The following is a 57,671-nucleotide window of genomic DNA, read 5'->3' as shown; positions in this document are numbered from 1 at the left end:
CGCCGTTCTTCACATGCACTTCCGTATATGTCAATACCTTTTCCTGATTCGAACGTATCAGGCGGAACCCGCCCCAACCTATCGACAAGATGACAGCCACGATTGCCACATATCTCAGATAAGGAATAAAGGAGAAACGTTTCTCCGGTTTCCGGATGCGCGATAATAACAAACGGGCCTCTTCCCTGTATTGCTGATGCTGCAACGACGAAACCTCATCTTCCTCCATCTCTTCCCATACATTGTCCATTGCCTCGGATATTTCCGTATTGTATTTTCCGGCATGGAAATGCTTCAACAGGTCGTCGGCATCTTTACGGGTATAGAGGCCGTCGACGAATCGTTTCAATAGGTTGTTTATATACTTCAAATCTGCCATATTATCGGTGCATGTATTTATAGTACCACGAAATGGGGTACAACTGGGATATGATTAACTTTTATTATGAATTCAGGCAAAAGAGCAGTACTAGTAAATCGGCATACGTCCCGGAGTATTTCACTAAATATGAACGTATTACTTTCAAAGACGCAGAGATATGCTGCTGGACGGTATAAACTGAAATATTTAATTCTTCCGCTATTTCCTTATGAGACTTCATCTCTTTCCGGCTCATATCGAAGATACGGCGTTGCTGCGAAGTCAAATCGAGCAGGGCCTTTTCGAGCAGTTGGTTCAGGTCGTCATCCAATATTTTATCTTCCGTATCATTGGTCACATCTACCGAACCGGACAAGATGGTATTTTTAAGCTGTTGTTCTTTCTCTATCCCGGCCAGCAGATTGAGAATCCGGTTTTTCACAATTGTATAAACATAAGGTGCAAAAGGAGAATCCGGATTCAGGAAACGCCTGTTTTGCCAGACGGAGGTGAAAGCATCCTGGAAAACATCTTCTGCAAATTCTTTCGATTTAAGAAACTTCATCGCAAAGAACATCAGCCTGTTCTTATACAAAGCGTATAATTCACAGAATGCAGACTCGTCATCCTGAATCAAACCTGCAATAAGTATTTTTTCCTGTTCTGAATTATTATACATTTAAACTAATAAGTGGAAACACAATCCATACTCTTTGTATCCTAAAACTTGTCAAATATAAAGATATTCTATATACCTCACAAACATGTCTGTAAAATAAGACCGGCATTCCTGCGAACTTCTTTAATTCTATCTACGATTTTATTAAGTCAACAGGAAAGCGTACATTTGTGTGATTTTTACGAAAGGATTAGATTGCAGATGAAAGTATGTATTGCTGAAAAACCGAGTGTGGCACGAGAGATTGCCGAAGTACTGGGGGCTACAAAAAGAATGAACGGGTATATTGAAGGAAACGGATATCAGGTTACCTGGACATTCGGACATCTGTGTACACTCAAGGAACCTCACGAATACACCGACGACTGGAAACGATGGAGCCTGGGAGCACTTCCTATGATTCCTCCCCGTTTCGGTATCAAGTTGATTAGTAACCCGACCTACGAACAACAGTTCAAAGTGATTGAAAGCCTGATGCAGAATGCAGAGATGGTCATCAACTGCGGTGATGCCGGCCAGGAAGGAGAACTGATTCAACGTTGGGTGATGCAGAAAGCCGGCTGTAAATGCCCGGTTTACCGTTTATGGATATCATCCCTTACCGAAGAAGCCATTCGCGAAGGTTTCCAGCATCTGAAAGAACAGACTGAATTTGCCAAACTATATGAGGCCGGATTATCCCGTGCCATAGGCGACTGGTTGCTGGGAATGAATGCAACCCGATTATATACAATCCGTTACGGACAGAACCGGCAGGTACTTTCTATCGGCCGTGTCCAGACACCGACACTGGCACTGATTGTAAACCGCCAGGCAGAGATAGATAATTTCAAGCCCGAACCTTACTGGGAGTTGAAAACCGTCTACCGGAATACGACCTTCTCCGCAACCAAGGGTAAATTCACCAAAAAGGAAGAAGGGGAAGCCTTCCTCGAAATCGTACAGCAGGAAGACTTTACCGTCACCGATATTTCCGAAAAGAAAGGGAAGGAATACGCTCCCCGCCTTTTCGACCTGACCTCGTTGCAGGTGGAATGCAACAAAAAGTTTGCATTTACCGCCGACGATACATTAAAACTGATTCAGTCATTATATGAAAAGAAAGTGACCACCTACCCCCGTGTAGATACCACTTTCCTGAGTGATGATATTTACCCGAAAGTTCCGAATACACTGAAAGGGCTGGTCGATTATACCGAGCTGACGGCTTCCCTGTTAAATGCCAAGATTCCCAAAAGCAAAAAAGTATTCGACAACTCAAAGGTAACCGACCACCACGCCATCATCCCGACTGGCGTACCCGCCCGTAACCTGACGGAGAATGAACGGAAGGTATATGACCTGGTTGCCCGTCGTTTCATCGCCGCCTTTTACCCGGACTGTGAAATCTCCACCACAACCGTACTCGGTAAAGTGGGTAAAGTTGATTTCAAAGTAACCGGAAAACAGATATTAAAACCGGGATGGCGCGTCGTATTCGGTGCGGAGCAAAAGGACCCGGATGCCGAACCAACCGAGGAAGAAGGCGTATTGCCGGACTTCACCAAAGGAGAAACCGGACCGCATAAACCTTTATTAAAGGAGACCTGGACGACTCCGCCCAAGCCTTATACAGAGGCTACATTGCTCCGTGCAATGGAAACGGCCGGTAAGCTGGTCGATAATGACGATTTGCGTGATGCCTTGAAGGAAAACGGTATCGGCCGCCCTTCCACCCGTGCAGCTATCATTGAAACGCTTTTCAAACGTAACTATATCCGTAAAGAACGAAAGAACCTGTTCCCTACCGCCACCGGAAAGGAATTGATAGGTACAATACACGAAGAGTTACTGAAAAGTGCCGAACTGACCGGTTTATGGGAAAAGAAACTGCGTCAGATAGAACGTGGAACTTATGAGGCAAAAACATTCCTGGACGAACTCAAACAGATGGTCCACCAGGTAGTCATCAACGTCCTTTCCGACCAGTCCACCCGCACCATCACCATCGAGGAGGCCGCCAAAGAAGCACCGAAAGAGGAGAAAAAAGAAAAGAAACCCCGCAAGCCGCGTGCAAAAAAGGAAGAGGCTCCCAAAGAGAAAGCAGTCCCCCAACAACCGGCAAAACCGGTTTGCCCCATCTGCAAGAAAGGAAACATCCTGCGAGGCAAAACAGCCTACGGTTGTTCCGAATATAAGAATGGTTGTACATTCCGGCTGGATTATGCGACTTACGGGGAAGGGTTATCGGATGAGGAACTTATTTCTGTAATCAATCAAATTCAGAAAGAATAAATTTAAGAGTTTGAGGGTCCATACGGTTATCCCAAATAGTCAATATTTGTATTTGATTATTTTTTACCCGATAGTACATCGTATTATAATATGTTATCAGACATTGACGCACCTCTTGGCTATCTTCGAACAAAGGAAATAAATCAGGAGTTATACTTATTAACTTCAGACAACGAGTTATCTCTGAAAGAAAGTTCTTTTTGATAACTTTCCCCCATGTTATATCAAGATATTCAACAATATCATCCAAACGCTCCCGAGCGAGAGGGGTAAAATAAATATCCATGATTATTTATGGCGAGCCAATACTTCTTCCATAGGAATAAGAAAACCGTTATCAGCTTGTTCAATGCTGACACGTATATCTTCATAAATACGTTTCGGTACATTGATACGGGAATAATATTGAGCCACAGGCTCATTTAATACTGACTTTGAATGCTCTTCAGATTGTAACTCTTCTTTTTTCATATCTTCAGGTTTATAATGATTTACAAAGATAAAGTTTATCTTCAAACATTTACTATATTTGTCCGCAAATTATCGACTTATGAAAGAAGAATGGTTCCCCTTAGTCAACGAAATGGGAGAAACAATAGGTAAAGCGACCCGAAAAGAATGTCATAGCGGAAGCAAACAACTGCATCCGGTCATCCATCTACATATCTTTAACGATGCCGGAGAACTATATCTGCAAAAACGTTCCATGACCAAAGATATCCAACCCGGTAAATGGGATACGGCTGTCGGAGGACATATCGATTACGGGGAAACGGTCGAAGAAGCTCTCCGCCGGGAAGTCCGTGAGGAGTTAGGCATTACAGCATTCACTCCCCAATTCATCACCCGTTACGTCTTTGAATCAACTATCGAAAAAGAGCTAGTCAATACATTCCGCACAATTTACAACGGAGAAATCAAACCGGACACCGAGGAACTGGACGGCGGACGTTTCTGGTCGCTCAAAGAAATCAAGTCGAAGTTAGGAGAAAACATGTTTACTCCTAACTTTGAACAGGAGTTTAAAAGGTTATTTCTATGACATATTAAATCTCTATAATGTATTTCAGGCCATTTACAAAATAACCTTGAACGAATCTCCGCCGACAACCACGATATACTGACCGCTTGGCAACTGCACACGTGTGTCTCCGCTTACAGTTCCCAGATTTTTATAGACACCACCATTGAATGTCATTATGTAGGCTTTCATTGGTTGCGGTGCAAAAATACAAACAGTACCATCGGAGGTTGTTACCTTTATTTTACTGACATCAATTTTTTCATTGGCAACATCTGTGTTCTTTTTAATTCCATCAATCTTGATTACTATCGGTTCACAGATATTTTCAATAGTATATCTGCCATCCCGATCCGGACTAATAATATCCCCCCGGTCTGTTGTGACAAGAGGTACAGACTGGTTGTATTCTTTATCGAGTACAAGAGAAAAAGTGAAATCTTTCTCATTTTCCACCTTATGATCCCCCGGTTCAGGATCGGTTGTTACGCCTTCTACTTCCGGCAATGTTACAATATGATAGACAACTTCCGGGTCTGGTGCCGTTCCGATTACTTCAACCGTCTGATTCGCTTGAATATTATGGATCATATAATGTCCGTTACTGTCCGGTTCTATTATTGTACCATTCACTCGTACCGTTATACTATATTCCTCATAACCGGATCGAGGAATAACGGTAAATTCAAAATCTCCTCCCTCTGATATCGATAGCGGATCATAACCGGAAACCGATTGAATATCGAATCCAATAACGGATGGTAAAATAACCGTATAGACAGGAACTATCGGTTCTCCGAAAGATAAGATCAAATGAATATCTTCCCGGATATTCGATAATGTATATATGCCTTTAGCATTTGGTTTGAGTTCTGTATTGCCATTTTTAACAATAACTGTATTTGTGGTTGTATTCGTAATTTTAAATTTAAAATCATCTCCTTCAGTAACAGCATCAGCATTATATCCCTTTTCCGAAGTGAGAGTAACACCAGATAAACTATTCCAAGTCACTTGGTATGTATTGACCTTGGCTCCAGCCGTCAGATTAATCACATCCGCAACATTCGGGCCGCCTTCTACTATTTTATAATCCTCATTACCTGCTTTTGAAACCAGATATAAACAATCTCCTTCCTCTATAGGCTCTGTAATTTTACACGAAAATGATACATTATAATAATATCTATAAGGATTAAAAGAAAAGTTCCGCGGGGTTGCAACCACTTCTTTCAGATTCTTTTCTTTATCAAAATGTGCAATAGATAAAGAGGATGTAAAACTTGGTGAGAGACATCTTATCCCAGAGACTGTAAGTGTAAACGTTCCTCCCTGAGCTGGTGTTGTATTTACTTTCAAACCGCCTGTATATCCACTTGCATTTGAAATTCGAATCTCATTCAGACTTTGTCCTCCCTCATCAGGTTTAATGTTTATAATCATGCCTTGTTCATAAGTATAATCATGATTATCCGGTTTTAATGCCGTTAATGAGAACCAGTCATCTAAATAACCTCCCCACCCCCAATTTATATGATACATACTGCCATCAAAACCATCTATAACAAATGCATGCCCATCTGTACCAGAACCATTATAAATAACCGGTCGCTGATTAGTAATCAACTCATCCGTCAACATTTTTTGCCATTCAGAAGCATCATAATCATCTTTGTCCATGCAAGAAATAGCTTTATCATACCTAAAATATTGGGTTAAAGCATCAACGATTCGTGCGGTCTGGGCAGAACTGGCACTTACACCATACTGCATATCGCAACTTACACCACAATGATAAAGAAGAGTCGCCATGGCATCCACATTATCCACTGTATAGTCTGCACGATAATCGTCCAGCATCTTATCCCATAAATAGGCAATTCCAAAGTTAGCCTTATAAGAACCTTGAGAAGTAGTAGCACTACCTGTTCCTTGATCCGGATACTTATGATACTTCATGACTATCCCCATAGAGGTTGCCACACATCCTGTTAATGCATTCTTACCCTGAATTTGAGGACATTTATTATTAAACGGCATATCTTGATTCCATTTGGCAGTAGTCAGTAATGTCTGACTACGTAAAACCGGAAGTTTAGTTCCCTGAACTAGCATTTGCCATTGTTCTTTGATTTCAGTATCCTGCTCTATGCCATTTGCACAAGCATACTGAATTTCATCTTCATATCCCTCAAGCCAACATTTCATGTTATCCGGCACAGTCTCATAAGAAAAATTACCGGAAGTAGAATAACCGAGTATAGGATAAGCACGGTCATCGCCTGATACTATTATATATCCACCCTTGCTTCCACTGTTGAATACATAATAATAAGCATCAACTTCTCCTGAACGCAGATTAGGACGTGCCGTATAAGCCAATTGTAAAGTTTGCCCGCTTCGTAACTGATTACCTGGTATTTGCTGTGAGAAATTCATGGCCACCTGCATCGCTTGATCGACAGATACATTTTCTGCATATACCCAGGTTATGGATATAAAAGATATAATTAATAGAAACCATTTTTTCATAACTCAATAATTAAATTTATTTGCTTCACATAATCAATTTGATTTGACAATGAAACCATTCACTCATAAATCACTCACTTAAACATAAAGAAAACAATATGATTAATATGCAATGATTAAGAATGAACGGTTTTATTTACTTGTTTGTTGATGCGTAATTACCTACGCTTATTTGCTAAAAAACACTTTCCGGCTACCACTGGAGTAATCGATGATGTAGCTACCACTAAGTTCCGGACGATAAAGCACTGTTTCACCTTTATAAACAGCACGTTTCAATAATCTTCCTGAAAAATCATAGATAGTGTAATATGCACCATGTTGCAAGCCTTTTACAACAATCTGTCCTTCTACAACAGAAATCTGTACATTATCTTTAACAATACCTCCGTTAGCAGTCGGGGTGTTTTCATTCAGTACGACAAACGTACCCAATTTATCTGTGCTAAACATCAATGTATTTTCATTAGGATCGTATGTTGGCTCAATTCGGGTCACATTACCTTCACATTCATTCAGAATATAATAATTAGATGTGCCGGAAGCTCTCAATTGTTCACTAACAATCAAACGGTTAGGCAGATAGACACGTAAAGTGACCTTACTAGGCAATGCATAAAGGACTTCCGTTGTCAGGACTACTCCACTTGTATTTTTAGTGACAAGAGTTATTAACTCTGCTAACGAACCGATAACATCATCTCCATTTCCTTTGGCTTTATCAACGGCATCACTTAATGGATCCGATAATTTATTTTCAGGAACGGGGTTAGCTTCCGGCTTCATATCCATTGGAGGATTTCCTCCGCCTAAACGATCAATAAGAGTCTCTAAATCGCTGATAGCTCCATCAGGAATCAAATCATCATCCGGCTTAAAACCTGCGCCCGCAGTGTCGACAGGTTCCACATGTACCTGTTCCGGAATAAATGAAGCAGTAACCAGAACATTAGCCGGTGGCATTTTAAATATATAAACGTTTTCTTTATTTGTCGAAGTCAGTTTATTCACGTCATTATAACGTAACATTTCTGTATAAAGTTTCTTACCGGACGCAGGTTTCACCGTTACCGTCACTAACTCATTTTCTTTAGCCGTCGCTCTATCAACAGATAGTATTCCGTCCTTATACGTTTCAACTTTAACATTAAACAGCTTATTGACAGCATCCAGATTGGTCAATACTATATCATTTCCGCTTAAAGAGAAACTGTAGGTGTTAGCATATCGATATGTGAACTGCTTTACATCGGCTTCAGTTAATTTATAATTGCCAGTTCCACTTGCTACAATCGTTCCTGAAGGCATGTTAGTTTTCATATAACCGATCGTAACCTTATTCTTCAAGGCAGACGAAACCAAAATTTTACCTTCACCACTCAATATGATTACCTCCTCAATCTTGGCATTTCCACCTAACGTAAAAGGTTTAGTCACATACAAACCATACCGGTTACCACTATTATTGCCAATAGAACCGCCGGATAAGTTCATTACTCCATAAGTCATTTCAATTGCGGCCATAATATATCGTCCGCTATTATTATTTCCGGTAACTGAACCTCCTGTCATTGAAAAGTTTCCTGATCCGCTCACCCAGATAACATCTCCGCCTTCACTTGTATTTCCTGATATAGAACCAGCTTTAAAAGCCAAAGAACCATGGGCTATAGAAACAACGGCATCACTACCTCCCCTAGCCAGTGCATTTGTCAAGGTTGTTCCTTCCAATAACTCACAACTTCCACCGTTCATTTCGATCAAGGTACAATAACCTGTTGCATTTTTCTTATTACCGTCTAAAGTAATATTAGTCAATCCAAGATAGCCTGAACCAACATCAAACATACGCAAATCGGCACTGGCTGCATTCTTTAAGATACCACCTGTCAGTTTCACATATTTATTCCTGATCAGAATAGAACGATAAATCAATATTTCTTTAGAGATAGTGATTGTTGCCGGCGCACTTGCTGTTCCTTTGGATGCATCGATGGCTGCCTGAAGCTTCTCTTGAGTATCGATATCGGATGATGAGCCTTCTTTTGATAAAACAACCGTATTATCAACTAATTTCACAATCCAATTCTTTGCTAAAGCAGAAGTTAAAACAAATCTTTTCAAATCTGATTCGGTAAGGGTATAACCGGAACCTTTAGCCAAAACAAATCCTTCTTTCACAACCGTTGAGACCACATTAATATTTATATCTGCAACAAGAGATGATTGAATAGCCAAATAGTTAGTACCTGATTCCGATAAATAATAAACCTGATCATTTAATCCCCTATTATTCTTTACATAGACAGTACCTTTACTGGATAATCCTAAAGCACAAGTATTCTGAGAGAAACTTGCACCATCAATATTTATTGACCCACCACATAAAATAGCAATACCTGAATTGCCTATAATCTCGCATGTTTTCAGCGTAGCTTGTCCCAAAGAGGTTACTATTGAATATACAGCGTTATCTACAGTCGACTTATTATCGATAATATTTCCACCGGTATAAGTCCATTTGCTAGTCGGAGCCAAATAAATAACAGGACATTTATTACCTACATTGTTACGAATAGTTCCTCCGTCCATAACAAAACTGCCTGCAATCTCTAATGAAAGCCAATTTTCACCACTTTGTGCACTCTGTAAAATAGCCTGACTATGCATGATAAACGAAGAAGAAGCATCTACCCGGGCAAAAGAACAATAACTGCCAAACTTACCATCCAAAGTAATTTTTTCCAAAATCAGTGCCCCACCATCCATCACATCAAACATACGGCAGTAATTTGCTGTAGTAACTCCGGCTGTCAAAGTTTCTCCGGTTAACTTTATATGCTTCTTTTTAATCAGAATAGTTTTTGTAATAGCAAACGACTTATTGATTGTTATTAATGTAGGATTATCAATAGAGCCAACCGAAGCTGCATCAATAGCAGCCTGAAGTCCGTCTACATCCGTAATTTCACCACTACTACCAGATTTCTTAATAATTATAGTATTATTCGATAAAACCAAAGTATAACCGTCTGGTAGCTTGATTTTCTTTAAATCATCTTCGGTAATCTGATAGCCGGAATATCCTCTGGCTAATACAAAATTATCAGGGATAGTCCAATTTACATTAAATTGTATGGTAAGAGTAAAAAGTAATCTTTGTTTTATGTAAATTACACTCTCACTCTGAATTTGAATTGCATCTCTAATAAACTGATCCGGAGTGTTTTTATCTATAATAAAGTCACCTGTGGCTAAACGAAGGTATCCTCCTGTATTTTGATAAATCATTCCTCCATTAAATACAAACTTCACTTTGCTGGAATAGCCGAACAATCCTACAATATAATAATCGCTTCCTACATTATTAAATATCTCACCACCATTCATTGTGAAACTTCCGTCATAAATACTAACGACACTGGCCATAGATAAACCACCATAGAAATAGTTCTTAGTGATTTGTCCACCATTCATAATGAATTCCCCCTTGAATATCCAAACGGCAGAAACATCACCAGTTAGACCAGCTCCGGTCAATATAGCCCCTTCATTCATAATTACTGTTCCGCCTTGTAAATTAACGAGGCAAGACATATGATATGGCATAGCAGGACCTGTGTTCCCTCCGTCAATAGTAATCTTCTGGAAAATTAATTGGCCGGAATTGATTTTAAACAAAGTCGCTGGATCAGTTGTAATTCCATTTGAAATAGTTCCACCTGTCAAAATAACATATTTATTGGTTATTTCGATGGTTTTGGTCAATGTTATATCACCTTTAATTTCTATTACTGTGGGATTATTTACTGTGCCTGGCGCTTTATTAATCGCATCCTGCAGCTCTTCCGGTGTAGTTATTTCCCCCGTTCCAGAAGAAGGTTTAGATAATATCACCTGGTTGTTTTCCAATTTAAAAACCAAGTCCGGATGCTGGGTACTTTTATGAATCATCTTTGCAAGATCATTTTCTGTCAAGCGATAATTACCTGATCCGACAGCTACAATGTCGCCTTCGTCCATTACAGTTTCAATTGTAATTTCATATTTTAGAGAAGATGTTAATTTCAAAGGAGAACCCCGCTCCACAAATAGAGTTGCATCTGTTCCATTAAGAGTAACATTTGATGAATTCAGAGAAACAGTACCAGGGCTGCCTACATAAACGGAACCGGAAGCTTCATTCTTTACTATTTGTCCGCTGTTCAAATTCGCTACACCAAAATTAGCTATAACATGATTTCCACCACCCAAATTTCCTGTTATTGTTCCTCCATTTAAATTAAAGAGTCCATAATTCAGGAGACATAATGCATGCTCTATTCCTTTATTATTCTTGAAAACCCCATCTTTCTCTAGAGACAATATCCCCTCTTTCTCGATTTGGATCAATGGCATATTTTGAGCATCAATATTTGCTCCATCAATCGTGTTTTCAATCGCAATATTTCCACCGGCTTTTACAGTAAGAAGAATACCGGTATAGCCTTCGGCCCGAATTAAGGGGCCACCATGCATTCTATATGAACCGGCATTCACCGATACGTTTTTATCAACTAGTATTCCATTTGCAGTAATAGGTAGATCTGTTACTGCATCACTTCTTAATCGAGGTGATGATAATACTTCCTGCAATTGTTCCATAGATTTAATCTCTATGGGTTTTGTTACTTGGGCCATCATCGGTAAAAGACCGATTAAACTTAACCACATCATAACAGCAAATCTACGAGTGTACCTTTTTTTCATATTCTATGTAATTTTAGTAAATTATCTGCCCCTTACAATCTAATGCATTTTATGCATTGTTTACAGACAAATGTATTTAATAAAAAGACACTCAAATTTCGGAAATATGCTAACAACGATTATCTAACAGATCACTGTGATAAGCGACACCAATTCATTCATAAATACACTAATTTTAATAAATTCACAATATATCCAACACATCTCTTAGTCTTCTGTAATACCTCTGCGACACCGTTAAATCAATATCTGTAAACGGTGGATACAATCCGCACTTCAGTGTTACATTTTCTATCGTACATAAATAGTTAAGATTTACGATGCAATCCTGACTGATCTGTACGAATGAAGGATTAATACCTAACAAGTCTTTTGCAGTAGTACTCATGCGGAGTTTATAAAGTTTGCGGTCAGGCACAAGCATCATTTGCCAACAACGTTGCTCTTTCTGGTATAGGAAAAGAAGAATATCTTCACATTTTACCAGAACTAATCCAGAAACAGTCTGGACAGCTAATTTATTATTATATAATAACATTCTACGCAAAGACTGCTCAATATTCACTTTATCACTTTGGGCAATATGGGAACGATACCGGGTTATCAAATCATCCAGCTCTTTCAATTTATATGGTTTCAACAAATAATCAAAAGCAGAAGCACGGATGGCATCCAAAAGGTATTTATCATAAGCTGTATAAAAAACGACATGCATATCTGAATGAATATCTGATTGAATACGGCTTAAAAGTTCCAGGCCAGACATACCGGGCATCTCAACATCAAGAAAAAGTAAATCCGGTTGAAGACGGACTATTTCACGAGCAGCATTATCAGGAGAAGTGCAGGTAACCACAATATGTATATCGGAAAAACGTGATAAGTCGTTTGCCAGACTTTTTATGCAAGTCGGTTCATCATCAACAATAATAGTCATAATCTCATTTGTATTCATAAAGCAAAGTTGTAATTAAGTGGAACAATTAATGAAACGCAGGTTCCATGATCTTCTCGTAAGGAAGATTGTTGGTTTTGAATTGAAAATTTCATCTTTCGTATATTATGAGTATTCAAAAGTTCTGTTGTGCGGTATAATATTTTAAGACCCTGCCCTGTACTTCTTTCATCTCCAACATGTGCTCCAAAATTATAGCCAATGCCGTTATCTTTAATCTTAATATGAAGTTCCTCATCTTTGACCTCAATTCCTATAAAGATAATGGGGGTCTGACAATCGGCATTAAAAGCATACTTGACTGCATTCTCCACAGGTATCTGGATGAACATTGAAGGTATCAATGTATCCAAAGATACATCGGCTGAAATACACCATTCTACACGGATACTATTCGAATCACCCAACATTTTCAATTTCAGATACTTTCTTACAAAGCTAATTTCTTTTTCCAACGAAACCGCCAGTTGTTCTGACGAAAGCAAATCGCCTCTCAATACATCAATCAGCAAATTTACAGGTTCGGAAAGCTCCTCATAACGGCGAAAAATAGGCATCACTGAATTCAGTACATTAAATATATAATGTGGGGCAATACGATTTCTGACAACTGCCATACGCAGTTGGATTATTGTTTCCTTCTGCTGTTTGTATCGCAGCTCCTTTTTACGGCGGAAATAAAATACCACACAAACCATCAACAAAACAACCACAATAAATCCAAGTCCGACTATCCAGGCAATCCACTTCCACTGATACGCTTTGGCTTCTGCTCGGGTGATACTGATATTCTTCTTCAAAAGAATAGTATCTTGCCGATAACGGAAATCTGTTTCGCGAATACTATTTTCGGTCTTCATATTTCGTATAGAATCTCCACACAGATCGGCCTTTTTTCTGTAATTATAAGCTTTTGCATAATCTTTCTTTTTCCGGTATAACTCTTCTAGGCGTTTATGATGATAGTATTGATACAAAAGATCGGTGTGGAGTGTATCATAGGGTTGTTCCAGTAAACGGGCTGCTTCCTGCAAATTATTCTCCTGTAGCGCCAGAGAAGCAAACAAACCATCTATATAAAACTTTGTACCAGGTTGTTGCAAAACCGTTTGCCCGAAGGATGCTACCGATCGTTCCAGATAAAGACGGGCAGAATCAGGCTGCTCCTTCAATAAATATATTTCACCGATATTCCCTTCTACTATACTCCGGTAAATAGGTTGAGAAAAGTCTGCAACAATCGTATTAGCCCTTTGAAACCAAATTAACGCATCATCGTATTCTTTGGTTACATAATAATAGTTACCTCTGGAGTTTGCAAAATAATACTGTTCATATTCATTCCCTTTATCCCAATACTGTTCTGCTTTTTTAAAATAAGAATCAGATAAAGGATAGTTTTCCAACTCCAAATATAATTTGGCTAGTCCTGAATAAATCGAATAGTTCATCTTATCGCCCATCCCAATAGAGTCGGAGAGGAACAATGCCTTGCGATAATAAAAACCTGCCCATCCATAATCACCCTTATGCTGATAACTATCAGCCATATTAATATAGGTATGTATTGCAGGCAAACGGTTTTGAACGTTTGCCTGCAATAATGCTTCAGAAGCATTATGCAAACAGACAATAGCAGAATCCCATTGATTCATTTCCTGAAAGAAAACTCCCCGACTATTATACGTATCTCCTGACAACTTCCGCAAGCGATTATTCATTTCGGGTTGCTTTTCAATATATCTCAGTATTTCATCGGTTAATAAGAAAGCAGAGTCTATCCGGTTGCCGAAGTAATAACACCGGGAAATAGTTTGCTGCAAATAATAATAGTTTAAGCTGTCCGATACATTTCTCTGGTTATCTCGCAATATCGAAACCACTTTTAATGGATTCACGGCTATTGAGTCTATATAAATAGAAAGTAAAGAATCTGTCCTAATCGTCTCAGCATCTTCTTTATGCTGATAATATGAACAACTAAATAAAACAGTAATCAGGATTATCAATATCCCATATGGCGTCGATCGTTGTATTTCCATACTTCTAGTTCCTTTTTTAACAAAGGACTTAAAATATTATGACATTTACAATCATCCGATTCTATTTTAACGTATAAAATTAATTTATTCCTATTAAATGGCATATTTAATAGGATAAGTAACAAATTCGCTAATTACATTCTATTCAGATCGTTTTTTAACACAAAAGAGGATGCTTCACTTTTAGTGAGCACCCTCTTTTTATTTATATGATTTGCAATCTTTACTTACACATCTCATTAATCACCGCAATCAACTCGCCGCCGATTTCTTCAGCTTCTTTCATGGTGTGAGCTTCGGAATAGATACGGATGATCGGTTCGGTATTACTTTTACGGAGGTGAACCCATTTGTCAGGGAAGTCGATCTTTACACCATCGATATCAGTGATATCATACTGAGCAAATTTTTCTTTCACCTTAGCCAGGATTGCATCCACATCGATCTCCGGAGTCAGCTGTACTTTCTGCTTGGAGATAAAATACGGAGGATAGCTGGCACGTAATTCGCTTGTTTTCATTTTCTTCTTTGCCAGATGAGTCAGGAACAAGGCAATACCAACCAAAGCATCACGACCGTAATGGCTGGCCGGATAGATCACACCACCGTTACCTTCACCACCAATCACAGCATTTGTCGCTTTCATCTTTGTAACAACGTTTACTTCACCTACCGCAGCTGCATTATATTCGCAACCATGGGCACGGGTTACATCACGTAACGCACGGCTTGAACTCAGGTTACTTACCGTATTACCCGGCGTATGACTCAATATATAATCGGCTACTGCCACCAATGTGTACTCTTCACCAAACATTTCACCATCTTCACAGATAATAGCCAAACGGTCTACGTCCGGATCGACAACAAAACCGACATCCGCTTTAGCATGTTTCATCAGGTCTGAAATCTCTGTCAGGTTTTCAGGAATAGGTTCCGGATTATGAGAGAAATTTCCGTGAGGTGCACAATGCAGTTTAAAGATTTCCTTCACACCCAAAGCATAAAGTAAATCCGGCAAAACAATACCACCCACTGAGTTTACAGCATCAATAGCCACCCGGAAGTTAGCCGCTTTAATCGCTTCTACATCCACCAGGTCAAGATTGAGTACACTCTCGATATGTTTCTGATTATATGTATTATTGACGATCACTTTTCCCAAATGATCCACATCGGCAAATTCAAAACTTTCAGAAGCTGCAATATCCAAAACTTCAGCACCTTCGGCAGCATTCAGGAACTCTCCTTTTTCGTTCAATAACTTCAAGGCATTCCACTGTTTCGGATTATGGCTTGCAGTCAGGATAATGCCACCGCAAGCGCCTTCCATAGCAACGGCTAATTCAGTAGTCGGAGTTGTAGCCAGGTCGATATCGACCACATCAAATCCCATACCGGTAAGCGTACCCAAAACCACCTGTTTTACCATCGGGCCGGAGATACGGGCATCACGTCCTACTACGATTTTGTTTGTTGTAACTGTCGTGTTTTTTCTGATGAAGGTAGCATAAGCTGCTACAAACTTCACAATGGCTAACGGATTCAATCCGTCTTCCGATGCTCCGCCTATTGTACCGCGAATACCGGAAATAGATTTAATTAGAGTCATAAGTATGTTAGATTATTTTTCGAATGTATATTTTACTTTACTAAAATAAACAGGAACATAACTGCTTTGGAAATAATTGCCCATTCTCTTAAATGGAACAATCATTCTGACAGTAGCGCCTTCTCCTACATGGTATAAAGCTGTAGCCAACCCTTCACCTACAAATAAATCCGGATCATAACTTCTACTCTCCCCGGAGTAAACATTATAGCCAAATACAAATTCTGTAGGGAAGCCATAATATCCAGGTCCATAAGTCAGATTATTAACCATGTTATATGCAGTATCAGAATCTAAGATTCCTTTAGCTTCGAAACGACAAAAAACTTTAGTTGTGCCCAATACTGCCCGATTTCCATTACCTGAGTCAATCACATTCAGATACACATCATTATCCAACTTCACAAATTCATTTTCCTTAAAAACGCCATCCGACGGGTAGTTTTTAAGAATCTTAAATCCTTCATGATCAATCAACCGATCAATCGCTTTCCTCTCATCCTTCAACCTCTCAGTGTACGACTTCGTTTTATCGCATGACACCACCATCAGGGCTGCACACAAAATCATCAGGATATAAAAACCTTTCTTCATCTGTTATTCTTTAATGTATAAATGAGCGACAAATGTAAATAATATCTGCCATATCTCAGGCAAGTTTCTCTATTTCTTCTATTTTATTAGGATTAAATTCTTTTAATCCCTTCTCAAACGTAGCTACAGCATCCTCTAAAGAGCCGAAAAACTCTCCCCCTGACGCATTTTTATGACCACCGCCATTAAAATACTGACAAGCAAACTGATTGCAAGGGAAATCACCTACCGACCGGAGAGATACTTTAATGTAATCCCTATCTTCACGGATAAAGACACTAAAAGTAACTCCTTCGATGCTCAACGGCATATTGACAAAACCTTCCGTATCACCTGTTTTGTAATGGAACCGGTCCAGTTCCTCCTTTGAAAGAGTTATCAAAGCCGCATGATGTTCCGGATAAATCTTCATCTTTTCATACAAAACATATCCCTGCATCCGTAACCGAGATTCGGAATACACCTGGAATACTTTACGATATATCAGATCTTTGTCTATACCTTTCTTTATCAACTCACTGACAATCGTGTAAATCTCCGGTTTATTGGAGTTATAGGTAAAAGAACCTGTATCCGTCATCATTCCGGTATAAATACATACCGCCGCCTCTTTACTCATTAGGTCGAACATCCCCATACGACAGATAAAACGGAAAATCATCTCACTCGTTGATGACATTTCCGGATACGACATTGTTACGCGGCAAAAGTCAGCCGGATTCAAGTGATGGTCGATCATCACCTTACGCCCTTCCGATGCAATAACCGCTGGCGCCAGTTTCTCTATGCGTTTGGGTTCATTAAAATCCAGACAGAAGATCACATCTGCATCATGGATCAGCTGTTCCGCAAAATCAGGATACTTTTCATGTATCACAATATCTTTCGCCCCCGGCATCCATCTGTAAAATGACGGAAATTCATTCGGGACAATAACCGTTACATTGTCTTTACCGTAAGTAGTAAGGAAATGGTACAACCCCAAAGAAGAACCGAGAGCGTCACCATCAGGAGTAACGTGGGTTACAATAACAAAACTTTCGCCTTTCTCTACGTATTTCTTGGCTTTCTGAATTTTCTCTTCGTGAATGATTTTTGTAATCATATATTATCATTGTTTACAGTGACAAAGGTACTACTTTTTTACGTTCTACGCAGTAAAAAAACGTTCAATAAGCAAATCAAACAATATAAATAACAATAGAAGCAAGCCGGCAAAAAGGACTCCCGGACGTTTGGTCTTCGTAAATAACAAGAAGGAAAAAATGGAACCATACCCCAATATGGTCAATAGTAAATCGATACGCCCATAAAAGACAGCCTCCTCTACACGGCTAAAGGCATCGACAATCCAAAACAATGTATGCGTTAGCTTCTCTACAAATAATTGTAATAATCCGTAACCCGGAATGCCTACAGGAAGCAATAACCAGATCAGTCCGGCCGGAATAAGGAAGGTAGCCAGGAACGTCAAAGGTAAATTGGTACACAGGAAAACCAACGAGAACTGCCGGAAATAATACAAACACAGTAAGGTTGTCCCGGCCTGGGCAGCCAATGTCACCGTAATCCATCCCCAGGGTATCGCAATAACCGGATTCCTCACTACAATAAGATTTTGCAGACGAGGTTGCAGATATAAAATAGACAATACAGCCAGATAACTCAGTTGAAAACCAATATCAAACAGATATAACGGATTGAACACCAACATACAGAAAGCCGCGGCAGCCAACGTATTATAACCGTCAGTCATCCGCCTGAGTACCCTCCCCGTGAGATAAAGCGTCAGCATCAAACCGGCACGTACAGCCGATGCAGCCAGCCCGGTAATAACCACGAAACTCCAAAGCAGACAAAGCGTCAACAGGTATCTCAGCCAACTGTAAAAACTATTCTTTGGTAAAAAAGAAAACAGCAAAGAAAGGAATCCGCAAACAACAGCCACATGAAAACCGCTTACAGCCAGCAAATGGGCTACACCCGTAACAGAAAACCGTTTCCTCACCTCGCGATCCATCTCTTTACGATAGCCGAGGGTAATAGTGGTCAACACCGACTTTTCCTCTTTCGACAAATTCAGTCGCTCAAAAGGCTCCAGCAAACGTTCCTGTCCTTTCCCACCCAGTTCCATTAAAAGCGATGTTTCACTGCTATCTCCCCTCTCCTGCCAATAAGCTGTCCACTGTATGGAAAAACTAAGCAATAAGGACAGAAACACCGCGCCCCAAACCCAGCGCAATTCATAATTACCGCTTTCGGACTCAACCTTCGGGATCAGATAAGAAAACGCAACAACCAATAATGAAATGATAATCAACAACAGCGAGACAACGCTGCAATCGAAGAAGGCCTGCAACAAGATTCCGGTTATCCATATGAAAAGCGGCCTGATAAACGGCCGCTTTTGTATTTCTTTTATTATCATACAAAGGTCGGTTTTGGTTGGTTATCTATCTTTTCTACATTTCTTTCAATTCTTTTATCGTTCGTATCGGATCAGGAGAACTGAAAACAAAGCTACCGGCAACCAGCACATCGGCACCGGCTTCCAGCAAACGCTTCCCGGTTTCCAGATTCACACCACCGTCCACTTCTATTAAAGTATCCAGCCCTTTTGCCCGGATCATTTCTTTTAAACGAGCCGTTTTATTGACCGAATGTTCAATAAAACGTTGTCCGCCGAAACCGGGATTGACCGACATCAGCAATACCATATCAAGATCCTGGATAATATCTTCCAGCAGACTGATCGGCGTATGCGGATTTAAGGTAACGGCCGCTTTCATGCCGGCTTCCTTTATCGCACCGATGGTACGATGCAAATGGGTACAAGCCTCATAATGAACATTCATCATATAAGCGCCAGCCTCAGCAACCTCTTTGACAAACTTCTGGGGTTCAACAATCATCAGATGCACATCCATCGGCTTTTTCAGGATAGGCTTTACCGCATCCAGCACGGGAAAGCCGAATGAGATATTCGGAACAAAAACACCATCCATAATATCCATATGCAACCAGTCCGCCTCACTGTTATTTATCATTTCGACCTCTTTTTGCAGGTTCAGAAAATCGGCAGCCAGCAAAGAAGGAGCAATCTTATGTTTCATAATTTCAAGTCTTTTGTGCAAAGGTACAAAAAAAAGAAAGAGAACACTGCGCAAGTGTCCTCTTTCCTTCAATTTCTTAGTTCATCACATAACCACCGAATTCCGGTTGCAGCGCAGGTTCCACATGGTAACTCCGTGCAAACTGAGACAGGAAATCAAGCGTTTGTCTGCTTGGTGTACTCTTCTTCTCGTTCCGGTTCTTTTTAGTTTTATCCTTCAATCCATCCATACATTGAGTAGAAAATCTCTTCATAGGCATCCCCTTTTTAATCGTTTGATAATAAAACGGGAGAACTTTCTACTTATTATATGAACCGAAGAATATTTTTATCTGATTATGCCATAGACAACTCAATACGGTTCTCATCTGCCATACGGCGCATGTTCAGGATAGCATAACGCATACGTCCCAAAGCCGTATTAATGCTGACACCGGTGATATCGGCAATTTCTTTAAAGCTCAGATCCTGGTAATAACGCATTTCCAGTACTTCACGCTGGCTGTCGGGTAAATGTTTCACCAACTTCTTCACATCCGACAGGACCTGGTGGCGCACGATGTTATCTTCAATCGTTCCGTCACAAAGTTTAATATTATTGAACAGATCCACTTCTACCTCATCGTTGGACACTGTATTCTCACTGCGTTCCTGACGGAAGTTATCAATGATCAGATTATGTGCAATACGTGTAATCCAGGCTTTAAACTTACCGTTTTCGGTATAACGGCCCTGTTTAATAGTCATGATCACCTTAACAAAAGTCTCCTGAAAGATATCTTCTGTTAACTCTTTATTGCGGACTATAAAGTAAATGTAGGAATGGATACTGCTCTTATGACGGTTCAACAACACATCAAACGCAGTATTATCACCTTGCGCATAAAGGACGACCAGTTCTTCGTCGGTCATCGATTTTAAAGTCTTCATTACTTCTATGTTTTATAGTTTCTTTGAGTAATGTTTATGCTATAGGCAATGAGGTTTTAAATGTTAGACAATTTTGTTTTCGAAAACAAAAGAACAAAAAGTATTTTAAACAGACAAATATTTCTGTTATTTTTATACAAAAATGTCCCCTGCCTGTACGTTTTATGTACAAACAGGGGACATTTGGTAACAAACTATATTTTTAGAACTTATACCCCAAAGTTAAAGCAACCTGCGTTGTTTTTGTCTTTAATGAGGCTGGATCGGATTTAACAACTACCCCCTTATCCAGCAACTCTTCAAGCTTACTAACCCCTGCCTGGTAAGTACTAGAAAAAGCATAGGCATCTTCTTTATACACCCGATAAACGCAAGCCAGGTCCATGTAGAAATTAGGAGTAAAACGATAGCCTAAACCGATAGAATAGGAATTGGTTCCTTTATCTACTGTATAATTAGGGATGGTACCAGCAACACCTACTGCCTGAGTATAAAACTCTCCCTTTTCATTTAACGGAGGAATTCCATCTTTTAAATGATCTTTCATCGGAGAAGTCTTCCATAAAGCTCCAGCACGAACAGAGAACTGAGGAGTCACCTTATATTCTGCACCTACTTTTAAAGTTCCTGACATTCCAAAATCTTTTTTGATATCATTGGTTGCAGACAAATCAAATCCATCCAAATCACTTAAATTCATCCTCTTGTAATTTGTCAACTCATAGTCTGCACTTATCAGAAAGTTTTTACCTACACCTGCGACACTGAATATCCAACGGTCAGGAGTACGAAAATGATAATCTCCCGCTTGATAATCCGGAGTATTTTGCACATTCATCTCCACATCATTTATAACAGCTTGCGCCGAACCATGAAAATAATCCGTCAATTTATACCAGGTAGGAGAATTATAAGCAACCCCCACCCTCAGGAAATCTACCGGACGTACTATTGCTCCGATATTAAAAGCATAGCCGGTACCGTCAGTCGACAATCCATTATCCAACCATAATAAATCTTTCTGAGTAAAATCTTCCTGATATTTTGTAGTAAGATTATAATCCATATCAGTTATGGCCACAGTAGCTCCCAAAAAGAAACGATCAGAGATATTAGTTGCAAATGAAATATTATATTGGCCGATCGACCCTTTCTCATTCACAATCAAATCCACATTTTGTGGACTGTAAGGAGCCCATTCGCCTGATTCTTGTACTCCACCAAAAGCAGACCGATACACTCCGTCCCCAGCCGGATCAATAATATTTGCATTATATCCCAATACAGGCAACCAAGGCATCCCACTATTAGGATTATATGGATCATAACCCGTATTTTTCGAATAAGTCAAATCTTTTTCCGAATACCCGAATGCGAGATCCGCTATATAATCAGCCACCGAAAAAGGCTGCGATCCATTCATCCTGTAAGAACGGTTGAAACTCTTCACCCGATTATAAGAAATCCCGATATTCCATCCAACTATTCCTTCATCATTACCCGTCGGGAAATAACCGACATAAGCTATATTATCAAAGTTGAATCTTGTCTTGTTCTTATCAACCTTCGAGCCGTTCCAGTCCGTGCTCGCTTTAATAGAGGAAAGACTTACCGTAGTCACCACTTCCGAACTACGATATATCCCCAACCCTGCCGGATTAGTAGACATAGACGATATATCACCACCTAATGCACCAAAAGCTCCGCTCATACCTAAATAACGGGCAGTTCCGTTCAAATCAGTCTGAGACATTTTGTACGCATCCATTTCACCCTGTGCATATGCAATACCACCGGCTAGAAAAAATGCCGATATAAATAAGCACGTTATTCTTTTCATCGTTTCTGTTATTTTTCTAATACATTAATACATAAGGGCACAAGTACGAATACCGGCCCTTATACTAAATATTATCTCATTTCATTTATCTACGTCCACCGGATGAACGTCCGCCGCCACCGCCACTTGAACGGCTACTGCTTCCGCCACCACTACTGTAGGAACCGGAACTGCGACTACTACTGCTGCTTCTTGACGGTGCAGAATAGGTACTCTGACTTCTGGTTGTAGCAGGACTACTACTATTATAACGCGGAGAACTGCTTCTGGTTGTTGGCGAAGACTGTATTCCCGAAGAACGAGACGACGAACTTCCTATACCACTTGAACTACTACGAGTGGAAGGACGTGTACGAACTGTTGCTTCCGACTGTACCCGGTTCGAAGTTGTTCCCCGGCTTGAACGGATGCTGCTTGCTGCTCCTCTAGTTGAAGATGAAGATGTGGAAGGACGCGAATAACGATCCGAACTCGTTCTGTTGGAACTTGTACGACTACTTTCACTTCTCAAAGATGTTGCACGGTTGGAACTTCTATAAGACGACGACCTGCTTGAACCGGAACTGTAGCGATTGGAAGATGCTCTTCCTGCTGTATAGCGGCTTGACGTCGAACGTCCTGATGATCTGTAATTGTACGGACTGGAATAATAATGGTGGTGATGGTGTCCCCAATAACCTCCATAATATCCGCCATAATAACCACCCCAGTAACCCGGGCCGTAATAGCTCCATGACGGACCGTACCAAGGACTGCTCCAACCGGCGTAGAAGCCACCCCAGCCCCAACCGAATCCCCAACGGGGACCATACCAGGAAGAGTACCAGGGATTGTAACTATAATACCAGGGATCATACCAACCGGAATACCACGGAGAGTATCCCCAACTATTACCCATGTTTATATTTACATTCACATTGGTATTACCGTCCGAGTAATCGGTATCATAACCATAACTGTAATATCCGTCACTCAGATACAGATCGACTTGGTCTGCACCGGCAATCGTGATCTTACTCGGTGAATGATAACGTACGATACGTTCGGTATATTCATTATCCGAACGGCGTTCCGCTTTCTTCGTAACTTTCTGATTATTATCAGGTAACTCTTCGATATAAGTACCGTCCGCTTCGTCCAGATCCTCATCATAAGGTTCCTCAACGTCAACAGATGTATATCGACGATTATATTCATCCACATCTCTATCTTTATCAAACGCCGGATGTGAATCCGAAGCCGATGCCAATACAATTGCAGATGAAGACTCCGTTGCTTTTTCTTTTTTGGGCTGTATAACCTTCTCTTCTGTTTTTTCTTTCTTTTTTTCTTTACTTGAAGAGAAATACACATCATCAAAGAACTCCTCCTGGGCTGCGGCACTGAAGCCGACCAGAAGCATCACCACTAAAGATGTTAATTTCATGGGTTTCATATTCGTTTCTCCTCTACATTAATATATTTATTCTACTGTTTAGACTACATATCCGTTGCCGGGTTTAAGATCATATCCTTAAATAAGAATAAAAACTACGCATTCTATTTACAAATATAACGCGTTCCCAATAAGTTACAAGCGTTTATATATACTTTAACTATAAAAAACAACTTATTCTGAAACAATGCTACAAAATAGGAATCACAGACAACAAGAAACAACCATTCTGTATAAAAGCACATGGTTTATATACTTAAGTAGATGCAACAAAAGACACAAACGCTGCAAAACCGATTCCGAATCAATGATAAAAACACATCCTTGGTAAAATCTGTTTCATAGTAATGGAACAGTTGTTTCATTATGTAGAAACATTTGTTTCTTTATGATGAAACAGTATCGTAAATACATTCGGGGAACTATTAAAATGAATTCGCCTCTTTTGTTATATGTTCAAAGATAAATCGTATATTTGTCCTTTGGTTTAAAACCTTGTAAACTGTATATTAACAAGATTAATTCTATTTGTAAATGGGAAGAGTATTAGTTATTGGTGCAGGGGGCGTAAGCACCGTTGCTGTTAAAAAGATCGCGATGAATGCTGATGTTTTTACCGATATCATGGTGGCCAGCCGCACGAAAAGCAAGTGCGACAAGATTGCTGCCGATATTAAAAATGTAAAGGTGAAGACAGCACAGGTCAATGCGGATAACGTGGACGAGCTCGTTGCATTGTTTAATGACTTTAAGCCCGAGTTGGTCGTCAACCTGGCTCTACCTTATCAGGACCTCTCCATCATGGATGCCTGCCTGGCTTACGGTGTCAGCTATCTCGACACTGCCAACTACGAACCGCTGGACGAGGCAAAATATGAATATAGCTGGCAATGGGCCTATAAAGACCGTTTCGAAAAAGCGGGTCTGACGGCTATCCTGGGATGCGGATTCGATCCGGGTGTAACGGGAGTATATACAGCTTATGCAGCGAAACATCATTTCGATGAAATCCAGTATCTGGATATCGTCGACTGCAACGCCGGCGACCATCACAAGGCATTCGCTACGAACTTTAACCCGGAAATCAATATCCGTGAAATTACTCAGCGTGGTAAATACTATGAAGACGGAGAATGGAAGGATACTGACCCGTTATCGGTACATAAGCCGTTGAACTACCCGAATGTAGGTCCTCGTGAATCATACCTGATGTACCATGAAGAGCTGGAAAGTCTGACAAAGAACTTCCCGACGATCAAGCGTGCCCGTTTCTGGATGACTTTCGGACAGGAATACCTGACTCATTTACGGGTGATACAGAATATCGGTATGTCACGCATCGATCCGGTCATGTACAACGGACAGGAAATCGTCCCGATCCAGTTCCTGAAAGCCGTATTGCCTAATCCGGGCGATCTGGGCGAGAATTACACGGGAGAAACATCGATCGGTTGCCGTATCCGCGGTATCAAAGATGGCAAAGAACAAACTTACTATGTATATAATAACTGTAGCCACGAAGCAGCTTACAAAGAAACAGGCGCTCAGGGTGTAAGTTATACCACCGGCGTTCCGGCGATGATCGGTGCCAAATTATTTATGCAGGGAGTTTGGAAGAAGCCGGGTGTATGGAATGTGGAAGAATTCAATCCCGATCCGTTCATGAAAGAGTTGAACGAACAAGGACTGCCCTGGCATGAAATGTTTAATGTAGATTTGGAATTATAATATGGCATTACAAGTAGGAGACAAAGCACCCGACGTATTGGGGCTTGATCAGAACGGAAATGAAATAAGACTCAGCGATTTTAAAGGTAAGAAGTTAGCACTTTACTTCTACCCGAAAGACAACACCAGCGGTTGCACGGCAGAAGCCTGTAGCCTGCGTGACGGCTACAAGGAATTACAGGCAGCCGGTTACGAAGTGGTCGGGGTTAGTAAAGACAGCGCAAAATCCCATCAGGGATTCATCGCCAAACAGGAACTGCCTTTCAACCTGATCGCTGACACGGACACAGCCCTGCAACAAGCTTTTGGCGTATGGGCAGAAAAGAAACTGTACGGACGTTCATACATGGGGACTCTCCGTACCACCTTTATTATCAACGAAGATGGTATCATCGAGAAGATAATCGGTCCGAAAGAGGTGAAAACAAAAGACCATGCTAATCAAATCCTTAATTCATAAAAAGGGATGGCAAAAGAAGACAATTTATTCGAAGAGGGAAAAACCCCGGAAGGAAAGCCGGCTGTTAATGCCGACAAGTTAAAAGCGTTGCGCGCCGCAATGGATAAGATTGAGAAGAACTACGGAAAGGGTTCTATCATGAAACTGGGCGACGAAAGCATTGAAAGTATCGAAGTTATTCCGACAGGTTCCATCGCCCTGAACGCAGCTTTAGGCGTAGGCGGTTACCCGAAAGGACGTGTAATCGAGATATACGGTCCGGAATCATCCGGTAAGACAACGCTGGCAATCCATGCTATTGCCGAAGCACAGAAAGCCGGTGGTATTGCTGCATTTATCGATGCAGAACATGCCTTCGACCGTTTCTATGCGGAAAAACTGGGTGTCGATGTAGAAAACTTATGGATCTCTCAACCGGATAACGGTGAACAGGCTTTGGAAATCGCCGAACAGCTGATCCGTTCTTCTGCAGTAGATATCATCGTTATCGACTCTGTGGCAGCATTGACTCCGAAGGCTGAAATCGAAGGCGATATGGGTGACAGCAAGATGGGTTTGCAAGCTCGTCTGATGTCTCAGGCATTGCGTAAGCTGACCGGAGCGATCAACAAGACCAATACGACTTGTATCTTTATCAACCAGTTGCGTGACAAGATCGGTGTCATGTTCGGTAACCCGGAAACAACAACCGGTGGTAACGCATTGAAGTTCTATGCATCAGTTCGTTTGGATATCCGCAAGATCGGAACATTGAAAGATGGTGATGAAATGAAAGGTAACCAGGTACGTGTGAAAGTTGTAAAGAACAAGGTTGCACCTCCTTTCCGCAAAGCTGAGTTCGACATCATGTTCGGCGAAGGTATTTCCAAGGCTGGCGAGATCGTAGACTTGGGTGCGGAGCTGAATATTATCAAGAAAAGCGGTTCCTGGTATAGTTACAACGACACAAAACTGGGACAGGGACGCGATGCTGCCAAACAATGCATCAGCGATAACCCCGAACTGGCAGAAGAGCTATCCGGATTGATATTCGAAGCATTGAAAGGATAATTTCCCAAGCTTTTATAGAATAAAGAGAAACTGTTACAAAAGTAAAACTTTTGCAACAGTTTCTTCATTTCATATATATTTCCTTTTAAACAAACATGACAAACAAAGACAAATATCGCTTACTTTGCAAGACTGAAAGCAGCTTGCCGCTATACTCCCAAGATTGGTGGCTCGACACTGTTTGTGGCAAAGAACAATGGGATGTCTTGTTGGTCGAAGAGAATAATAATATACAGGCGGCTTTTCCTATTTACATCCCTCATCGGGGTATCATATCGATGCCACCTTATACACAGACAATGGGTCCTTGGTTTGCCGGGAAAGCCGAAGATACCAAATATACGCGAATACTAGGTCAGCGCCAGGCTATTTGTAAAAAATTCATAGATGAACTAAAAAATTTCCCTCATTTCCTGCAAAACTTCAATTACCAGATAACGGATTGGTTACCCTTTTATTGGGAAGACTATAAACAGACGACACGCTATACATATATATTATATAATATTAGTGACAAAAACACCTTATGGAATAATATGAGTCCTAATATACGCCGGAACATAGCAAAAGCAAAAGAAAAATATCACATTACTGTCAAAAAAGGGATTTCAATCGATGACTTTCTTAGGATACAATCTCTAACTTTCAAACGTCAACATCTCCCCTCCCCTAAACATTGCGAGTTGTTGAAGAAATTAATCGCAACCTGTCGCGAACGTAACCAAGGGGACCTATGGGGAAGCTACGATGAAAAAGGAAATTTGCATGCCGCTGCATTCGTGGTCTGGCAGGAAAGTTCAGCCTATTATCTGGCCGGTGGAGGCGATCCGGATTTAAGAGAATCCGGAGCTCACAGTCTGGTACTATGGGAAAGTATCCGCTTTGTAGCACAATATACTTCTGTTTTTGACTTTGAAGGCTCGATGATACCAGGAGTAGAACGTTTTTTTCGTGAATTCGGAGCAATTCAAACGCCTTACTTCACAATAACCAAAGGAAATATCAGTTTATTATATAAGGTCTGGTTAAAAATAAACAGTATACTAAGGCCATAAAATAAATTAATATGATGATAAACAGTTGTAATAACATATTGATCCTCGCACCTCACACCGACGATGGTGAACTGGGACTGGGAGGAACGATCCGTTATCTGGTGGAACTAGGAAAGAAGGTGACTTATGTAGCTTTCTCTACTGCCGAACAATCCGTACCGGAAGGTTTTCCGAAAGATGTATTGAAAACAGAAGTGAAACAGGCCACAGCCCAATTGGGTATCTTGCCAGAAAATCTGATCATTTATAATTACGAAGTACGCAAATTGGGATATGTACGTCAGGAAATCCTGGAAGAACTGATCAAATTACGGAAATCTTCCCATTTCGATCTTGTATTCATTCCAAGCCTTCACGATATCCACCAGGATCATACAACGATTGCACAGGAAGGTTTACGAGCCTTCAAAAACACAACATTACTGGGATATGAACTGATATGGAACAACCTGACGTTCAATACCCAATGTTTCGTTAAACTCGAAAAAAGACACATCGAAGCAAAAATAGACGCATTAAAAGCATACAAATCGCAAGGTAACCGTGATTATTTATCTGCAGATTTTATTTTCTCACTGGCAAAAGCACGAGGAGTACAAGCCGGTTGCCTTTATGCAGAAGCATTCGAAGTGATCCGGTTATTCCTGTAAAATCAAATTGCGATGAGAGCCGTTATTTCCTATATAATAAAATTCCTGATCGGAGGAGACCGGGCCACCAGTTTCAGTAGCCTGGTAGGCTATACTGCGGACCCAAGAAAATTTACACAATATAGAGTGGTAATTCTCCCCTCCCCTTTTTTCAAGGATACTATTTACGGAAAGGCGGAATCAATGCCGGAATTGCCATTGGAAGAAATAGAAGGCGTACCACTTTTATTCGGCACACCTCAAATCGGTTGGTATGAAGACACACTAATTGTCCATGCAGACATCATCGCCAGTGCATATTTTCTCCTGACCCGTTATGAAGAAATACGTAGACGCAATGAACGGGACCAATACGGACGTTTCCCGGGAAAATCCTCCTTACCTTACCGTGCCGGATTTATCCATCGCCCGATAGTTGATGAATATGGAAAACTGTTGCGTGAATGGCTTCGCCAGGCCCATGTAAATATTCCCGAACCTGAGCAAAAAATAAAAAAAATATGGCTTACCCATGATGTGGATGCACCTTTCTATTGCCGCACATTACGTAATTTTATGAGAGAATGGCTGAAAGGTGACGGATTCATCAAGGCATGGAAGTATCTGAGCGGCCCACTCGATTCCGATCCTTATTATACTTTCCCATGGTTACTGGAACAAGGTAACGCACTGAAAAGAGCTATTGGCAAGGAACGTTGCGAATCTATATTCTTCATCAAATCAGCCGGTTCTTCAAAAGAAGACAAGCCCTATTATAGCCTTCAATCGAACGACATACGACATTTATTTGCGTCATGTGCCTCAGAAGACGTAACGATCGGACTCCACAGCAGTTTCGATGCCGGGAAAAATCCGTCACTTACAGCTTCCGAACTAAAATTACTGGAAAAGGCGACAAAACAAACAATCCGTTACAACCGGCACCATTATCTGGCGTCATGCGAACCGGGAGACATGGATTGGCTTGAACGAATCGGCATAACAGATGATTTCACAATGGGCTATGCCGACGTAGCTGGTTTCCGGCTGGGAACAAGCCATCCCGTACATTGGATTAATCCTGAGAATAAGCGGATTTCCTCATTACTGCTTCATCCGTTAACTGTGATGGAATGCAGTTTAAGCGAACCCGCTTATATGAATTTAAATTACGAAGAAGCACAGACTTACTGTCTGCAACTGGCAGAACAAACAGCATGGGTGAACGGGGAATTAATCCTTTTATGGCATAACGATACAATCCCCACCAAAGTAAAACCCGGACTATCTGTCGATTGGCAGCGAAAATTGTTCACATCCTTTATTGATGAATTAAAAAAAGCATGAAGATACTGATTATATGTGATATTTTCCCTCCGGCTTTCGGACCACGCATGGGATATTTATGTAAATACATGAAACGTGCAGGCTGGGAACCAGTTGTCCTTACTGAATATATAGACGATCAAACATTTGCTTTTCTGACAGGAAATGCAAATGCACATTATGTAAAATTTTTCCATGCAACCGGAAAAATCGTCGGAAAACTGGAATGGGTCTTCATTTTATTGTTGGATTTCCTATTTCACTACAAAGACAAAAAAATGCTCAAAGAAGCATCACATTTACTCGAAAACGGTGAATATGCCGGAATCTTATGCAGTACTTACCGAACTTTTCCGCTACCGGCCGCTGTACAAGCTGCTAAAAAATTCAATCTACCGGTTATTGCCGATTTACGTGATATTATTGAACAATATGCAAACAACGAATTTATTGCACATTCTTTCCATACTGTCTCCTGGCTGGACAAACTAATCACCGCAACTTTCCGGCGGAGATTATTGAAAGATCGTAATCTGGCATTATCAAAAGTAGATTATATCACTACGGTATCGCCATGGCATACCCAAATACTAAGCAAATATACATCTAAGGTAGAGTTAATCTATAATGGATATGATCCGGAAATTTTTTATCCCGAACAATTTACAACACCTCGTTTTTTGATTACCTATACAGGGCGCTTGCTTAGTCTGGCGACCCGCGATCCACAGTTGTTATTTGAGGCTATTGCACAATTGGACAGGGAAAAAGAAATCTCACCAGAAACTTTTCGAATACAATGGTTTATAGATAAAGAATCGCAGGATATAATTGAAAAAGAAGTAGAAAAATATAAAATAGAATCTTATATGGATTTCCATAAATATATTCCGGCTTCTGAAATACCCGGTATATTAAACCGGAGTTCTATCTTGTTACAACTTGCCAATAAATCAACCCAATCCGGACCTAAAGGCTATATGACGACCAAGCTGTTTGAGGCTTTTGCCGTCGAGAAACCAGTACTTTGTGTCAGAAGTGATGAAGGTTGCCTGGAGGAAACTATAAACCGGACTCATACAGGATTATCGGCCCGCAATACAGAAGAGGTCTATCTGTTCCTCGGACATCATTATAGAGAATGGAAAGAAAAAGGATATACCAGGATAAATGTGAACAAAGAAGAAATAAACTGCTTTTCCCGACAAGCGCAGGCAAAGCAATTTATGGAATTGTTCACAAAACTTTACAAAAACAAACAGACTCATGGATAAATATATCAACATAGTAGCTTTCAACATACCATGGCCAGCCAATTACGGTGGCGTGATCGATGTCTATTACAAAATGCTGGCTTTGCATAGATGCGGCGTCAGGATTATTCTTCATTGTTTTGAATATGAACGGCCTCACTCTCCGGAGTTGGAAGCCTTATGTGAAAAAGTTTATTACTACAAACGCAGAACCGGGTTATTAGCCAATATAACAAAGTTGCCTTACAATGTATATAGCCGCAAAGATCCGGAATTACTCCGGAACCTGCTAGCCAATGAATATCCGATCCTATTCGACGGATTACATTCCTGTTATTATATCGACCATCCCCAATTACAAAATCGGATGAAAATATACCGGGAGAGTAATATAGAACATGATTATTACCGTCATTTGGCAAAAGCAGAAGTAAATATAATAAAGAAGTGCTTTTTCCTCGTTGAAGCCTGGAGATTCGAGCGTTATCAGGAAATCTTAAAACATGCAGACCTGATGATCGTCGTATCGGTAACAGATACAGAATATCTTAGGAAAATTTTCCCTGGAAAAAAAGTGGAATATATGCCTAGTTTTCATATCAATGATGAAGTAACGGTCCGTACCGGTTCGTCTGACTTTATCTTATATCACGGAAAACTGTCTGTTACGGAAAATACATTGGCTGCTCTATACCTGATAAAGAATGTTTTCTGCAAACTGGATTATCCTTGTATCATCGCAGGCATGAATCCCCCCTCTTCTCTTCAGGAAGCCGCCGCCCCTTATCCGAATATCAAAATTGAAGCTAACCCTTCCGACAAGCGAATGGATTATCTGACCCACGAAGCTCAAATCCATATGTTAATCACTTTTCAGGACACAGGTCTTAAACTAAAATTATTGAACAGTCTCTTTGCAGGCAGATGCACAATCGTAAATCAAGAGATGGTTACCGGCAGCGGATTAGAGGATTTATGTTACATTGCAAATACTCCAAAGGAAATGATAGACACATGCAAATTGTTGATGGAACAACCAATGACTCCCGAATTAATTGAAAAAAGAAGAAAACTGTTATTCCCCAATTACTCAAACAAGCAACAGGGAGAACGCCTTTATAATTTGATTTACAACCCAGGAGAATAAAAAAACTATTCTCCTTTTTCTTTGGGGACGTACAGACGCAGAAAAATTAACCCGCTTTTCAGTTCTTTTCGAAGTTTCCATTGAGTATGAATTGTTTCAATATGCTCGTCATCCCAATTAAAAATGTTTGAATATAAAGCATAACGACTATTTTCCAACTCAGCAGAAGAAAAGCACCGGTCATCATCCGTGACATCCGTATTTGCAAACGATCCATTCATTGGAAACGTTGCTGATACAGAATCAATATCTATATGTTCATTCTCCAAATAATCGATCATCTCTTGGCGCAATGAATAATAAGGTAAATGGCATAATACACTATCCCAGGCCTTTGACATCTTCTCCGAATAAACCCAAAAATTTCCGCTGACCAGTATACAAATCATCCCTACCAATAAAATTCGCACAGACCTTGTTTCATATACTTTAAACAAAAGCTGAGCAGTGATTAATGCCAGTAATATGTACAAAACCAGAAAATATCGGTCTCCAAAGGGGTTTGTTACAGGAATTGTAACTAACATCATAGTAAATAAGACACTCAAATAAATGAGAGATAACGGAGATTTGGAAAGATAAAGAAAGAAATTTTTTATCCCCATTTTAATGATTGAAACAAATAGCAAAATCCAGACAACAATTCTCCCTGAATCCAACATCCTTACAGCCAAACTTGCTATATTCTTAACTATTTGCCCAAATGTCGCTAACTGCCGATGATCCTCATATCCAAAACCGGGTTAATACAGAAAATATCCGGTTTCCACCTTCCGGTATATAAACCATCCGCCTATCGCCAAAAGAGTCGGTATAAATACAGGGAAAACATATAAGAACGAATTTTTGAAAGATTTCTTATGAATAACATTTTCTATCAGCAAATATCCCAGCCCCAATCCTGAACAAACAACCAGCCCTCTAATACTTACCAATCCCAGGCACATGGCAGATACAGCCAACCAAATCCGCCGGTTATCCAAAATCAAATTGATACTCAACAAAGCAAAAAAACACAGGATGACATCCGGAGAAATTAAAATCATTTGGGTGGAAAGTGCCGGTTCCAATAAAACCAACAAAAATATATAAGGTGTATATTTCGTCTCCAACCTTTCACACAAGCGATAAACTTGCCAGATCACTCCCAATGAAAATACAGTTATAGATAAATGAGCTACCAACAAACTTTTTCCGAATAAAGACCAAAGAAGAGCCAGATACAGATGAGCCAAAGGGGGTTCTGCAACATATTGGGCCGGATAGACAAAAGACAGAAACCCATTTTCCAATAAATAACTTGCCGGCATAGAATACCCGGCAGTGTTATCCCAGAAAAAACAGTTCTCTAACGTAAAGAATTTCAACACCAGAAACAAAATCAGTACTACATATTTTATCATAATAATTTATTATATCGGATTTACACTATTTCATTTGTTTAAATTCTTCATTTTCTAAAGCTCTGATTCCTTCTATTATATAATATCTTCTTAAATCGTCCGGTTTTAAAATCAACTCATTCCATTGAAGCAGATCAATATCAATTGGAACAATTCCGAAATTTTTATCGTCAGGCATACGTTGCAGTTTGTACTCTATACGTTTCAACAAATGCTTTATTTCATCCGGCTGTTCTGATGTATAAGCAACGGCCACCCGATTCAAAAAAGGAGCAGACCCCGTTAATCCGATCGGCTCCGTATATACAGAATTTGAAAAGGCAATAGAAACAAACTGGTTCCGCAATATACGCACCGCCTCCGCCATATTCTTTTCCTGATCTTGATTTGAACCTAAGCTTAATATAATTTTATTCAGCATATCGCTTATCTTATTTATTCAATGCAAAACTAGGAAAAAATACCTATTAGTTGGTATTGATCATGTAAGCATTTCGCCATACCTTTGTACGAGAATTTAAGAAAATGAGATTATCAGAGCTTCACACAGGTGAAAAAGGCGTTATAGTCAAGGTGATGGGACGCGGAGCATTCCGCAAACGCATCATTGAAATGGGATTTATCAGGGGAAAAGAGGTGGACGTTATACAAAATGCTCCACTGAAAGATCCTATCCACTATCGTGTAATGGGTTATGACGTTTCTTTGCGACGGAATGATGCAGCAATGATTGAAGTAATCAGCGCAGCCGAATACGCAAAGGCACAAATGTCACAACAAAGTGAAGAACGTTCCGCCGACTCTTATATACTACCTTCAACAGAAGATTTACAGGCACTTGCTATACATAAAGGAAAAACAATAAACGTAGCCCTGGTCGGAAATCCCAACTGTGGAAAAACATCTTTATTCAATTTTGCATCCGGAGCCCACGAACATGTAGGCAACTACAGCGGAGTTACCGTCGATGCCAAAGAGGGAACCTTCCAGCAAGATGGCTACACATTCAGGATCGTAGATTTACCCGGTACTTATTCCTTATCGGCCTATACTCCGGAAGAACTTTATGTCCGCAGGCATCTCAGCGAAGAACAACCGGACGTTGTTATCAATGTCCTGGATGCATCAAACCTGGAAAGGAATCTTTATCTGACCTGTCAGCTCATCGATATGGACGTCCGGTCTGTCATCGCCTTGAATATGTATGACGAGTTGGAGCGATCCGGAAATAAATTCGATTACGAATCATTATCCCGGATGATAGGTACCCCGATTGTTCCGACAATCAGCAGAACCGGTTTTGGTATTGAAGACCTTTTCAAGCGGGTTATAAAAGTATATGAAGAAGAAGATCCTGTTATCCGTCATATCCATATAAATTATGGAGAAGTACTGGAAAAAGGTATTACAAATGTACGGCATGCCATAAAACATAACGGAAATGTAGCAAAAAGCCTTTCCAAACGTTATCTCTCCATCAAGCTATTGGAAGGAGACCCGGAAATAGAACGTTTTATCCAGACATTATCCGGCTCCGAAACAATCATAGAAGAACGCGACCGGAATGTTGTACAGATAGAAGAGTTATTATTGGAAGACAGTGAAACAGCATTTACCAATGCCCGTTACGGTTTTATCTCCGGTGCGCTACGGGAAACCTATGAGCAAAATAAAATAAAAGAAGCGACCAGCACTCAGATCATAGACTTATTCGTTACACATAAAGTATTGGGATTCCCCATATTTATTCTCTTTATGTGGATCATGTTCGAGGCTACATTCCGTTTGGGAGCCTATCCTATGGAGTGGATCGAGAATCTGGTTAGCTGGATCGGTAATTTTGTACGGGGAAACATGAGTGAAGGTCCGTTAAAAGACTTGCTGGTCGATGGTATCATCGGCGGTGTCGGCGGTGTCATCGTTTTTCTTCCAAACATCCTGATACTGTACCTGTTTATTTCATTCATGGAAGATTCGGGTTATATGGCACGTGCTGCTTTCATCATGGATAAGATCATGCACAAAATGGGACTCCATGGTAAATCTTTCATTCCTTTGGTAATGGGATTCGGTTGTAATGTGCCGGCTATTATGGCCTCCCGTACGATTGAAAGCCGCAATAGCCGTATGATCACCATGCTGGTTAATCCGCTGATGAGTTGCAGTGCCCGTTTACCGGTATATGTGTTACTTGCTGGTGCATTTTTCCCTAAAAACGCAAGTTTCATTCTCCTGTCATTATATGTTTGCGGTATTCTTCTGGCTGTTGTTATGGCACGGCTGTTCAAACGTTTCCTTTTTAAAGAAGAAGACGTACCTTTTGTGATGGAACTTCCCCCCTATCGAATGCCTACTGCAAAGTCGATTATGATCCACATGTGGGAAAAAGCGAAGCAGTATCTCCACAAAATGGGGGGTGTCATTTTAGTCGCTTCCATTATCATCTGGTTTCTGGGATACTTCCCCCGCCACAGTGAGATGGGAGATGCATTCGACAAGCAAATTGCAGAAGTGGAAAATGCCGAACTAGATTCGAAGGAAAAAACGGAAACAATTGCGGAGTTGGAACGGTTAAAGAATATGGAGCATCAAAAGAACTCTTATATCGGAACGATAGGACAAACAATCCAGCCAGTTCTTCACCCATTAGGATTCGATTGGAAAATGAGTGTCAGCTTATTGACTGGTATGGCAGCAAAAGAAGTCGTAGTCAGCACGTTAAGCGTCCTGTACACCGGAGATGAAGAAGATAGCCAGGTTTTATCCGAACGTATAAAACAAGATTTGGATGAAGAAGGCAATCCGGTCTTTACACCACTTATCGCTCTGAGCCTGATGCTGTTTGTTCTCATTTATTTCCCATGTATCGCAACGATCTCAGCCATCGTCAATGAATCGGGATCATGGAAATGGGGAATATTTGTAATTGTGTACACATGCGTTTTAGCATGGATCGTCTCGTTTGTGGTTTATCAGACGGGGAGTTTGTTTATTAATTTGATTAATTAATTGGCTTATGTGGCAGGAAGTAGCTATCATATTTATTGGAATATTAACAATAATCATTGTTGGATATAAAATATATCAAATATTGCTATATAAAAAAAATATAGGTAATAAATGTATAAATTGCAGTGGTTGTTCATTGAAAAATAAAGACACACACTATTCTAAAAGAATAAATAATCAACATCTAAAGGCTTAAAAAGGCTATTCAGCACCATTCAACATTATTAACACGCCACCAATACGCTAATTGGTTACTTTTATAATATATTTGTAAACAAATATATTGGGATAATACGTAAAGGATATATAGAATATGAATATACTCAAATTCTTCATTTTGCTATTCACTATTACAATATTTGTTTCCTGTGCAAAAGAAATAAATATAGATGAAGAACTCGAAGAACCCATCACATTTGAAGAACCATCATATATTCAAACCGTAGATATACTCTTCACAGGAAGTTCTACTGTCGCTTTTTGGCCTGACTTAGAAAAAAGTTTCACTTCTTACCAATTAATTAACACAGGAATTAGCGGATCCTGTCTCGATGACCTTATAAACGAAAAAGAAAATCGTATATTCAAATACAATCCTTCATACTTTGTTTTTTATTATGGAGATAATGATATGTATAAATATGATGCGAATACCTATATAAAAAAGTTCAAAAGACTTATGAAAGAACTAAAAATAAGGAGACCTAATACTATTGTCTTACTTATATCTATCAAACCTAGTCCACTTCGAAAAGAGAAATTCAACCAATACACCTTGATAAACAAATACATGGATAAATTCCATGAAATTAACCCATCATGCTATTATATTGACATTTGGACAACAATGTCAAACAATACAACATATTTTAAAGATGACGAATTACACCTCTCAAATAAAGGATATACATTTATCAATCAATTAATATACAACAAAATAAAAGTATTAGAGTCTTTAAAATCAACTAACTAAGAGACTAAACAAATATGATAAAATCAAATTTATATCTCAATATTTGTTTTGTTGAGATTAATGAAGTTTCTTTGTAAAAGATATAGCTTTTAAACATCCTATTTTCATTTATTACATAGAAACTAGTAAAATAACAATTGATAAAATGAAAAAAATACTAGTATTGGCCTACTGTGTTTCTCCTACTCGCGGATCAGAATATGCCGTAGCATGGAATTATATAACCAGAATGAGTAAATATCATAAATTAACAGTTTTATACGGCATCTCTGGAGAACAGATGGGGGATATTACAGAATTAGAAGAATTCAAAATAAAAACGCCAATAAAAAACGTAGACTTTATACCAGTACACCATAGTAAGACGACTATAGCCCTCAATTATCTCAACAGGCGCCATATACTACCTTTCACTTATTATTTTGCATTTCAAAACTGGCATAAAGAGGCTTATAAAGTCGCTAAAAAATTAACAGAAAACGAAATTTTCGATTTAGTTCACTTGTTAGGCCCGATTGGCTACAGAGAACCTGGCTATTTATGGAAATTGAAACTCCCTTATATCTGGGGACCTATCGGTGGTATGAATAACTACCCTATTCAACTTTTACGTGCAACATATACTCTGAGAGGTAAGTTTTTTTTCTTACTTAGGACATTTCTAAATAAATTTCAATTAAAAACTTCATACCGGGTCAAACAAGCGTTAAAGAACAGTAATATGCTATTAACAGCTACTACAGAAAATCAACAATGCATTTTTAAAACCCACCATGCTCAAAGTACATGGTTACCAGAAAACGGTATTACCGAAGAAATCAAAAGAATATCAGATACTAAGTTTAAAGAAAAAGTGATTAATCTGATATGGATTGGAAGAATTGATGATTTTAAAGCTATAATAATTATCATCAAAGCTTTAGAAAACATAAAACAGGATAATTTACTTTTACACGTGGTAGGAGATGGCTTCATAAAAAAAGAAATGGAACAATATGCGATAAAGAAAGGAGTCAATCATCTAATCAAATGGCATGGAAAAGTTGCTCGAAAAGAAGTTTATACAATTTTATCACAAGCACATCTACACATAATAACAAGCCTTGGGGAAGCTAACACAACTGTTATTTGGGAAGCAATGAGTATGGGAGTACCCACTATAACATTAGACCATTGTGGAATGCATGACATAGTTTGTGAAAAATGCGGTATCAAAATACCTATAAAATCCTATGCACAAGTAATAAAAGACTTCTCCAATAAATTGAATGAGATAATGCAAACACCAGAATTATTAAAGGAGCTTTCAGATGGTGTATTAGAATGTGCACCTTATTTTCATTGGGATAGAAGAGAAGAATTTTGGAACAAGATATATGATCAGGCCATAAGTAACTATAAAGAAAAGATAACTGCAACATCATCTTTGAACTCATAATTATCAATAATATGAAGCTAAATATCAATAGTTTTTTCTCCGGAAACAATCGTTCTTCTTTAGTTAAAAAAAATATTGCCGGATCTATTGTAATCAAGGGGATCAGTATCTGTACTTCTTTATTATTAGTCCCATTAACATTAGACTATATAAATAAAGAGTTATATGGAATATGGCTAACATTGTCATCCATCGTTTTATGGTTAAACTTTTTTGATATAGGCTTCACTCTTGGTTTAAAAAACAAGTTAGCACAATCACTAGCCACCAAGGATTATTTAAATGGTAAATATCTTGTATCAACCACATATTATATGATGATTGTCATATTTTTACCTGTCTGTATGTTAATTTCAATTATTATACCACATATCAATTGGACTGCTATTTTAAACGTTTCTCACAATTACAATGAAGATATAATAAAAGTCATGTACATTTTAACAGCATCTGTTTTTCTTCAAATGTTTTTTAATGTATTAGGTGCTGTTGTCTCTGCTTACCAAAGAGTTGCCATGTCATCTCTTTTTATTATGCTCGGACAAATATTATCTTTAATTTTTATTTATATACTAACTAAAACTTTATCACCTTCTCTCATAGGGCTAGCTATAGCAATATCTGCTCCACCAATAATTATTCTGCTTATTTTTTCAATATATTTATATAAAGGAGATTTTAAAAAGATAGCACCTTCATATAAATATATTGATAAAAAAAAGATAAAAGAGTTATTTGGAATGGGAGTAAAATTCTTCATTATCCAAATTCAAGTAATTATTTTGTATCAATCTACAAACATCATTATATCTAATATTGCAGGACCTGAAGCTGTAACTGAATATAATATAGCATATAAATATCTAAGTGTAGCCGCTATGGTATTTAATATTATTTTAACTCCTTTATGGCCTGCTTTTACCGATGCATATACATTAAAAGATTTTCAATGGATGCGTAATATCTATAAAAAAATGTGCTATGTATATATTAGCGTTGTTATAGGAATTATCATATTAGTCCTTATATCACCTTATGTTTATCATATATGGATAGGAAACGATATTGATATATCAATAAGTATGACAGCCATAATTGCCCTATTTATTATTATTAATTCATGGGATTCACTTCAAGTTTTTATGATTAATGGAATAGGAGCTGTAAAATTACAATCAAGTGTTGTTATAATAGGATTATTATTTCATATACCATTAGCCTTTTACTTCGGAAATAGAATAGGAGCTAAAGGTGTCATACTTTCTATGATATGTATAAATATTATTTACTCTCTTATTTTTACGACACAGATAAACAAAATTATAAGTAAAAAAGCCTCAGGTATTTGGATAAAATAATAGAATTATATGAATCAGAAAATAAAAAAACATCTAAAGAAAAGATTTGCATCTATATTGAGAATTAAAGATGCCGTAAACACAATGCGCTTTCTGTATTTAAATGGACAAAAAAAACAAGATTTCGGACTTAGATCTGAAGAGTCCCCTATCTCTATGCCGGCACACATTTCCAATCCTCAAAATGTATTCATGCATGATCAAACACGAATTCAGGGATTTTCTAAAATTATCACGTATACCGGGAAATTTATTATGAAAAAATATTCAGGTGCAGCCCCCGGATTAACAGTCATAACCGGTAATCATATTCCTACTGTAGGTATACCGCATTTTATGTTACCCATTCTCCGGATCAACGAATCAGAAAAAGATGTTATAGTAGAAGAAGACGTATGGCTTGGAGCAAATGTAACATTATTATCCGGAGTTACCGTAGGTAGAGGTGCTGTAGTCGGTGCCTGTAGTGTCATATCAAAAAATGTACCTCCATATGCAGTTGTGGTAGGTAATCCGTTTAGAATTATAGCTTCTAAATTCACTATCGAAGAAATATTAGATCATGAAAGAATTTTATATCCTGAAAATGAAAGATTCTCCCAAGAATACCTTGAAGAACTTTTTTGCACTCATTTTTTTGATAAAAAATCAATAGGAAAAAGACTTGATCTCAATCTGTAAAAATAATATCAAACAAAAAAACAGGCAATAATCCTAGTGTCTGTTTTTTGTTTGATATTATTTCTGAGCACTCCTATTTAATGCAAAACTCAAACTTTATCGAACGCTAACCTTTTTAATGCATCTTCAAATAAGGATTCATACATTGAGGCTATTTTTTCCCATGAATATTCGTTCTTAATTAACAAATAATTATTTTCTTTAAAATTCCGGACTTCGAATTCATCTATTTGATTTATAACATTTACAACATCTCGATCTGTTGAGAAAAACAAAGCATTTCCTTTCAAGACAGCCCTATTAAATACATTATCATGTGCAACAATCAATGCTTTACTTGCCATCGCTTCCAAAAGAGACGGATTTGTCCCACCTACAGAATGACCATGAAAGTAAGCTTTAGCATAATATCTCAGACTATCCAATATTTCTTTTTGATATAAACCTCCTACAAAATTTATATTCTCATTAGCATATTTATTTTTCAGATACCTTCCATATGGTGTGTCGTTATTGCCAATCACAAGAAATGGCAACTTTGAACCAGACATTAAATAACCGTCCAATACAGGCTCTATATTATTCTCTGGCTCAAGACGAGCTATCAGCATAAAATAATTATTTGGAATTATTCCATATGCCTTAATACATTGTTCATCAAATACATCTACTGGTGTTGCCCCATATGCTATACAACATGAATCTACCCCAAATTCATTTTTATAATACTGTTGAATACCTATATTATCAGAAACCAAATAATGAGATTTTTTTACGGCTAATTTTTCTAATCTTTTTATTAGCCACCGAGTAGTACGATTCCACTTACTTCTCTTCCACTCTAAACCATCCATGTTGGTTATTAGAATAGGGGACTTACGTTGTCCCATCAAAAAGTAAGAAGGAGCATTACTATGATATCCACATTCCAATATGATATCAAAATCTAATTTCAGCGCATCCTTTAAACACAAATAATCATAAATAAAATTAGCAGAAGCCCCGATTGATTTCTCCGGACTATAAATCTTCCGAATCATCACACCATTGTAAGTATCTGATTGATAATAATGAAAATGTGGGTTATAAACAGTTACCTGATGCCCTCTTTTTACTAATGAAACCGATACACATTCAGCAAACTGCTCAAACCCTCCATAATTATTAGGTATACCTCTCGTTCCTAAAATTGCTATTTTCATCTCAAATTTCTTTTATTTGTGCTTCTATCTTATGTATCATATCGGCACGATTGAATAATAAAGATTTGTTCTTTGCATTTTTCGACAATCTTTCGTATTCTCCTGATTCAAATATATATATAATTTTTTCAATTACAGCCTCAATATCTCGGGAGTCAACTAAAAAACCATTATAATTATTTTCTACTAACTCAACAGGACCGCCTATCGGTGGAGCGATAACGGGCACACCGCAAGCCATTGCTTCCAGTAGCGTAAGTCCAAATGTTTCTATCCAAAGTGAGGGAATAGATAAATTTAAAACTAAATCGGCCTGATGTAAAAAATCAAATACCTTTTTTTGTGCCGGATATACATGCAAATTTACTGGTATATTTTGAAAAAAAGTAGCAGTCTCTTCCTTTGAACCATTTACAACTAAGGTAAAACGATATTGGGGTAATCGTTTAGCCAGTTCTACAAAAACATCGATTCCCTTATAACGCTTTAAAGAACATATCATTAAAATATTATAAGGTTTGCTTCTATGCTCTCTTGATTTTAAATTATTCAAAAAATCATCAGAAAGAGCATTATAGACAACTATAGAATTCATCTCTTTTTTTAAATATTGCTTTTGCAGATATTTAGAAACAAAAATTGTTTGTGTTGAAAATCGACGCCAAACTAATTCATAAAAATGATGTAATATATTAGGATTAACATATTTCTCATGTACATGATATATTACTGGGATGTTACATAGTGCAGCAGAAAATACAGCCCCTACAGGGCAAATTGTATTTACATAAAACAAAACATCCTTCTTATGGATATATTTCAATGAGGAGAAAAACATATATGTTTGAGCATATAACAACCATAACAGAGTTATTATTTTATTCTTTGTCCACTTATATCTAAACAGATGATTGACAACCCCCTCTAGTCCAGTCAAAAATCCGTCTGTATTAGAAGTATATAACTCAACCTGATACCCTTTCTCTACTAAGGCACGAATAACTAGAGATAAAACTCGTGGACTTCCACTATAATCATTATACAAATGAAAACATATAACTTTCTTCATTGACCACTTAATATTTTCGAAGTATTCTAGCAGGAACTCCTCCTATTACACAATGATCTGGAAATTCGCCTTTTACAACAGCTCCTGCCGCTATAACACACGAATTACCGACTTTTGTTCCGTCTAATATAGTAACTTTTGCCCCTATCCAACAGTTATTACCTATTACTATTCCTTTATGAGAAACACCCTGATTTTTAATCAACACTGATTTATCCTCAAAGTTATGGTTCTCTGGATGACAAGAAAAATAAGCACCTATAATACAATTATCGCCTATCTCCAAACCGCCAGCACCTCCCAGATTAGCATACTCTCCAATGCCAACATTATTGCCGATATGGATAAAGCCTGTAATATTCTGATAATTTTTAGAAACATGAATACTAGAATAGGCTGAAATTTTGACATTATTTCCTATACGAAGTGATTTTGGAGCCAATGCAGATATAACTGCTCCCTTTTCAACTAACAACATTTTCCCTAAATCCATATTCCTAAAATAGGACATGGAAACACCTCTTTCAACAAACAAGCTCAAACATACTCTTCCCCTAAATAAAGAATAAAACACCCCCCTCATTTTGCATAAAAATAAATGCATAATAAACAATATCAAAGTATAATCCGTAATATTCTCTGATAATGAAAACTGAGCATTTCTTAACCTCATCATTTTTTCAAACCAAAAAGATATACGCATGTTTAAAAACCCTCCATATTCTTATTTTGATTAAAAACAAATAATAGTACATATACTTTTCTGAAGCTAAGGCTATTCGACCGAATAAGCTTCTTTTTGTATGAACATTCGCAATTTTACAAGTTTCTTTAATAGCCTTTCCACTTAAACTTATACCTCCCATTCTCATATGTGCAACTACTTTCTCAAAAAAAAGAGTTTTCAAACGATTTTCCTTTCTTGCAAGAAATTCATAATCAGCACATATTTTATACTCAAGGTTAAAAAGACCTGTTTCATCAAACAATTGCCTATTATGCAAAGAAGCTACATGAGCTACATTCATAGCCTTTGAAAAATCTTTCCAATTCCATGCCGATCCCAATCGGCAGAACACACGTCCTGAAGAATCTACATAATTTACCCAGGCAGATACATAATCAATTTTCGTACAATCCGTTTTAGCTAATGCATCCTTGTAAAAAGAAATAGTATCCGGGCACAAAATATCATCAGCTCCTATAAACAAGATCCATTCTCCACAGGAAGCCTTAACACCTTTATTCCAAGCATCATAAATTCCTTTGTCTTTTTCATGTATATAAATATCTATAATATCCATATTTTCCTGAACTATCTCATGAGTTGCATCCGCTGAATTTCCATCAACGACTATCAACTCGACCTCCTCTGCCTTTTGCGATCGTATACTGTTCAGACATGCATTCAATGTCTCAGCAGCATTATATGTAGCTATTATAATACTAAACTGTTTCATTTTGCGTCTTTTTATATTCATTTTTCAGCATAGAATATGTATAGCCTGCCAATACTATTAGATAACAAGATTCACCTGAGAAAAAGCCATTTACAACTAACATTGAGAAGTTAAAAGATAATAAGGCAGAAAACAATAGAAAGAAAACGAATTTCAAGTCCGGATTCCCTTTTGAATAAACATATCCCTTATAAAGCAACATACAAGAAAACAATAAAACGAGGATAAGCCCTATCAAACCAGTCTTTATCAATAAATAGGCAAAACCATTATGAAATATTGGAATATCATTAATTGTCAATCCAGGCATAATTAATCCATATTCCAAAGAGATAGTTTTTCCAAAGCCAAAACCTATAATCTTATGAAATGTATCTGCACTCATAAAAGCTTTAACTGCTTCAAACAGTTCATAGGCTCGCCAATTGTATAAAACCGAATCATAATCATCAAATGATTGAACAAACATTTCTGTTATAGAATTACGCATCTTCTCTGCTAGGAAATTATTCCCATTCAGCAAAACGGCAATAATACTCACCAATCCAGCCAAAATAATCACAAACAAATAATTCCCAATTCGCCTGTATTTTTGTATAAAGTTATAATAAAGTAATGGTACCAGGAATAAAAGCAATGTAAAATAATATACACGTGACGCAAAATAATAAATTGTTAAACAGTTTATTCCAATAAACAAGAACCAATATAAATTACTTATTTTAAAATCTTTCAAATATTGCTTACCCAAAATAACAATGACTATAGCTAATACTGGCGAAGGAGTTCCTGTCCCAATTGAATACCGTGTATCCTCTGCATCCGCAACAAATAACGTATTAAACTCCAATGTTATTTGCATAAAATAAATCAAGGAATAAATAGTCCCGAATAAAACAGTAACAAGTAAGAACTTTTTTAATGATATATATTTATATGTAAAATGTCCTACAATGAAAGCCGAAATAGGGCACAAAAAATATGCAACATCACGTACGATATGCGTTATTTGATATCCTGTTGCTACTCTTGTCCCCAGTATCAACAAAACGGCTAAGGGAATAAGAATTTTAAAATTTCTTACTTCCCTTATATTTTTACATAAAAAATAACATGCTACTAAGTCTAATAAAACAAAACGGGCTATCTGAAATCCATATCCTACTGCCGCCAGTAAAAAAAGACATAGAATCAGTATCCAATAATCTATATTTCTACTTGTTGAAAAAACTCCAGTACTTTCCATTAATTAAACTTCTGAGGAAATATTACAGATCTTTCATTAGACTCTTACCTGTCAAGATAATAATAGGAATAGCTAATGACAATATCAATGCTATTGAAAAAATAAATAATTTATTAGGCTTCACCGGCTCACTTAAACTATAAGCTTCATCAATGATCTTAGCTTTATCCATAGTTGTTGCTAATTTTAAAGCAGACTCTTCTTTCTGTTGTAACAAATATAAATACAATTCTGATTTTATCATTTGCTGACGTTTAATATCCAAGAACTCTCTTTCCTGAGTTGGCATCTTTTTAATACGAGTGAGAAACTCCCGTTCCTGCTTTACCAGATCTTGACGTGCAAAATTAAAACCAGCCTTAATACTCTTAAATGTTTCCAACACGTTATTACGCATAATCTCTATCTGTTCATTTAAAAGTTGGACATTCGGGTTATCTTCAGTTGTCGTATTCAACAATCTGATACGTGCCAATAAATAATCATTATATTGCTGCAAACCTTCAGACGCTGTTTTTTCCGTTACCCCCAAGTTAAATGGAGCCAATGCATATTTATTTGCAGGATCCTTAAGAAAATCTTCAATCAAACTTACTGTAGCAAACTGAATTTCTGAATCGATCAGCTTTTCCTTAAAATCACCGTTCTTTGTCAATAAAATCTCAGCCTCTGTTTCCAGATCCGTTAAGTTATTATCTATCTTATACGCTTCCAACCGTCTTTCTATCTGATCCAGTTCCCTTTCATTAATAGCAATGCGTTGATCATAAAAAACACTCGAACGTTCTGCCGATATATTTTTATCTTTCAAGCCTTCTTCATTATACTTACGAATAATTGTATTCAAAAGAGCTTTTCCTCTACGAACATTTGTCTCTTCAATACTCAAATTAATACCATTTGCTTTTTTCTCTTTGATAGAGACAAGCAAATCCTTCATTAACGATTCCGTAGCAACATCATACCCACTGAAAACAATTTTCATAGACTTCACAGGATTCTTCTCGAAGTAAGATGTTTTTTCTATTAGAAAATCACCATAGCCATCCGTTTTAAGAACAATGGGAAAAGTAGCTGAAGTAACTTCACCTATCGTTGACCACCCTTTCTTTGCTTTCACTTTTACAGAGCCATTAGATTCGACCTTCAATTTAAAAGTGATCTGGCTAGTAAATGTTTCAGCTAAGCTATCTTTAGACGTTACAGTAAAAGGAGAATCTCCAAAATAATCTACCTTGGAAAAGAGACCTCCGGAAGTATAACGGGTATTAAGTCCCAATTCTGCAACTGATTGACGAAGTAGCGTATATGAGTTGATTAACAATAATTCATCATCAACAGACGCTCCACCTACACCTAAAGAACTTCCGAAAGAAAATCCTTGTAGCATGGAAGACATTGCAGCACTGGCTCCCCCCTTCTCTGACTCTGTTTTTATTAATACATTTGCATCTACTTGATATACAGGCTGTGTTACCCAAACATATAAAACAGACAATGTTACACAAACTACTACTGATATCAAGAACCATTTCCAATAATGAAAAGCTTCCTTTATTCCTTTAAACAAATTTAAAGGAGTATCTTTTACTTCTGTATTTTCCATAAATATTACGTTATTTATCTTCTACTTATTGCTAAAACTATACTTGTTACGGTAGAACATACACTCACTATTGCAGTAACGATGGAAAGAGAAAATTGATCTGTTTGGCTATAACGGGAGTTCTTCTTTCTCTTGTCGTTAGGTTCTACATAAACTACATCATTTTGCTGTAAATAGAAATCAGGGTCAATCAAAAAATCACTGCTTGTCACATCATAAACTATAATTTGCTTTACCCCATTAATATCCCGAATAACTTTTACATTTTTACGGTCTCCAAATATAGTCATATCACCAGCATACCCTAATGCATCCAGAATTGAAACACGATCTGTTCCAATCGAATAACTACCGGGTCTATTCACTTCACCCAGTACAGTTACCTTATAGTTAATAATATTCAGGTTTACAATAGGATCTTTTACATATTGCCGAATTTTATCCTGAATTAAATTTATTACATCTTGCTTCCGCATATCAGCAATCTTCAGCTCACCGAGCACTGGGAAATTGATCATTCCAGAAGCATTTACCGTATATGTTTGCATTGCCTGAGATGATGCAATATCTTTGGAACCAGAAGCAGAACCTCCCACAGTTGAATTAGAAATAACCCCTCCTTCCTTAACAAAAGACACCAATGGTAAATTAAAAGGAGCAACAGCTAAAGGGTCTGTCGAAGATACTGAAATAGTTAACACATCTCCCACCTTAATCATCGGATCAATATAATTCTTCATTTGAGCTATTTGCTCTGCTGTTATATCGTTCCCCTTTTGAAAATAAGTAATATCTTTAGGGACAGCGCAAGATCCCATTAAGATAATAAACAACACTGCCGAAGCTAATTTCAATCTCATAATTTTGTTTTTCTTCAAATAAGTTGCAAATATACGACTTTTAGTTCAACCCCGGACCATATAAGTGTGTTCTTCTAGTCCGAGTTACATCTATAACGATGCATTTGTTAATATATTGCTGCATGATGAAGTAAAAATATAGGAGATTTTATCTCTCTTTCTTGAATTATCATGTACTTTTGTCCCAAAAGAAACAGATTATGCTTGAAGTAGGAAAATATAACACGCTAAAAATAGTAAAAGACCTGGATTTCGGGGTCTACCTGGACGGGGGTAACGGGAAAGAGATACTTCTGCCGGCCCGTTATGTTCCAAAGAACGTAAAGCCGGGGGATGAAGTGGAAGTCTTTATTTATCACGATAATGAAGGAAGGCTGATCGCTACGACAGCACGACCGCTGGCTACTGTCGGCGAATTCAAATTCATGGAAGTCAAATCGGTTAATAACACGGGGGCTTTTCTGGAATGGGGGCTGATGAAGGATCTGCTCGTCCCTTTCAAAGAACAAAAGATGCCGATGCGCGAAGGCAGGTGGTATCTGGTATATGTCCATCTCGATCATATCACCGGACGTATCGTGGCTTCTGCACGTATCGACAAGTATCTGGACAATGTAATGCCCGAATATACCTTCAATCAGGAAGTAAACTTACTGGTGGCGGATGAAACGGAGATCGGTTATAAAGTTATCATTAATAACCTGCATTGGGGATTGGTATACTATAATGAAGTCTTTCGTCGCCTGGAAAAAGGAGAAGAGATTAAAGGCTACATCAAAGAAGTCCGCGAAGATGAAAAAATAGACGTAAGCCTCGTTCCGCTGGGCTATCAGAAAATAGAAGGACTGGCCGGAACCATTCTCGAATCGTTAAAAAGTCAGGGAGGATTTATCGCTGTACACGACAAAAGTGACCCGGAAGTCATTCAATCACTTTTCCAATGCAGCAAGAAAAGCTTCAAACAAGCGATCGGTGCCCTTTACAAACAGCATCTTATCACGTTAGAAAACGGCGGCATAAGTTTAGCAAAAAAGCAGGATCAAACAGACGAATAGCACTACATTTAACTAAATATCAAATATTTACGAGTGACGCCGCCTTATACATGCAGCGTCACTCGTTTTATTATTAACTTTTTCCGGCACAAGTCATTTCTGATAAAGTCCGATACCCTCCCGAAAGAGCCTAATACTTTACAAGATGTTTCTTATTGAATACTAACTTGTTTTTTAGATTCAAATGTCTTTTTGTAAATATGGTTGACTCTTAGCAGAATCAACAAATGAAAGAAAAGCAGTACAATCGAGAACAAGAGCGTAATTTGCGTCATCAGGAAATTTATCGTCTTCGCATTTTGGAGGGTGAGGATATTTCGAGTATTGGTAAAAAATTTGGCCTAAGCCGTGGTAGTGTTTATTATGCATTAACTACCTTTGAAGAGGAAAATCCTCAACAAGCAGAGTTAATGAAGAAGCAAGGTAAAGACGTTACTCCTGAAGACTACAAAAAGTTACAAGAGGAGATTGCAATCCTGAAAAAGGATTTGGCCCAAGAACGCTTGCGTGCTGATTTTTATGAAGAAATGGTCGTATTCGGAAAAGAAGTTTATGGCATCGACCTAAAAAAAGTTGGCACCAAGTGCATGTAGGCTTCACAATAGGGACAAAAAGCTTTACGGCATTGTCCCTATGTGTCGTCTACTTGGTGTAAGCAAGCAAGCCTACTACAAGCATATTGATAAATTGATGTTCAAAATGGCTCAGGAAGCCTTTGTGGTTGAGTTCGTTAAAGGTGTTCGCAAAAATGATCGTGGTATCGGAGGCAATAAACTCTGGATGATGTATCATAACCGGTTCGGAGAGGAACAGAGTGTAGGGTATAACCGTTTTTATGATATTCTGGAACGCTATGGCTTAAAGGTGCGCAAACGTAAACGGCGCGTGTCAACCACTGATTCCAATCATGATCTTCCTCTTTATCCAAACTTGGTTAAAGACCTGATCCCCACTCGTCCCTGTCAGTTGATAGTGAGTGATATCACCTATATTCCTTTTGGGATAACTCCAGAGAGAGAGAAATACGACTTCTGTTATCTATCCCTGGTTACGGACTATTATACGAAAGAAATCGTAGGTTATAGCGTAGGAGATACATTGGAAACGAAATACCCATTGCAAGCATTAGAAATGAGCTTGAAGCATTATAAAGGAAAAGAGCTTTCAGAGCTAATCCATCATTCCGATCGTGGTGTACAATATGCCAGCTATGCCTACACAGCCCGTTTGAAGGACTGCAAAATAGGCATAAGTATGACCGAGAGTGGAAACCCCAAGGATAATGCCGTGGCCGAACGTGTGAATAATACCATTAAGAATGAGTTTTTTAAAGGTATGGAGTTCTATGGAATCAGGCAAGTAAAGGAGGCCGTGAAAGCAGCTGTGGACTTTTACAACCATGAACGCCCCCACTTGAGCCTGGAGGGCATGACACCAAACCAGGCTGCCAAATGTGAAGGCGAGATGAAGAAGAATTGGAAGAGTTATCGCGAAATAGCCATAAAGAAGCAATATGGCATGGCTCAAACAGGATAAGAGCAGCCTCAAGAGGGAGGAAGCACACGGTAGACTCTTTGGAGGCTTCACGCCTCCAGCCGCATGGCAAACCTCCGTGGTGGTTTTTCATAATCTTTTTGGGGGAGAATAAGATTTTTGATTATTTTTGTCAGGGTAACCTCGTTCATGAATAAGATAGAACATGGTCAACCTGTTTTATTACTAAGTTTTAACCGAGTCAACCTACTTTATCGATAAGACATTTAGTAGTCAACTAAAAACGTTAACATACAAAACCTATATGTTTTTAATCTTTCGACCATGGGCAACTTCAAATTTGACCTAGGTCAACTATAAATTCGACCTGGGTCAACTACGTATTTCACCTGGGTCGAATGATTAAGAAGTTATAACTTTACATCTAATTATATACTAGTAAAGGGGTTAAGGTAAATAGTATGATCGCTAAAAAATAGAGGCAATGATACCAAACAAAAAGTGACGCCGTCCTAAATAGCCAGCGTCACCTTCTACATATTGATAATTAATAGCTTCGTACTTACAATTCTTTTTTGAAGCTGTTTTTAATCTAACTTTAATACAGCAAGGAATGCCTTCTGCGGAACTTCTACCGATCCGATCTGCTTCATTCGTTTCTTACCTTCTTTCTGTTTTTCCAGCAATTTACGTTTACGTGAAATATCACCACCATAACATTTGGCTGTTACATCCTTACGTACTGCCTTGATCGTCTCACGGGCAATGATCTTCGCTCCGATAGCTGCCTGAATGGCAATATCAAACTGCTGGCGAGGTATCAATTCCTTCAGTTTTTCACACATACGACGACCAAATGCCACACTGTTATCCACATGTGTTAATGTAGACAGGGCATCCACCGGCTCACCGTTCAACAGGATATCCAGCTTCACCAGTTTACTCGGGCGGAAATCATGGATATGGTAATCAAAAGAGGCATATCCTTTAGAGATACTCTTCAGTTTGTCATAGAAGTCGATCACAATTTCCCCTAAAGGCATATCGTAATGGATTTCCACACGATCGCCTGAAATATATTCCTGTTTCAGCAGAATACCACGTTTACCCAGACAAAGTGTCATGATCGGACCGATAAAAGTCGTGTTCGTTATGACAGAAGCACGAATATATGGCTCATCGATATGATCGATCAATGTCGGTTCAGGCAAACCGCTAGGGTTATGAACTTCTATACAATTACCTTTTTTATCATATACTTTGTAGGATACGTTAGGTACTGTCGTAATCACATCCATATTGAATTCACGGTCCAGGCGTTCCTGAACAATCTCCATATGCAACAATCCCAGGAATCCGCAACGGAAACCAAAACCCAGAGCGGCAGAACTTTCCGGCTGAAATGTCAGGGAGGCATCATTCAATTGCAGTTTCTCCAATGACGCACGCAGATTTTCAAAATCTTCGCTGTCGATCGGATACACACCGGCAAACACCATCGGCTTCACTTCCTCGAAACCGGCTATACCTGCCTTTGCCGAACGGGCCACATGAGTTATAGTATCGCCGACCTTTACTTCTTTTGATGTTTTAATACCGGAAATGATATAACCTACATCGCCGGTTCCGATTTCACTGCGTGGCGACATTTCCAGCTTTAATACACCGACTTCGTCTGCGTCATATTCTTTTCCTGTCGCGATAAACTTGACATGGTCTCCTTTTCGGATCACGCCGTTCACCACCTTGAAATAGGCGATAATGCCACGGAATGAATTAAATACGGAGTCAAAGATAAGACACTGAAGCGGTGCTTCCGGATCTCCTTTGGGAGCCGGCACTTTTTCAATGATCGTATCGAGGATCTGAAAAACACCTTCACCGGTCTTACCGCTTGCCCGGATAATATCCTCACGTGGACAGCCCAACAGTTCAACGATCTGATCTTCCACTTCTTCCGGCATAGCGCTGGGAAGGTCTATCTTATTCATGACCGGGATGATCTCCAGATCATTTTCGATTGCCATATACAGATTGGATATAGTCTGCGCCTGGATTCCCTGGGCGGCATCGATAATCAGCAAAGCCCCTTCACATGCAGCAATAGAGCGGGAAACTTCGTACGAAAAGTCGACGTGTCCCGGCGTATCGATCAAATTCAGGATATATTCTTCACCTTTATAATTATATTTCATCTGAATGGCATGACTCTTGATCGTAATGCCTCGTTCGCGCTCCAGATCCATATCATCGAGGACCTGCGCTTGTAAGTCTTTGCCTTCGACTGTCTTGGTATATTCAAGCAAACGGTCAGCCAAAGTACTCTTACCATGGTCAATATGAGCAATAATACAGAAATTGCGGATATTCTTCATGTGCTAATTTATTTTAGGTGTGCAAAGATAGGAATTTTAGGTCAAAAACTATACTTTTGGCATACCATTTGTTGTTAATATTATATGACACTACAAGAAATAAATAAAGCTTACAACCGCATTATCGGTTCATTAGATAGCAAGGAATTAAAGAATGCTTTTGATTCCATTCAGGCACTCATTTCCGGAAGCCGTGAAATATCGTTCCAGGACAAATTGAATGAGTTGCAGGATACATATAAATATATGTTGCGTTATCGCATCGAAGGGGCCAAAGATCCGATGCAGGAACAGATATATAACAAGATCCAGACCTCCTCATACGAGTTGGCCGACCGGATCAAGCATAAAGCGATGGCAGTTGAATCGCCTTTGGCCTTCTATAGCCGGCGCAGGAGTTTGCAAGTCCAGCCTAACGTGACTTTCGAGAACCTCCACCTCCAGCTAAGCAAGCATTATGCGACAGGAAACAGGGCCGAATATGATGCCATGCTCATTGTCTTGTTCAATAAGATATGGGTCTCCGATCCTTTCATGGTTGAAGATGCTGCTGTTATAAAGAATATTCTTTTCGATAACGAACTTCCGTTTACGGCAGGCTGTCAGATTGTTTCATCGCTGACGCTCGGATTACAGGCTGCTTTCGACCCGGAGAAAATGATGTTATTGTTTGATGCGGCAAATCATAGGAATGAAGAGATCAAAGTACGTGCGCTGATCTCCATCCTGCTTACATTATATACTTATAGAAAAAGAACGGCTCTTTATCCGCAAATAATAAACAGGCTGGATGCTCTTTCAGAGGTTCCCGGCTTCACGAAAGCTATACGGACCATCACACTGCGTTTTATCCTGGCCCGTGAGACAGAAAAGATTACACGGAAACTACAGAATGAGATCATTCCCGAAATGATGAAACTGAGTCCTAAGATCAGCAATAAAATAAATCTGAAAGACATTACCCCGGAACAGCTTGGAGAGGAAATGAACCCGGAATGGGAAAATATATTTGCCGACAGTTCGCTGGGTAAAAAGATGGAAGAATTCAGTGAACTGCAACAGGAAGGTGCCGATGTCATGCATTCCACCTTCGTTCATTTGAAGAGTTTCCCCTTCTTCCGCGAACTGAGTAACTGGCTTTTGCCATTTACGACAGAACATTCATCGTTCGGGGATCGTTTTAACCAGAACAATGGTGAAAAACAGATGCTGGACTCCATGACGCTGGCAGCATTCATGTGCAATTCCGATAAATATTCATTATACTTCAGTATGATGCAGTTGCCTGAAGAAGCTAAAAAAATGATGATGAATCAGTTTGACAGCCAGGCTACTGAAATGATCCAACAGAATAAAGAAGAACTGATCAGTAAACGGGGCAAACTGGAGACGATTACAGGACAATATATACAAGACCTGTACCGCTTCTTTAAAATATATCCGGGACACCTGGATTTCAACGACATTTTCACATTGCCTCTTGACTTTCATAACCTGGATATTTTGCGTCCTTATATCTCCGATGAAGAAAGTCTGAGTACGATTGCAGAATACTACCTGCGCAAAAACTATTTCAGTGATGCTCTGACCATCTTCAACCAATTGGCTGAGACGAATCAGGAGAGTGATATACTTTTCCAGAAAATAGGCTACTGTAAGCAAATGAATGATGATTTACAAGGAGCTCTCGATGCTTATCTGAGGGCAGACCTTTTAAATCCGCAAAGCAAATGGGTGATCCGCCGGATTGCCGGTTGCTACCGTTCGCTGAAAGAACCGGAAGAAGCATTAAAGTACTATCGCCGGTACGAGAAGCTGAACCCAGATAATTTATCTATTACAATCAGTATCGGACATTGTTACCTGGAACTCAAAAACTACAGTGAAGCATTGAAATGTTTCTTCAAGGTTGATTATATGGATAGCAATAGCAAGGCATGGCGTCCTATAGCCTGGTGTTCGTTCCTGACCGGTAAATATGATCAGGCACGCAATTATTACAAAAAGATATTGGCTGATCAACCCAATACGCAGGACCTGCTAAATGCCGGCCATACGGAATGGGCTCTGCAAAATATAAAAGGGGCTATAGAATTCTACAGGCAGGCTATAGAAAAAGAAAACGGGAATTTCTATAAGTTCCAGGAAGAATTCAATCAGGACATCCCGGATTTAATCGTGGCCGGTATAGAAGATTCAGAAATATCTCTGATGATGGATCAGTTGAGGTATGTACTAAATGATTCTTTATAAAATAGACTATAAACAACATACAGATAATACAGATCAGGCAGATTTACATGGATTCTTTACCATGTAAATCTGCCTGATCTGTATTATTCATGTGCCATAAGCAAATGATGCAACCACCTTCCCTGTTATACCGGTTCAACAGGTATACAAATATCCACAATAAACTTTTTTTCCGGATGTTCGTCATGGTTATTCTGATAAATCTCATAATGATGTCCATAACCACACTTACAGCCATTTTCTTCCAATAAATCGAACATTGCCATCCAGGCAGCCGGAAACTCAGACATAGATAATTCAAAACGTCCAACCGCATACAACCCACCGGAGAGCTTATAGCTTCCAATAATTCCTTCCGGCTTCATTTCTTCCGGAACAAACATGGCCGCATCGGCTGTTAATTTATCGACCGGGGTAACACGAGGATCATCATGATAGACGGACAATAACCTCATATCCGGTTGTGAAACAAACCCTCTGGGCAGTGCCCACTTCATAAGATTGGCGAAAGCCTCCTGCATCTGGTCCAATGCTCCCTGATGACGACAATAAATAATAGCCCTCTCAGGCATCTGCTTAATTTCAAAAGTGCAATTCATATCCATACCATTTACTTTGATTGTTTTATCACGACAAAAATAGCGTGAATAAAGCGAGGTATGTTGCTCGTTTATGCTCTTGAATTGACATTTCTTGCTATCCGGATATCCGTTCTTGCGACGATACTCTTCGGCAGAAATACCAAAATGACGTTTGAAACTACGACAAAAAGAAGAGGCGGAAGAAAAACCCCAATCATAAGCCACATCCTTGATCGCAGCAGGATCACTCAGCAAAACATTGGCCGCCCGCTCCAATCTTCTCCGAAGAATATACTTTCCTACAGGTTCAGCCATGGAGGCAGTAAATATCCGATGAAAATGATAAGTAGAAATATCAACTAACGACGATAACTCATCTATCGATATCTGCCTGTTCAGATTTGAATTAATATAATCAATAACCCGGTTGATTTGTTTTGTATGATCTTGTAATGTTGTATTCGCCACGTTTATATGTATATTTGAATGAGGTACAAATATAGGAATTGGTATTCATATATAAAAAGGAGCTCTTCATAAACGCAAAAAGGAACCAACCTTTCGATTGATTCCTTTCATTTGTTTGGAGTCTGTGACTCTAAAACGGCGGCTATCTACTCTCCCACTTTTACGCAGTACCATCGACGTGGTTGGGCTTAACTTCTCTGTTCGGAATGGGAAGAGGTGGATCCCCAACGCTATAACCACCTTAATACCTTTTAAGATGTTTGACCTGGACAACGCTACTCTTTCAGTAACTTGCGCTTTGTTAGTATCTCTACTAACCCTGCTGATATATCAATCCTTCCTTCCGGAAATAGAAA

General features: G+C 38.8%; 48 protein-coding genes and 1 rRNA gene (1 of these 49 running past the window's edge). 19 read left to right on the top strand and 30 right to left on the bottom strand.

Annotation, left to right across the window (positions count from 1 at the left end; all coding sequences use genetic code 11):
• Positions 1–379 carry the 5' end (the start) of a FecR family protein gene (locus tag DWW91_RS25615; protein ID WP_046147491.1) on the bottom strand. Its footprint begins 608 nt before the window's first position, so the window shows 379 of its 987 coding nt (coding positions 1–379); the start codon lies at positions 377–379; its stop codon lies beyond the left edge, outside the window.
• A 64-nt stretch (positions 380–443) separates the two neighbouring features.
• Positions 444–1,040, bottom strand: a complete 597-nt coding sequence (locus DWW91_RS25610) for an RNA polymerase sigma-70 factor (RefSeq protein WP_046147492.1) — start codon at positions 1,038–1,040, stop codon at positions 444–446.
• A 201-nt stretch (positions 1,041–1,241) separates the two neighbouring features.
• Here DWW91_RS25610 and DWW91_RS25605 point away from each other — a divergent pair, with 201 nt between their 5' ends.
• The gene (locus DWW91_RS25605) at positions 1,242–3,314 is read left to right on the top strand and encodes a DNA topoisomerase 3 (protein ID WP_010802584.1); all 2,073 of its coding nucleotides are present in this window, start codon (positions 1,242–1,244) and stop codon (positions 3,312–3,314) included.
• On the opposite strand, the gene DWW91_RS25600 is transcribed toward DWW91_RS25605, so the two are convergent.
• Together DWW91_RS25600 and DWW91_RS25595 are read right to left on the bottom strand one after the other, a co-directional pair.
• Entirely contained in the window at positions 3,292–3,600 is a 309-nt protein-coding gene (locus tag DWW91_RS25600) for a type II toxin-antitoxin system RelE/ParE family toxin (RefSeq protein ID WP_046147494.1), read from the bottom strand. The two genes, DWW91_RS25605 and DWW91_RS25600, sit on opposite strands and share 23 nt — an antisense overlap.
• Positions 3,601–3,602: 2 nt before the next feature.
• Positions 3,603–3,785, bottom strand: a complete 183-nt coding sequence (locus DWW91_RS25595) for a hypothetical protein (protein WP_010802582.1) — start codon at positions 3,783–3,785, stop codon at positions 3,603–3,605.
• A 79-nt stretch (positions 3,786–3,864) separates the two neighbouring features.
• Between DWW91_RS25595 and DWW91_RS25590 the strand changes: the two genes are divergently transcribed.
• The gene (locus tag DWW91_RS25590) at positions 3,865–4,356 is read left to right on the top strand and encodes an NUDIX domain-containing protein (RefSeq protein WP_122329301.1); all 492 of its coding nucleotides are present in this window, start codon (positions 3,865–3,867) and stop codon (positions 4,354–4,356) included.
• A gap of 33 nt (positions 4,357–4,389) precedes the next feature.
• Here DWW91_RS25590 and DWW91_RS25585 read toward each other — a convergent pair whose 3' ends face one another.
• From DWW91_RS25585 to DWW91_RS25530, 13 genes are all read right to left on the bottom strand, one after another.
• Complete coding sequence (locus DWW91_RS25585) at positions 4,390–6,867, bottom strand: C10 family peptidase (RefSeq protein WP_007658552.1); 2,478 nt, start codon at positions 6,865–6,867, stop codon at positions 4,390–4,392.
• Between the two features lie 168 nt (positions 6,868–7,035).
• Positions 7,036–11,616 carry a hypothetical protein gene (locus DWW91_RS25580; RefSeq protein WP_122329300.1) on the bottom strand — a complete coding sequence of 1,527 codons (4,581 nt, stop codon included), beginning with the start codon at positions 11,614–11,616 and terminating at the stop codon, positions 7,036–7,038.
• 184 nt (positions 11,617–11,800) lie between these two features.
• Positions 11,801–12,571, bottom strand: a complete 771-nt coding sequence (locus DWW91_RS25575; protein ID WP_122329299.1) for a LytTR family DNA-binding domain-containing protein — start codon at positions 12,569–12,571, stop codon at positions 11,801–11,803.
• Positions 12,568–14,613, bottom strand: coding sequence for a histidine kinase (locus DWW91_RS25570; protein WP_010802577.1), 2,046 nt, complete (start codon positions 14,611–14,613; stop codon positions 12,568–12,570). Before DWW91_RS25570 ends, DWW91_RS25575 begins: the two co-directional genes overlap by 4 nt.
• Before the next feature lie 223 nt (positions 14,614–14,836).
• Positions 14,837–16,225: a phosphoglucosamine mutase gene (glmM, locus tag DWW91_RS25565; RefSeq protein WP_122329298.1), complete on the bottom strand. Its 1,389-nt coding sequence runs from the start codon at positions 16,223–16,225 to the stop codon at positions 14,837–14,839.
• Between the two features lie 12 nt (positions 16,226–16,237).
• On the bottom strand, positions 16,238–16,819 hold the full coding sequence (locus DWW91_RS25560) for a DUF4827 family protein (RefSeq protein ID WP_046147521.1): 582 nt from the start codon (positions 16,817–16,819) through the stop codon (positions 16,238–16,240).
• A gap of 55 nt (positions 16,820–16,874) precedes the next feature.
• The gene (locus DWW91_RS25555) at positions 16,875–17,924 is read right to left on the bottom strand and encodes a bifunctional oligoribonuclease/PAP phosphatase NrnA (RefSeq protein WP_046147522.1); all 1,050 of its coding nucleotides are present in this window, start codon (positions 17,922–17,924) and stop codon (positions 16,875–16,877) included.
• A 45-nt stretch (positions 17,925–17,969) separates the two neighbouring features.
• Positions 17,970–19,247 carry a ComEC/Rec2 family competence protein gene (locus DWW91_RS25550; RefSeq protein WP_187386443.1) on the bottom strand — a complete coding sequence of 426 codons (1,278 nt, stop codon included), beginning with the start codon at positions 19,245–19,247 and terminating at the stop codon, positions 17,970–17,972.
• A gap of 34 nt (positions 19,248–19,281) precedes the next feature.
• Complete coding sequence (rpe, locus tag DWW91_RS25545) at positions 19,282–19,932, bottom strand: ribulose-phosphate 3-epimerase (RefSeq protein WP_007658563.1); 651 nt, start codon at positions 19,930–19,932, stop codon at positions 19,282–19,284.
• 76 nt (positions 19,933–20,008) lie between these two features.
• Positions 20,009–20,185, bottom strand: a complete 177-nt coding sequence (locus tag DWW91_RS27905) for a hypothetical protein (protein ID WP_007658566.1) — start codon at positions 20,183–20,185, stop codon at positions 20,009–20,011.
• An 82-nt stretch (positions 20,186–20,267) separates the two neighbouring features.
• Positions 20,268–20,861, bottom strand: coding sequence for an RNA polymerase sigma factor (locus DWW91_RS25540; protein WP_007658568.1), 594 nt, complete (start codon positions 20,859–20,861; stop codon positions 20,268–20,270).
• A 202-nt stretch (positions 20,862–21,063) separates the two neighbouring features.
• A complete protein-coding gene (locus DWW91_RS25535) occupies positions 21,064–22,701 on the bottom strand; it encodes an OmpP1/FadL family transporter (RefSeq protein WP_046147523.1) in 1,638 nt (545 codons plus the stop codon).
• Between the two features lie 85 nt (positions 22,702–22,786).
• Positions 22,787–24,127, bottom strand: a complete 1,341-nt coding sequence (locus DWW91_RS25530; protein WP_082207582.1) for a hypothetical protein — start codon at positions 24,125–24,127, stop codon at positions 22,787–22,789.
• A gap of 543 nt (positions 24,128–24,670) precedes the next feature.
• Between DWW91_RS25530 and DWW91_RS25525 the strand changes: the two genes are divergently transcribed.
• The 8 genes from DWW91_RS25525 (at position 24,671) to DWW91_RS25490 (ending at position 32,784) form a co-directional block, all read left to right on the top strand.
• The gene (locus tag DWW91_RS25525) at positions 24,671–25,864 is read left to right on the top strand and encodes a saccharopine dehydrogenase family protein (RefSeq protein WP_007658575.1); all 1,194 of its coding nucleotides are present in this window, start codon (positions 24,671–24,673) and stop codon (positions 25,862–25,864) included.
• A 1-nt stretch (position 25,865) separates the two neighbouring features.
• Entirely contained in the window at positions 25,866–26,324 is a 459-nt protein-coding gene (gene bcp, locus DWW91_RS25520) for a thioredoxin-dependent thiol peroxidase (protein ID WP_010802567.1), read from the top strand.
• Between the two features lie 6 nt (positions 26,325–26,330).
• Positions 26,331–27,374 carry a recombinase RecA gene (gene recA, locus DWW91_RS25515; RefSeq protein ID WP_007658580.1) on the top strand — a complete coding sequence of 348 codons (1,044 nt, stop codon included), beginning with the start codon at positions 26,331–26,333 and terminating at the stop codon, positions 27,372–27,374.
• A 95-nt stretch (positions 27,375–27,469) separates the two neighbouring features.
• Complete coding sequence (locus tag DWW91_RS25510; protein ID WP_122329297.1) at positions 27,470–28,429, top strand: GNAT family N-acetyltransferase; 960 nt, start codon at positions 27,470–27,472, stop codon at positions 28,427–28,429.
• Positions 28,430–28,443: 14 nt separating this feature from the next.
• Complete coding sequence (locus DWW91_RS25505) at positions 28,444–29,079, top strand: PIG-L family deacetylase (protein WP_199722632.1); 636 nt, start codon at positions 28,444–28,446, stop codon at positions 29,077–29,079.
• A 12-nt stretch (positions 29,080–29,091) separates the two neighbouring features.
• Complete coding sequence (locus tag DWW91_RS25500; protein ID WP_122329295.1) at positions 29,092–30,405, top strand: polysaccharide deacetylase family protein; 1,314 nt, start codon at positions 29,092–29,094, stop codon at positions 30,403–30,405.
• Positions 30,402–31,658, top strand: coding sequence for a glycosyltransferase (locus tag DWW91_RS25495; protein ID WP_122329294.1), 1,257 nt, complete (start codon positions 30,402–30,404; stop codon positions 31,656–31,658). The genes DWW91_RS25500 and DWW91_RS25495 overlap by 4 nt, the downstream gene beginning before the upstream one ends.
• Positions 31,651–32,784 carry a glycosyltransferase gene (locus DWW91_RS25490; protein ID WP_122329293.1) on the top strand — a complete coding sequence of 378 codons (1,134 nt, stop codon included), beginning with the start codon at positions 31,651–31,653 and terminating at the stop codon, positions 32,782–32,784. Before DWW91_RS25495 ends, DWW91_RS25490 begins: the two co-directional genes overlap by 8 nt.
• Positions 32,785–32,789: 5 nt before the next feature.
• On the opposite strand, the gene DWW91_RS28225 is transcribed toward DWW91_RS25490, so the two are convergent.
• The 3 genes from DWW91_RS28225 to DWW91_RS25480 all read right to left on the bottom strand — a co-directional run bounded on the left by DWW91_RS28225 (position 32,790) and on the right by DWW91_RS25480 (position 34,608).
• Positions 32,790–33,458, bottom strand: a complete 669-nt coding sequence (locus DWW91_RS28225) for a hypothetical protein (protein WP_233584577.1) — start codon at positions 33,456–33,458, stop codon at positions 32,790–32,792.
• 69 nt (positions 33,459–33,527) lie between these two features.
• Positions 33,528–34,187, bottom strand: coding sequence for a glycosyltransferase family 39 protein (locus DWW91_RS28220; RefSeq protein WP_233584576.1), 660 nt, complete (start codon positions 34,185–34,187; stop codon positions 33,528–33,530).
• 25 nt (positions 34,188–34,212) lie between these two features.
• Complete coding sequence (locus DWW91_RS25480) at positions 34,213–34,608, bottom strand: 2-amino-4-hydroxy-6-hydroxymethyldihydropteridine diphosphokinase (protein ID WP_010802561.1); 396 nt, start codon at positions 34,606–34,608, stop codon at positions 34,213–34,215.
• A 104-nt stretch (positions 34,609–34,712) separates the two neighbouring features.
• On the opposite strand from DWW91_RS25480, the gene feoB reads away from it, so the two are divergent.
• The 5 genes from feoB (at position 34,713) to DWW91_RS25450 (ending at position 41,646) form a co-directional block, all read left to right on the top strand.
• The gene (gene feoB / locus DWW91_RS25475) at positions 34,713–37,196 is read left to right on the top strand and encodes a ferrous iron transport protein B (RefSeq protein ID WP_122329292.1); all 2,484 of its coding nucleotides are present in this window, start codon (positions 34,713–34,715) and stop codon (positions 37,194–37,196) included.
• A gap of 313 nt (positions 37,197–37,509) precedes the next feature.
• Complete coding sequence (locus tag DWW91_RS25465) at positions 37,510–38,169, top strand: GDSL-type esterase/lipase family protein (protein ID WP_010802558.1); 660 nt, start codon at positions 37,510–37,512, stop codon at positions 38,167–38,169.
• A gap of 145 nt (positions 38,170–38,314) precedes the next feature.
• Positions 38,315–39,607, top strand: a complete 1,293-nt coding sequence (locus DWW91_RS25460) for a glycosyltransferase (protein WP_122329291.1) — start codon at positions 38,315–38,317, stop codon at positions 39,605–39,607.
• 11 nt (positions 39,608–39,618) lie between these two features.
• Positions 39,619–40,965: a lipopolysaccharide biosynthesis protein gene (locus DWW91_RS25455; protein WP_007658597.1), complete on the top strand. Its 1,347-nt coding sequence runs from the start codon at positions 39,619–39,621 to the stop codon at positions 40,963–40,965.
• A 9-nt stretch (positions 40,966–40,974) separates the two neighbouring features.
• Positions 40,975–41,646 (top strand): DapH/DapD/GlmU-related protein, encoded by a 672-nt coding sequence (locus DWW91_RS25450; protein ID WP_122329290.1) that lies wholly within the window; start codon positions 40,975–40,977, stop codon positions 41,644–41,646.
• A gap of 89 nt (positions 41,647–41,735) precedes the next feature.
• On the opposite strand, the gene DWW91_RS25445 is transcribed toward DWW91_RS25450, so the two are convergent.
• The 7 genes from DWW91_RS25445 to DWW91_RS25415 are packed head-to-tail and all read right to left on the bottom strand — an operon-like array spanning position 41,736 to position 49,089.
• Entirely contained in the window at positions 41,736–42,848 is a 1,113-nt protein-coding gene (locus tag DWW91_RS25445; RefSeq protein WP_122329289.1) for a DUF1972 domain-containing protein, read from the bottom strand.
• 1 nt (position 42,849) lies between these two features.
• Positions 42,850–43,917, bottom strand: a complete 1,068-nt coding sequence (locus DWW91_RS25440; protein WP_010802554.1) for a glycosyltransferase family 4 protein — start codon at positions 43,915–43,917, stop codon at positions 42,850–42,852.
• Positions 43,918–43,924: 7 nt separating this feature from the next.
• A complete protein-coding gene (locus DWW91_RS25435) occupies positions 43,925–44,593 on the bottom strand; it encodes an acyltransferase (RefSeq protein WP_233584575.1) in 669 nt (222 codons plus the stop codon).
• Between the two features lie 4 nt (positions 44,594–44,597).
• A complete protein-coding gene (locus DWW91_RS25430) occupies positions 44,598–45,377 on the bottom strand; it encodes a glycosyltransferase family 2 protein (protein WP_007658602.1) in 780 nt (259 codons plus the stop codon).
• Positions 45,364–46,623 (bottom strand): hypothetical protein, encoded by a 1,260-nt coding sequence (locus tag DWW91_RS25425; protein WP_122329287.1) that lies wholly within the window; start codon positions 46,621–46,623, stop codon positions 45,364–45,366. Before DWW91_RS25425 ends, DWW91_RS25430 begins: the two co-directional genes overlap by 14 nt.
• A gap of 22 nt (positions 46,624–46,645) precedes the next feature.
• Positions 46,646–48,229: a GNVR domain-containing protein gene (locus DWW91_RS25420; RefSeq protein WP_122329286.1), complete on the bottom strand. Its 1,584-nt coding sequence runs from the start codon at positions 48,227–48,229 to the stop codon at positions 46,646–46,648.
• A gap of 14 nt (positions 48,230–48,243) precedes the next feature.
• Positions 48,244–49,089 (bottom strand): polysaccharide biosynthesis/export family protein, encoded by an 846-nt coding sequence (locus DWW91_RS25415; RefSeq protein ID WP_122329285.1) that lies wholly within the window; start codon positions 49,087–49,089, stop codon positions 48,244–48,246.
• 200 nt (positions 49,090–49,289) lie between these two features.
• Between DWW91_RS25415 and DWW91_RS25410 the strand changes: the two genes are divergently transcribed.
• From DWW91_RS25410 to DWW91_RS25400, 3 genes are all read left to right on the top strand, one after another.
• Positions 49,290–50,144, top strand: a complete 855-nt coding sequence (locus DWW91_RS25410) for a S1 RNA-binding domain-containing protein (RefSeq protein WP_010802549.1) — start codon at positions 49,290–49,292, stop codon at positions 50,142–50,144.
• A gap of 227 nt (positions 50,145–50,371) precedes the next feature.
• Positions 50,372–50,737, top strand: coding sequence for a hypothetical protein (locus DWW91_RS25405; RefSeq protein WP_122329284.1), 366 nt, complete (start codon positions 50,372–50,374; stop codon positions 50,735–50,737).
• The gene (locus tag DWW91_RS25400; RefSeq protein ID WP_255420061.1) at positions 50,718–51,680 is read left to right on the top strand and encodes an IS3 family transposase; all 963 of its coding nucleotides are present in this window, start codon (positions 50,718–50,720) and stop codon (positions 51,678–51,680) included. The genes DWW91_RS25405 and DWW91_RS25400 overlap by 20 nt, the downstream gene beginning before the upstream one ends.
• 545 nt (positions 51,681–52,225) lie before the next feature.
• Here DWW91_RS25400 and lepA read toward each other — a convergent pair.
• On the bottom strand, positions 52,226–54,013 hold the full coding sequence (lepA, locus tag DWW91_RS25395; protein WP_122329283.1) for a translation elongation factor 4: 1,788 nt from the start codon (positions 54,011–54,013) through the stop codon (positions 52,226–52,228).
• An 84-nt stretch (positions 54,014–54,097) separates the two neighbouring features.
• Between lepA and DWW91_RS25390 the strand changes: the two genes are divergently transcribed.
• Complete coding sequence (locus tag DWW91_RS25390) at positions 54,098–56,266, top strand: lipopolysaccharide assembly protein LapB (RefSeq protein WP_122329282.1); 2,169 nt, start codon at positions 54,098–54,100, stop codon at positions 56,264–56,266.
• A gap of 125 nt (positions 56,267–56,391) precedes the next feature.
• Here the strand turns inward: DWW91_RS25390 and DWW91_RS25385 are convergent, their stop codons facing one another.
• The gene (locus tag DWW91_RS25385; RefSeq protein WP_010802547.1) at positions 56,392–57,315 is read right to left on the bottom strand and encodes a GyrI-like domain-containing protein; all 924 of its coding nucleotides are present in this window, start codon (positions 57,313–57,315) and stop codon (positions 56,392–56,394) included.
• A gap of 133 nt (positions 57,316–57,448) precedes the next feature.
• Positions 57,449–57,559 (bottom strand): 5S ribosomal RNA (gene rrf / locus DWW91_RS25380).
• Positions 57,560–57,671: the final 112 nt, after the last annotated feature.

It is taken from the genome of Parabacteroides sp. AF17-3, assembly GCF_003635445.1.
Classification (GTDB): domain Bacteria; phylum Bacteroidota; class Bacteroidia; order Bacteroidales; family Tannerellaceae; genus Parabacteroides; species Parabacteroides goldsteinii.
This window is presented reverse-complemented; position numbering and strand designations above follow the sequence as displayed.

Coding starts and splice junctions, on each gene's coding strand:
- DWW91_RS25610 (WP_046147492.1), bottom strand. CDS start 1,040: ATGTATAATAATTCAGAACAGGAAAAAATACTTATTGCAGGTTTGATT.
- DWW91_RS25605 (WP_010802584.1), top strand. CDS start 1,242: ATGAAAGTATGTATTGCTGAAAAACCGAGTGTGGCACGAGAGATTGCC.
- DWW91_RS25600 (WP_046147494.1), bottom strand. CDS start 3,600: ATGGATATTTATTTTACCCCTCTCGCTCGGGAGCGTTTGGATGATATT.
- DWW91_RS25595 (WP_010802582.1), bottom strand. CDS start 3,785: ATGAAAAAAGAAGAGTTACAATCTGAAGAGCATTCAAAGTCAGTATTA.
- DWW91_RS25590 (WP_122329301.1), top strand. CDS start 3,865: ATGAAAGAAGAATGGTTCCCCTTAGTCAACGAAATGGGAGAAACAATA.
- DWW91_RS25585 (WP_007658552.1), bottom strand. CDS start 6,867: ATGAAAAAATGGTTTCTATTAATTATATCTTTTATATCCATAACCTGG.
- DWW91_RS25580 (WP_122329300.1), bottom strand. CDS start 11,616: ATGAAAAAAAGGTACACTCGTAGATTTGCTGTTATGATGTGGTTAAGT.
- DWW91_RS25575 (WP_122329299.1), bottom strand. CDS start 12,571: ATGAATACAAATGAGATTATGACTATTATTGTTGATGATGAACCGACT.
- DWW91_RS25570 (WP_010802577.1), bottom strand. CDS start 14,613: ATGGAAATACAACGATCGACGCCATATGGGATATTGATAATCCTGATT.
- glmM (WP_122329298.1), bottom strand. CDS start 16,225: ATGACTCTAATTAAATCTATTTCCGGTATTCGCGGTACAATAGGCGGA.
- DWW91_RS25560 (WP_046147521.1), bottom strand. CDS start 16,819: ATGAAGAAAGGTTTTTATATCCTGATGATTTTGTGTGCAGCCCTGATG.
- DWW91_RS25555 (WP_046147522.1), bottom strand. CDS start 17,924: ATGATTACAAAAATCATTCACGAAGAGAAAATTCAGAAAGCCAAGAAA.
- DWW91_RS25550 (WP_187386443.1), bottom strand. CDS start 19,247: ATGATAATAAAAGAAATACAAAAGCGGCCGTTTATCAGGCCGCTTTTC.
- rpe (WP_007658563.1), bottom strand. CDS start 19,932: ATGAAACATAAGATTGCTCCTTCTTTGCTGGCTGCCGATTTTCTGAAC.
- DWW91_RS27905 (WP_007658566.1), bottom strand. CDS start 20,185: ATGAAGAGATTTTCTACTCAATGTATGGATGGATTGAAGGATAAAACT.
- DWW91_RS25540 (WP_007658568.1), bottom strand. CDS start 20,861: ATGAAGACTTTAAAATCGATGACCGACGAAGAACTGGTCGTCCTTTAT.
- DWW91_RS25535 (WP_046147523.1), bottom strand. CDS start 22,701: ATGAAAAGAATAACGTGCTTATTTATATCGGCATTTTTTCTAGCCGGT.
- DWW91_RS25530 (WP_082207582.1), bottom strand. CDS start 24,127: ATGAAATTAACATCTTTAGTGGTGATGCTTCTGGTCGGCTTCAGTGCC.
- DWW91_RS25525 (WP_007658575.1), top strand. CDS start 24,671: ATGGGAAGAGTATTAGTTATTGGTGCAGGGGGCGTAAGCACCGTTGCT.
- bcp (WP_010802567.1), top strand. CDS start 25,866: ATGGCATTACAAGTAGGAGACAAAGCACCCGACGTATTGGGGCTTGAT.
- recA (WP_007658580.1), top strand. CDS start 26,331: ATGGCAAAAGAAGACAATTTATTCGAAGAGGGAAAAACCCCGGAAGGA.
- DWW91_RS25510 (WP_122329297.1), top strand. CDS start 27,470: ATGACAAACAAAGACAAATATCGCTTACTTTGCAAGACTGAAAGCAGC.
- DWW91_RS25505 (WP_199722632.1), top strand. CDS start 28,444: ATGATAAACAGTTGTAATAACATATTGATCCTCGCACCTCACACCGAC.
- DWW91_RS25500 (WP_122329295.1), top strand. CDS start 29,092: ATGAGAGCCGTTATTTCCTATATAATAAAATTCCTGATCGGAGGAGAC.
- DWW91_RS25495 (WP_122329294.1), top strand. CDS start 30,402: ATGAAGATACTGATTATATGTGATATTTTCCCTCCGGCTTTCGGACCA.
- DWW91_RS25490 (WP_122329293.1), top strand. CDS start 31,651: ATGGATAAATATATCAACATAGTAGCTTTCAACATACCATGGCCAGCC.
- DWW91_RS28220 (WP_233584576.1), bottom strand. CDS start 34,187: ATGATAAAATATGTAGTACTGATTTTGTTTCTGGTGTTGAAATTCTTT.
- DWW91_RS25480 (WP_010802561.1), bottom strand. CDS start 34,608: ATGCTGAATAAAATTATATTAAGCTTAGGTTCAAATCAAGATCAGGAA.
- feoB (WP_122329292.1), top strand. CDS start 34,713: ATGAGATTATCAGAGCTTCACACAGGTGAAAAAGGCGTTATAGTCAAG.
- DWW91_RS25465 (WP_010802558.1), top strand. CDS start 37,510: ATGAATATACTCAAATTCTTCATTTTGCTATTCACTATTACAATATTT.
- DWW91_RS25460 (WP_122329291.1), top strand. CDS start 38,315: ATGAAAAAAATACTAGTATTGGCCTACTGTGTTTCTCCTACTCGCGGA.
- DWW91_RS25455 (WP_007658597.1), top strand. CDS start 39,619: ATGAAGCTAAATATCAATAGTTTTTTCTCCGGAAACAATCGTTCTTCT.
- DWW91_RS25450 (WP_122329290.1), top strand. CDS start 40,975: ATGAATCAGAAAATAAAAAAACATCTAAAGAAAAGATTTGCATCTATA.
- DWW91_RS25445 (WP_122329289.1), bottom strand. CDS start 42,848: ATGAAAATAGCAATTTTAGGAACGAGAGGTATACCTAATAATTATGGA.
- DWW91_RS25440 (WP_010802554.1), bottom strand. CDS start 43,917: ATGAAGAAAGTTATATGTTTTCATTTGTATAATGATTATAGTGGAAGT.
- DWW91_RS25435 (WP_233584575.1), bottom strand. CDS start 44,593: ATGATGAGGTTAAGAAATGCTCAGTTTTCATTATCAGAGAATATTACG.
- DWW91_RS25430 (WP_007658602.1), bottom strand. CDS start 45,377: ATGAAACAGTTTAGTATTATAATAGCTACATATAATGCTGCTGAGACA.
- DWW91_RS25425 (WP_122329287.1), bottom strand. CDS start 46,623: ATGGAAAGTACTGGAGTTTTTTCAACAAGTAGAAATATAGATTATTGG.
- DWW91_RS25420 (WP_122329286.1), bottom strand. CDS start 48,229: ATGGAAAATACAGAAGTAAAAGATACTCCTTTAAATTTGTTTAAAGGA.
- DWW91_RS25415 (WP_122329285.1), bottom strand. CDS start 49,089: ATGAGATTGAAATTAGCTTCGGCAGTGTTGTTTATTATCTTAATGGGA.
- DWW91_RS25410 (WP_010802549.1), top strand. CDS start 49,290: ATGCTTGAAGTAGGAAAATATAACACGCTAAAAATAGTAAAAGACCTG.
- DWW91_RS25405 (WP_122329284.1), top strand. CDS start 50,372: ATGAAAGAAAAGCAGTACAATCGAGAACAAGAGCGTAATTTGCGTCAT.
- lepA (WP_122329283.1), bottom strand. CDS start 54,013: ATGAAGAATATCCGCAATTTCTGTATTATTGCTCATATTGACCATGGT.
- DWW91_RS25390 (WP_122329282.1), top strand. CDS start 54,098: ATGACACTACAAGAAATAAATAAAGCTTACAACCGCATTATCGGTTCA.